41 protein-coding genes, 1 other RNA gene and 1 pseudogene (2 of these 43 cut by a window edge) are annotated in these 57671 nt (G+C 71.9%); 20 read left to right on the top strand and 23 right to left on the bottom strand.

The annotated features are described in order from the left end of the window. On the top strand, positions 1–178 hold the final stretch of the coding sequence (locus GQF42_RS18635) for an HAD family hydrolase (RefSeq protein ID WP_158921378.1). 491 nt of this gene lie to the left of the window's left edge; 178 of the gene's 669 nt are visible here — the last part of the coding sequence; its start codon lies beyond the left edge, outside the window; its stop codon occupies positions 176–178. Positions 179–343: 165 nt separating this feature from the next. On the opposite strand, the gene GQF42_RS18630 is transcribed toward GQF42_RS18635, so the two are convergent. Beyond that, positions 344–910, bottom strand: coding sequence for a DJ-1/PfpI family protein (locus GQF42_RS18630; RefSeq protein WP_158921376.1), 567 nt, complete (start codon positions 908–910; stop codon positions 344–346). A gap of 670 nt (positions 911–1580) precedes the next feature. Between GQF42_RS18630 and GQF42_RS18625 the strand changes: the two genes are divergently transcribed. The 3 genes from GQF42_RS18625 (at position 1581) to GQF42_RS18615 (ending at position 8650) form a co-directional block, all read left to right on the top strand. After that, positions 1581–6518, top strand: coding sequence for an NAD-glutamate dehydrogenase (locus GQF42_RS18625; RefSeq protein WP_158921374.1), 4938 nt, complete (start codon positions 1581–1583; stop codon positions 6516–6518). 145 nt (positions 6519–6663) lie between these two features. Next, positions 6664–7149: a GtrA family protein gene (locus GQF42_RS18620; RefSeq protein ID WP_158921372.1), complete on the top strand. Its 486-nt coding sequence runs from the start codon at positions 6664–6666 to the stop codon at positions 7147–7149. Then, entirely contained in the window at positions 7130–8650 is a 1521-nt protein-coding gene (locus GQF42_RS18615; RefSeq protein WP_407699498.1) for a hypothetical protein, read from the top strand. The genes GQF42_RS18620 and GQF42_RS18615 overlap by 20 nt, the downstream gene beginning before the upstream one ends. Positions 8651–8830: 180 nt before the next feature. Here the strand turns inward: GQF42_RS18615 and GQF42_RS18610 are convergent, their stop codons facing one another. From GQF42_RS18610 to GQF42_RS18595, 4 genes are all read right to left on the bottom strand, one after another. Next, on the bottom strand, positions 8831–10510 hold the full coding sequence (locus tag GQF42_RS18610; protein ID WP_158921368.1) for a glycosyltransferase family 2 protein: 1680 nt from the start codon (positions 10508–10510) through the stop codon (positions 8831–8833). Continuing rightward, the gene (locus GQF42_RS18605) at positions 10507–12726 is read right to left on the bottom strand and encodes a CDP-glycerol glycerophosphotransferase family protein (RefSeq protein WP_158921366.1); all 2220 of its coding nucleotides are present in this window, start codon (positions 12724–12726) and stop codon (positions 10507–10509) included. Before GQF42_RS18605 ends, GQF42_RS18610 begins: the two co-directional genes overlap by 4 nt. A gap of 209 nt (positions 12727–12935) precedes the next feature. Beyond that, positions 12936–13760, bottom strand: a complete 825-nt coding sequence (locus GQF42_RS18600) for an ABC transporter ATP-binding protein (RefSeq protein WP_158930288.1) — start codon at positions 13758–13760, stop codon at positions 12936–12938. 61 nt (positions 13761–13821) lie between these two features. Further along, positions 13822–14733 (bottom strand): ABC transporter permease, encoded by a 912-nt coding sequence (locus GQF42_RS18595; protein WP_158921364.1) that lies wholly within the window; start codon positions 14731–14733, stop codon positions 13822–13824. A 201-nt stretch (positions 14734–14934) separates the two neighbouring features. On the opposite strand from GQF42_RS18595, the gene GQF42_RS18590 reads away from it, so the two are divergent. Then, on the top strand, positions 14935–15561 hold the full coding sequence (locus GQF42_RS18590) for a TetR/AcrR family transcriptional regulator (protein ID WP_158930286.1): 627 nt from the start codon (positions 14935–14937) through the stop codon (positions 15559–15561). Positions 15562–15596: 35 nt separating this feature from the next. On the opposite strand, the pseudogene GQF42_RS18585 reads toward GQF42_RS18590, so the two are convergent. From GQF42_RS18585 to GQF42_RS18560, 6 genes and pseudogenes are all read right to left on the bottom strand, one after another. After that, a pseudogene (locus GQF42_RS18585) lies at positions 15597–16526 on the bottom strand (ADP-ribosylglycohydrolase family protein); the annotation flags it as partial. Positions 16527–16536: 10 nt separating this feature from the next. After that, positions 16537–17517, bottom strand: coding sequence for a UDP-glucose 4-epimerase GalE (gene galE / locus GQF42_RS18580; RefSeq protein WP_158921362.1), 981 nt, complete (start codon positions 17515–17517; stop codon positions 16537–16539). A 182-nt stretch (positions 17518–17699) separates the two neighbouring features. Then, positions 17700–19346 (bottom strand): glycosyltransferase family 2 protein, encoded by a 1647-nt coding sequence (locus GQF42_RS18575; RefSeq protein ID WP_233273775.1) that lies wholly within the window; start codon positions 19344–19346, stop codon positions 17700–17702. A gap of 119 nt (positions 19347–19465) precedes the next feature. Next, positions 19466–20734, bottom strand: coding sequence for a glycosyltransferase 87 family protein (locus GQF42_RS18570; RefSeq protein ID WP_158921360.1), 1269 nt, complete (start codon positions 20732–20734; stop codon positions 19466–19468). A 752-nt stretch (positions 20735–21486) separates the two neighbouring features. Further along, a complete protein-coding gene (locus GQF42_RS45945; RefSeq protein ID WP_233273382.1) occupies positions 21487–21987 on the bottom strand; it encodes a hypothetical protein in 501 nt (166 codons plus the stop codon). 567 nt (positions 21988–22554) lie between these two features. Beyond that, on the bottom strand, positions 22555–23067 hold the full coding sequence (locus GQF42_RS18560) for a MarR family winged helix-turn-helix transcriptional regulator (RefSeq protein ID WP_158930282.1): 513 nt from the start codon (positions 23065–23067) through the stop codon (positions 22555–22557). Positions 23068–23164: 97 nt separating this feature from the next. Between GQF42_RS18560 and GQF42_RS18555 the strand changes: the two genes are divergently transcribed. After that, on the top strand, positions 23165–23578 hold the full coding sequence (locus tag GQF42_RS18555) for an organic hydroperoxide resistance protein (RefSeq protein WP_158921358.1): 414 nt from the start codon (positions 23165–23167) through the stop codon (positions 23576–23578). A 69-nt stretch (positions 23579–23647) separates the two neighbouring features. On the opposite strand, the gene GQF42_RS18550 is transcribed toward GQF42_RS18555, so the two are convergent. From GQF42_RS18550 to GQF42_RS18520, 7 genes are all read right to left on the bottom strand, one after another. After that, on the bottom strand, positions 23648–25888 hold the full coding sequence (locus tag GQF42_RS18550; protein WP_158921356.1) for a bifunctional glycosyltransferase/CDP-glycerol:glycerophosphate glycerophosphotransferase: 2241 nt from the start codon (positions 25886–25888) through the stop codon (positions 23648–23650). A 7-nt stretch (positions 25889–25895) separates the two neighbouring features. Next, entirely contained in the window at positions 25896–28097 is a 2202-nt protein-coding gene (locus tag GQF42_RS18545) for a bifunctional glycosyltransferase/CDP-glycerol:glycerophosphate glycerophosphotransferase (protein ID WP_158921355.1), read from the bottom strand. A 125-nt stretch (positions 28098–28222) separates the two neighbouring features. Continuing rightward, a complete protein-coding gene (locus GQF42_RS18540; RefSeq protein ID WP_158921353.1) occupies positions 28223–30442 on the bottom strand; it encodes a bifunctional glycosyltransferase/CDP-glycerol:glycerophosphate glycerophosphotransferase in 2220 nt (739 codons plus the stop codon). 153 nt (positions 30443–30595) lie between these two features. After that, entirely contained in the window at positions 30596–31507 is a 912-nt protein-coding gene (locus GQF42_RS18535) for a carbohydrate ABC transporter permease (RefSeq protein ID WP_158921351.1), read from the bottom strand. Next, positions 31504–32862, bottom strand: coding sequence for a carbohydrate ABC transporter permease (locus tag GQF42_RS18530; protein WP_158921349.1), 1359 nt, complete (start codon positions 32860–32862; stop codon positions 31504–31506). Before GQF42_RS18530 ends, GQF42_RS18535 begins: the two co-directional genes overlap by 4 nt. Positions 32863–32869: 7 nt before the next feature. Beyond that, positions 32870–34255, bottom strand: coding sequence for an ABC transporter substrate-binding protein (locus GQF42_RS18525; protein WP_158921347.1), 1386 nt, complete (start codon positions 34253–34255; stop codon positions 32870–32872). Positions 34256–34407: 152 nt separating this feature from the next. Next, positions 34408–38118 carry an FtsK/SpoIIIE domain-containing protein gene (locus tag GQF42_RS18520; RefSeq protein WP_158921345.1) on the bottom strand — a complete coding sequence of 1237 codons (3711 nt, stop codon included), beginning with the start codon at positions 38116–38118 and terminating at the stop codon, positions 34408–34410. A 373-nt stretch (positions 38119–38491) separates the two neighbouring features. On the opposite strand from GQF42_RS18520, the gene GQF42_RS18515 reads away from it, so the two are divergent. From GQF42_RS18515 to GQF42_RS18500, 4 genes are all read left to right on the top strand, one after another. After that, on the top strand, positions 38492–40150 hold the full coding sequence (locus GQF42_RS18515; protein ID WP_158921343.1) for a serine/threonine-protein kinase: 1659 nt from the start codon (positions 38492–38494) through the stop codon (positions 40148–40150). A gap of 144 nt (positions 40151–40294) precedes the next feature. After that, positions 40295–41527, top strand: coding sequence for a serine/threonine-protein kinase (locus GQF42_RS18510; RefSeq protein WP_158921341.1), 1233 nt, complete (start codon positions 40295–40297; stop codon positions 41525–41527). Between the two features lie 44 nt (positions 41528–41571). Beyond that, positions 41572–42678: a peptide chain release factor 2 gene (gene prfB, locus GQF42_RS18505; protein ID WP_158921339.1), complete on the top strand. Its 1107-nt coding sequence runs from the start codon at positions 41572–41574 to the stop codon at positions 42676–42678. A 298-nt stretch (positions 42679–42976) separates the two neighbouring features. Beyond that, a complete protein-coding gene (locus tag GQF42_RS18500) occupies positions 42977–44023 on the top strand; it encodes a hypothetical protein (RefSeq protein ID WP_158921337.1) in 1047 nt (348 codons plus the stop codon). Between the two features lie 103 nt (positions 44024–44126). On the opposite strand, the gene GQF42_RS18495 is transcribed toward GQF42_RS18500, so the two are convergent. Continuing rightward, positions 44127–44318, bottom strand: coding sequence for a hypothetical protein (locus GQF42_RS18495; protein ID WP_023550109.1), 192 nt, complete (start codon positions 44316–44318; stop codon positions 44127–44129). Between the two features lie 238 nt (positions 44319–44556). Here GQF42_RS18495 and ftsE point away from each other — a divergent pair, with 238 nt between their 5' ends. The 8 genes from ftsE (at position 44557) to GQF42_RS18460 (ending at position 51129) form a co-directional block, all read left to right on the top strand. Next, complete coding sequence (gene ftsE / locus GQF42_RS18490; protein ID WP_158921335.1) at positions 44557–45246, top strand: cell division ATP-binding protein FtsE; 690 nt, start codon at positions 44557–44559, stop codon at positions 45244–45246. Between the two features lie 34 nt (positions 45247–45280). Beyond that, complete coding sequence (gene ftsX, locus GQF42_RS18485; protein ID WP_158921333.1) at positions 45281–46198, top strand: permease-like cell division protein FtsX; 918 nt, start codon at positions 45281–45283, stop codon at positions 46196–46198. Between the two features lie 67 nt (positions 46199–46265). Next, positions 46266–47450 carry a S41 family peptidase gene (locus GQF42_RS18480; RefSeq protein WP_158921331.1) on the top strand — a complete coding sequence of 395 codons (1185 nt, stop codon included), beginning with the start codon at positions 46266–46268 and terminating at the stop codon, positions 47448–47450. A 57-nt stretch (positions 47451–47507) separates the two neighbouring features. Then, entirely contained in the window at positions 47508–48050 is a 543-nt protein-coding gene (smpB, locus tag GQF42_RS18475; protein ID WP_153535457.1) for an SsrA-binding protein SmpB, read from the top strand. A gap of 107 nt (positions 48051–48157) precedes the next feature. Then, positions 48158–48526, top strand: a transfer-messenger RNA (tmRNA) gene (gene ssrA / locus GQF42_RS18470). A gap of 180 nt (positions 48527–48706) precedes the next feature. Further along, positions 48707–48787, top strand: a complete 81-nt coding sequence (locus GQF42_RS47710) for a tryptorubin family RiPP precursor (protein ID WP_218161885.1) — start codon at positions 48707–48709, stop codon at positions 48785–48787. Positions 48788–48872: 85 nt separating this feature from the next. Continuing rightward, the gene (locus tag GQF42_RS18465; RefSeq protein ID WP_158921329.1) at positions 48873–49916 is read left to right on the top strand and encodes a cytochrome P450; all 1044 of its coding nucleotides are present in this window, start codon (positions 48873–48875) and stop codon (positions 49914–49916) included. Next, positions 49903–51129, top strand: a complete 1227-nt coding sequence (locus GQF42_RS18460) for a cytochrome P450 family protein (protein WP_233273380.1) — start codon at positions 49903–49905, stop codon at positions 51127–51129. The genes GQF42_RS18465 and GQF42_RS18460 overlap by 14 nt, the downstream gene beginning before the upstream one ends. Here GQF42_RS18460 and GQF42_RS18455 read toward each other — a convergent pair. Next, a complete protein-coding gene (locus GQF42_RS18455; protein ID WP_158921327.1) occupies positions 51104–52330 on the bottom strand; it encodes an MFS transporter in 1227 nt (408 codons plus the stop codon). The two genes, GQF42_RS18460 and GQF42_RS18455, sit on opposite strands and share 26 nt — an antisense overlap. 84 nt (positions 52331–52414) lie before the next feature. On the opposite strand from GQF42_RS18455, the gene GQF42_RS18450 reads away from it, so the two are divergent. Continuing rightward, complete coding sequence (locus tag GQF42_RS18450; RefSeq protein WP_158921325.1) at positions 52415–53383, top strand: LysR family transcriptional regulator; 969 nt, start codon at positions 52415–52417, stop codon at positions 53381–53383. A gap of 51 nt (positions 53384–53434) precedes the next feature. Here GQF42_RS18450 and GQF42_RS18445 read toward each other — a convergent pair whose 3' ends face one another. From GQF42_RS18445 to GQF42_RS18435, 3 genes are all read right to left on the bottom strand, one after another. After that, a complete protein-coding gene (locus GQF42_RS18445; protein WP_158921323.1) occupies positions 53435–54514 on the bottom strand; it encodes an ABC transporter substrate-binding protein in 1080 nt (359 codons plus the stop codon). Positions 54515–54593: 79 nt separating this feature from the next. After that, positions 54594–55472 (bottom strand): ABC transporter permease, encoded by an 879-nt coding sequence (locus GQF42_RS18440; protein ID WP_158921321.1) that lies wholly within the window; start codon positions 55470–55472, stop codon positions 54594–54596. After that, on the bottom strand, positions 55469–56308 hold the full coding sequence (locus GQF42_RS18435) for an ABC transporter ATP-binding protein (RefSeq protein WP_158921319.1): 840 nt from the start codon (positions 56306–56308) through the stop codon (positions 55469–55471). The genes GQF42_RS18440 and GQF42_RS18435 overlap by 4 nt, the downstream gene beginning before the upstream one ends. Positions 56309–56544: 236 nt before the next feature. Here GQF42_RS18435 and GQF42_RS18430 point away from each other — a divergent pair, with 236 nt between their 5' ends. Then, on the top strand, positions 56545–57671 hold the 5' portion of the coding sequence (locus GQF42_RS18430; protein WP_158921317.1) for a sensor histidine kinase. The gene runs 529 nt beyond the window's last position; the window shows 1127 of its 1656 coding nt (coding positions 1–1127); the start codon lies at positions 56545–56547; its stop codon lies beyond the right edge, outside the window.

Raw genomic sequence — 57671 nt, 5'->3', positions numbered from 1 at the left:
GCGGACCGTGGTGATCGGGGACGCGGCGGACGACGCGGTCGCGGCGAGCCAGGTGGGGGCCCGGGCCGTGCTGTACACCGGGGGGTCGCACAGCAGGGCCAGCCTGGAGGAAGCGGGGGTGCCGGTGGTGGACACGCTGGCCGACGCGGTGCGGGAAGCGCGCCGAATAGCGGCGTAGCAGCGGGGCGGGACGTCCCCGGCGGCCCGACCGCGCGCGGCCACGGAGGTGCTGGTGCCCATGGCCACGGAAGTGCCGGTGTCCGCGGCCACGCAGGTGCTGCTGTCCACGGCCCGCCGCACGGCCGGCCGCCCGGCCGCCCCGGCCGTCCAGGTGTCCGGTGTCCTACGCGGCCGGTGCGGTAGCCCTCAGCACCTTCAGGAACTCGCGCATCCAGGCCGGGTGGTCGGGCCAGGCCCGGGAGGAGACCAGGGTGCCGTCGACCACCGCTTCGGAGTCCTGGAAGCCCGCTCCGGCCGCCTGCATGTCCGGCTCGAGGGCGGGATACGCCGTGACCCGTCGGCCGCGCAGGGTGTCGATCGCCGCGGTGAGCAGGGGACCGTGGCAGATCTGGGCGACGGGCTTGTCGGCGTCGAAGAAGGCCTTGAGGATCTTGCGGAGTTCGGGATCGTTGCGCAGGTACTCGGGGGCCCGGCCGCCGGGGATGACGACGGCGGCGTACGCGCCGGGGTCGACGTCGGCGAAGGCCAGGTCGGCGGGCCAGGTGTAGCCGGGCTTCTCGGTGTACGTGTCGTAGCCGGGCTCGAAGTCATGGACGACGAAGCGTAGGGTCTTGCGGGAAGGGGCCGCGATGTGGACCTCGTAGCCTTCCTCGAGCAGGCGCTGATACGGGTAGAGGACTTCCAGGGACTCCGCTGCGTCGCCGGTGACGATCAGGATCTTCGTGGGCATGTCGGCTCCTCCGGGCAGGCAGGGTGCGCTTTCAGGTTGCGGTCGGGGATCTCGCGGCGCGACCCGACAGATCTGACAGACCTCATGGACCGGGCCAGATCCGGCAGACCTGACACCTACCCGGACAGGCCCCCGCCTACCCGGAGTAGCGCCACGCGGACTCGGCGCACACCCGCAGGGCCCCCGCCCCGCCGACAGCCGGAACCGGCTCTGGCCGGATACGTCATGCACCCCCGTCCCGCCCCTGTGCAGAACGTCAAACTTCACCCCCCTGTTTTGTACACATACGGCTCATGACGGGCCCCGGGTGAGGAGCGATAGCCTTGTGGCGTGATCAGCGCGATATCTCGCGGGGACGATCGTGTCCCTGCCCTGCGCCCGGGTTGCACGGAACACCTCCGTGACCGGGCGGCGGTCGCTGGTCTTCGCGGGCGGGACGGGGCCGAAGGGGCTCCGGGGACGCCGAGAGCAGCCCGGGACACGGCGATGCCGAGAGCAGCGTCACATCCGGCGGGTGCATCGAAAATGGCTGAATTCCCCCCGCTCATCTCACCTCGCGGCATAGCGTCTAAGCGGCCCGGAAACCCCGGGCCGTGGCGTCGAGCCGGAGGGAAAGAGACCGTATTTCCTTCTACGTCACGCAACGGCGCGCGACAGGAGCCAGAGGACAATGCAGACCAAGCTGGACGAAGCCAAGGCCGAGTTGCTCGAGAGGGCCGCCCGGGTAGCTGAGAACAGCCCGGTCGGGGGGCACCTACCGACCGGGACCGCGGGCGAGGGCTCCCCGGACATCCCGGACAGTGAGTCCGTGCTCGCGTTCCTCCAGCGCTACTACCTGCACACCGCCCCGGAAGACCTCGCCGACCGCGACCCGGTCGACGTCTTCGGTGCCGCGGTCTCGCACTACCGCCTCGCCGAGAACCGCCCGCAGGGCACGGCGAACGTCCGGGTCCACACCCCGACCGTGGAAGAGAACGGGTGGACCTGCAGCCACACCGTCGTGGAAGTCGTCACCGACGACATGCCCTTCCTGGTCGACTCCGTCACCAACGAGCTGACGCGGCAGGGCCGGGGCATCCACGTCGTCATCCACCCGCAGATCGTCGTGCGGCGCGATGTCACCGGCAAGCTGATCGAGGTCCTGCCGGTTTCGCCCGGCGGTGGCCTCCCGCACGACGCGCACTTCGAGTCGTGGATCCACGTGGAGATCGACCGGGAGACCGACCGCGCCGACCTCAAGCAGATCACCGCCGATCTGCTGCGCGTCCTGTCCGACGTCCGTGAGGCCGTCGAGGACTGGGAGAAGATGCGCGCCACGGCGACCCGGGTCGCCGACGAGCTGCCGAGCGAGCCCGCCCCGGGCGACCTGGCCAAGGCCGACGTCGAAGAGGCCCGCGAGCTGCTGCGCTGGCTGTCGGACGACCACTTCACCTTCCTTGGCTTCCGCGAGTACCAGCTGCGCGACGACGACACGCTCGCCGCCGTGCCCGGCACCGGCCTCGGCATCCTGCGCTCCGACCCGCAGCACGCCAAGGACGACCAGCACCCGGTCAGCCCCTCCTTCGAGCGGCTGCCGGCGGACGCCCGCGCCAAGGCCCGTGAGCACAAGCTGCTGGTGCTGACCAAGGCGAACAGCCGGGCCACCGTGCACCGGCCGTCGTACCTCGACTACGTCGGCGTCAAGAAGTTCGACGCGGACGGGAACGTCGTCGGCGAGCGCCGCTTCCTCGGACTGTTCTCCTCCGCCGCGTACACCGAGTCGGTGCGCCGCGTCCCGGTCATCCGCCGCAAGGTCGACGAGGTGCTGCGCCGGGCCGGCTTCTCGCCCAACAGCCACGACGGCCGTGACCTGCTGCAGATCCTGGAGACCTACCCGCGCGACGAGCTGTTCCAGACGCCCGCCGCCGAACTGCAGACCATCGCCACGAGCGTGCTCTACCTGCAGGAGCGCCGTCGGCTGCGGCTGTACCTGCGCCAGGACGAGTACGGGCGCTACTACTCGGCGCTCGTCTACCTCCCGCGCGACCGCTACACCACCGGCGTCCGGCTGCGGATCATCGACATCCTGAAGGAGGAGCTGGGCGGCGGCAGCGTCGACTTCACCGCCTGGAACACCGAGTCGATCCTGTCCCGGCTGCACTTCGTCGTCCGCGTCGCGCCGGGCACCGTGCTGCCCGAGCTGTCGGACTCCGACAAGGAGCGCATCGAGGCCCGCCTGGTCGAGGCCGCCCGCTCCTGGGCCGACGCGTTCGCCGAGGCGCTGACCGCCGAGTGCGGCGAGGAGCACGCGGCCGAGGTGCTGCGCCGTTACGGCCACGCCTTCCCCGAGGGCTACAAGGCCGACCACACCCCGCGCGCCGCGGTCGCCGACCTGGTCCACCTCGAGCAGCTCAGCGAGGACAAGACCTTCAGCCTGAGCCTGTACGAGCCGGTGGGCGCGGGTCCCCAGGAGCGCAGGTTCAAGATCTACCAGAAGGGCGGCTCGGTCTCCCTCTCGCAGGTGCTGCCGGTGCTCAGCCGCCTCGGCGTCGAGGTCACCGACGAGCGGCCGTACGAGCTGCGCTGCTCGGACCGCACCACCGCCTGGGTCTACGACTTCGGTCTGCGCGTGCCGACGGCGGTCGGTGGTGTGGAGCACCTCGGCGACGACGCCCGTGAGCGCTTCCAGGAGGCCTTCGCCGCCACCTGGACCGGCAAGGCGGAGAACGACGGCTTCAACTCCCTGGTGCTGAGCGCCGGGCTGTCCTGGCGGCAGGCGATGGTCCTGCGCGCCTACGCCAAGTACCTGCGCCAGGCCGGCTCGACCTTCTCGCAGGACTACATGGAGGACACCCTCCGTAACAACGTCCACACCACCCGCCTGCTCGTCTCGCTGTTCGAGGCGCGGATGTCCCCGGACCGGCAGAAGGCCGGCCTCGAGATCACCGACGCCTTGCTGGAGGAGCTGGACGCGGCCCTGGACCAGGTGGCCAGCCTGGACGAGGACCGGATCCTCAGGTCCTTCCTGACCGTGATCAAGGCGACCCTGCGCACGAACTTCTTCCAGCAGACCGCCGACGGCGCGCCGCACGACTACGTCTCCATGAAGTTCGACCCGCAGGCCATCCCGGATCTGCCCGCGCCGCGCCCGGCGTACGAGATCTGGGTGTACTCGCCGCGCGTGGAGGGCGTGCACCTGCGCTTCGGCAAGGTCGCGCGCGGTGGCCTGCGCTGGTCCGACCGGCGTGAGGACTTCCGCACCGAGATCCTCGGCCTGGTCAAGGCGCAGATGGTGAAGAACACCGTCATCGTGCCGGTCGGCGCCAAGGGCGGCTTCGTCGCCAAGCAGCTGCCGGACCCGGGCGTGGACCGCGACGCCTGGCTGGCCGAGGGCATCGCCAGCTACAAGACGTTCATCTCGGCGCTGCTCGACATCACGGACAACATGGTCGCCGGCGAGGTCGTGCCCCCGCAGGACGTGGTCCGGCACGACGGCGACGACACCTACCTGGTGGTCGCCGCCGACAAGGGCACCGCGACCTTCTCCGACATCGCCAACGGGGTCGCCGAGAAGTACAACTTCTGGCTGGGCGACGCCTTCGCCTCCGGCGGCAGCGCGGGCTACGACCACAAGGGCATGGGCATCACCGCGCGCGGTGCCTGGGAGTCCGTCAAGCGGCACTTCCGTGAGCTGGGCGTGGACACGCAGAGCGAGGACTTCACGGTCGTCGGCATCGGTGACATGTCCGGTGACGTCTTCGGCAACGGCATGCTGCTCTCCGAGCACATCCGTCTGGTCGCCGCCTTCGACCACCGGCACATCTTCATCGACCCCACCCCGGACGCGGAGACGTCGTACGCCGAGCGCCGCCGTCTGTTCGAGCTGCCCCGCTCCTCCTGGGCGGACTACAACACCGAGCTGCTGTCGGCGGGCGGCGGGATCTTCCCGCGCAGCGCCAAGTCGATCCCGGTCAACGCCCACATCCGCGAGGCCCTCGGCATCGAGGACAAGGTCACCAAGATGACCCCGGCCGACCTGATGAAGACGATCCTGCACGCGCCGGTGGACCTGCTGTGGAACGGCGGCATCGGCACGTACGTGAAGTCCTCGGCGGAGTCCAACGCCGATGTCGGCGACAAGGCCAACGACGCCATCCGCGTCGACGGCAAGGACCTGCGCGTCAAGGTCGTCGGCGAGGGCGGCAACCTGGGCCTGACCCAGCTCGGCCGGATCGAGTTCGCCCTGCACGGCGGCAAGATCAACACCGACGCGATCGACAACAGCGCCGGCGTGGACACCTCCGACCACGAGGTGAACATCAAGATCCTGCTCAACGGCCTGGTCGCGGACGGCGACATGACCGTCAAGCAGCGCAACAAGCTGCTCGCCGAGATGACCGACGAGGTCGGCGCGCTGGTCCTGCGCAACAACTACGCGCAGAACACCGCCCTGGCCAACGCCCTGTTCCAGGCGAACGCCATGCTCCACGCCCAGCAGCGGTTCCTGCGCCACCTGGTGCGCGAGGGGCATCTGGACCGGGCGCTTGAGTTCCTGCCGACCGACCGGCAGATCCGCGAGCGCATCTCCCAGAGTCAGGGCCTGACCAGTCCGGAGACGGCCGTCGTCCTGGCGTACACGAAGATCACCGTCGCCGAGGAGCTGCTGCAGACCTCGCTGCCGGACGACCCGTACCTGCGCAGCCTGCTGCACGCGTACTTCCCGACGGCCCTGCGTGAACGGTTCGCCGACGCGATCGACAACCACCCGCTGCGCCGCGAGATCACCATGACCGTGCTGGTCAACGACACGGTCAACACGGGCGGTACGACGTATCTGCACCGGCTGCGCGAGGAGACCGGTGCCTCCCTGGAGGAGATCGTCCGGGCGCAGACCGCGGCCCGCACGATCTTCTGCTCGGCGCCGGTGTGGGATGCGGTGGAGGCTCTGGACAACCGGGTCGACGCGGCTGTCCAGACCCGGATCCGCCTGCACTCGCGCCGGCTGGTCGAGCGCGGCACGCGCTGGCTGCTGAACAACCGGCCGCAGCCGCTGCAGCTCGCCGAGACGGTCGAGTTCTTCGCCGAGCGGGTCGAGCGGGTCTGGCAGGAGCTGCCCAAGCTGCTGCGCGGCGCGGACCTGGAGTGGTACCAGCACGTGTACGAGGAGCTGTCCGAGTCCGGCGTCCCGGACGAACTCGCCTCGCGCGTGTCCGGTTTCTCCTCCGCCTTCCCGGCGCTCGACATCGTGTCGGTGGCCGACCGGACGGGCAAGGAGCCGCTCGACGTCGCCGAGGTCTACTACGACCTCGCCGACCGGCTCAGCATCACGCAGCTGATGGACCGCATCAGCGACCTGCCCCGCAACGACCGCTGGCAGTCCATGGCCCGCGCCTCCATCCGCGAGGACCTGTACGCGGCGCATGCGGCGCTCACCTCGGACGTGCTCGCGGCCGGCAACGGCACCTCGACGCCGGAGCAGCGGTTCAAGGCCTGGGAGCAGAAGAACGCCGCGATCCTGAGCCGGGCACGCACCACCCTGGAGGAGATCCGCAGCTCGGACTCCTTCGACCTCGCCAACCTGTCGGTGGCGATGCGTACGATGCGGACGCTGCTGCGCACGCATTCGTAGGCACCGCACGGCAGTCGCGGCACCCAGGACGCCCCGGGCACACAACGACCCGGGGCGTCTCGTTTCTTGCCGGTCCTTAGGAAAAAAATGTGAGTTGAATTTACCGCTTCCTGCTAATCGATGGGTTTCGGATAGGGTCGGGCGCGTGACACTGAACCTCGAGGCCCGCCCGGCACCCCCGGCACCCGCGCCGGCACCGGCGCCGGCGTCCGGGCCCGTCACGCGTGTCGTGCTGGAGATCGTGAAGTTCGGGGTCGTCGGGGGCAGCGGTGTCCTGGTCAACTTCCTGATCTTCAACCTGCTGCTGCGTGGCCTGGGCTGGCAGGCGATGACCGCGACGGTCCTGGCCAGCGGAATCGCGATGGCGACCAACTACGTGGGCTTCCGCTTCTTCGCCTACCGTGACCGGGCCTCGCGCACCCGCAGCCGGATCATGCTGTTCTTCGCCTTCAGCGGTCTCGGTGTCGTCATGGAAATCGGCCTGTTCTGGCTCGGTTACCACGGGCTCGGCCTGCACAGCGTCATCGAGTCGAATGCGGCGAAGGCACTGTCCATCGTGCTCGCCTCCACTTTCCGTTTTGTCGTCTACCGCACTTGGGTGTTCCAGCAGGATGCAGACCGCACCATCTGACACCGAGTCCGTGAGCCACACGGAGCCGTCACCCACCACCGCCCGAGCCGGGCGGGCGCTGCCGCAGGCCGCGGCCGCGCTCGTCGTGGTGCTGGTGCTCCTCGTGATCGTCCGTCTGCCGTGGGCGGGCGACCTCGGCATTCACGCGGCCACCATCCAGCGCCTGAGCCACAACCTGCTGCATCCCGGCGACCCCCTGGTCGACGCGGACACGCCGAGCCCGTACTACTCGCCGTGGATGCTGGTGCTCGGCTGCCTCGCCAAGCTCACCGGCCTGTCGGTGTTCGTGGTCCTGCGCATCGCCGCGTTCGTCGGCCTCGGCCTGCTGGTCACGGGTGTCTGGCGGTACGTCCGCACGCTCAGCGCCCATCGCGCGGCACCCGCCCTCGCACTGCTGAGCCTGCTCCTGCTCTGGGGTCCGGTGCTGTTCAACTGGTCCGGCTTCCTGGGCCTGAACTCGCTGGCGCTGACGGTGTCGTACCCGAGCGTGTTCGCGCTCGGCCTCGCGTTCCACTTCTGGGCGTGGCTCACGCGCGCGCTGCGCGAGCCCGAGCCGGCCGCGTGGGCGACGTGGTCGGCGCTGGGGCTGCTCTGGGCCCTGGTCCTGCTCTGCCACCAGTTCACGGGCGTCGTGTCGTCCCTGGGGGCGCTGGCGATGGTGATCGCGGCCCGGCCGACCCGTGCGGTGCTGCTGCGCCTGGGCGCCGCGCTCGCGCTGGGCATGCTGCTGCTGGGGCTGTGGCCGTACTACGACTTCTTCTCGCTGTTCTCCGCGGGCGCGAATCTGGAGGCCATACACAAGCCGCTCTACGAGCAGCTGGCCGGGCACTTCGGGTTCGTGCTGCTGGGCGTGGCGGCGCTGGTGCTCCGCTTCCGCCGCGACCGCTGGGATCCGCTGGTCCTGTTCTTCGCCCTGGGCGCGCTGATGTTCGCCGCGGGCGGTCTGAGCGGCCACTACTCCTGGGGCCGTGCCCTGCCGGCCGCGCTCGTCCCGGCCCAGCTCGCGGCCGCGCTCGAGGCCGTGACGGCGGGGCGGCGGGCGTGGGCGAGGACGGGCTGGGCGTGCGTGCTCGGCGTCGCACTGGCCGCGGGGGCGTGGACGCAGGCCGGGACACTCGGCTATGTGATCCCCAAGAGTGCGCTGCCGGCGGCCGTCGCGGACAAGTACGACACGCCGTGGGTGGGGTACCACTGGATGACCCCGTGGGTGAAGTACGGGGACGTGGTGATGGCCCGGACGTCCCCGGCGCGGCAGATCCCCGCGTACGGCGCGTACACCGTGGCTCCTGGATACCCCGACTTCTTCCTGCCGGACGAGGCGAAGAGGGACGCGGCGGTGGTGCGGTACTTCGACGCGGGGACGTCCGCCGCCGAACGGCGGGGGATCCTGCGGGAGTACAAGGTGCAGTGGGTCGTGGGCTCGCGGAGCCTGGCCGGCCCGGGCCTGCGGAAGGTGACCACGGGCCCCGACCACCAGGTCCTGTACCGGGTGGTGCGCTGAGCCGACGGCGCCGCACCGGCACAACGCACCACAAGGCCGCGCCATCACGACGAAGCAGCGCCATCACAACAGAAAACAGCGCCATCACGACGACGAAGGGGCGCGGGGAACTGCGCGAGGGCCACGACGGCCCCGCAGTTCCCCGCGCCCCTTCGTCGTACGACGGCGCGGACCGACCGACTACTTCAGCACGCTCGACAGGAGCTTCGCGGCCTTGCGGATCTTCGGGCGGGCCACCTTGCGGATCACCGGGCGGATCACCTTGGCCGTGACCCCCACCGGACGCCAGCGGATCTGCAGGCGGCCGGGGTTGCGGACCTCCGGCTCGATCGTGACGTCGTGCGGGGTCGCGCCGGAGCGGTAGTCGACGCGGGCGGTGACCGCCGGGAAGTCCAGCGGGGCCAGCAGAACGCCCGAGTGGGCCAGGCCCTGCTGCTGGAGGCGGATCTGGGGGTGCCGGATGCCCTCGAAGCCCTGGAGGGGGAGCGGGGCGGCCGACAGGTCGAGCTTCACCGTGCCCTCGAAGAGGCCGGGGCTGATCGGGTCCAGGCGGAACGGGACCGTCATCCGGCGGTTGCCGGGCGACAGGAGCAGGCTGGCGCGCTGCGGGCCCACCGGGAGGCGCAGGCCCGGGTCGTACGTACGGATCGAGAGCGTCAGCGTCGCGCCCCGGCCCCGCTCCAGCTCGGTGATCTCGTGGCGGAACTGCGCGCTCGGGAACGGGCGCGTGTCCAGCTCCAGGTCGGACAGGTCCAGCTCGCGGCGGGCGCGGTCCGTGGCGGGGACCTCGTCGCCCCAGTACGGCACACCCGAGGCGTCCGCCGTCACATGGCGCGGTGCCACCTTGTCGCCGAGCCCGCGCGAGGCGAGCTGGGCGTCGGTCAGGCGGCCGTCGCGCAGCAGCTCCAGCACCACCCGCTCCGGACGCGGCAGCCGGGCGTACGCGCCGTCGGCCAGCGTGTCCAGGTACGGGTTCATGATCTCGGCGAAGGCGCGCATCCACTCGTCGTCGCGGAAGGGCAGGTCACCGGCGTACATGCGGAAGTCGTGCTTGAGGAACTTGAAGTCCTTGTCCTCGCGCAGCCCCGCGTGCCCGCTCTCCACCAGGAAGTCGTCGATCATGCGCTGGACGTTGACCCGGTCCTGCACATTCTGGACCTTGTGCCGCTGGTTGGAGATGGACGCCGAGGCCGCCGCCGCGTACGGGTCGATGTACCAGACGTACACCGGGTCCGGGATGATCGTGAACGCCCTCGCCAGGCAGTAGGCCTGGGCCGAGAAGAGCTGGTCCTCGTAGTGGATGCCCTCGGGGAAGCGCAGGTCGTGCCGGTCCAGGAAGGAGCGGGCGTACATCTTGCTCGTCGACAGGTGCTCGAACAGCAGCCGCGGGTCCGCCTCGATGCCCTCGACCGTGCGCTTCTCGGCCACCACGTGCGGCATCCAGGTCGAGCGCTTGCCGTTGTCCACCCGCACCCGCCGGACCGCGCCCATGGTGAAGTCCACCTCGCGCTCGCGGTGCGCGGCGAGCAGCAACTCGACGGCGTTCGCCGGGAGTTCGTCATCGCTGTCGAGGAACATCAGATACGGCGCCCGGGCGATGTCGATGGCCCGGTTGCGCGGGGCGCTGCAGCCGCCGCTGTTCTCCGGCAGGCGGAGATAGCGGACGCGCTCGTCCTGCGCCTCCAGCCGGCGCGCCACGGCGGGCGTGTCGTCGGTGGAGTGGTCGTCACTGATGATGATCTCGATGTTCGCGTGCGTCTGCGCGCGCAGCGACGCAACCGCCCGGGGCAGGCGCTCCGCGTCGTTGAAGACGATGACCGTGACCGTGACGTCAGGGGTCGAGGTCGAGGTCGTGGTCATGCCGAGGCCTCCTCGGGGGTCGGGGCGGGGGTGCGTTCCTCGAGCGGGAGCACCGGGGGCAGGGACTCCTCCGGCTCGCCCAGGAACACCCGGCGTACGACCCGTTCGGCGGCGCGCCCGTCGTCGTACTCGCAGAACCGGCGGCGGAACGCGGCTCGTGCCTTCGCCGCGCTCTCGTTTCGCCAGGCACCGGAGACGAAGATCTCCGTCAGTTCTTCCTGGGTGCGCGCGACCTGGCCGGGGTGCTCTTCCATCAGGTCGAAGTAGACGCCCCGGGTGGTCCGGTACGTCTCCCAGTCGTCGGCGTAGACGACGATCGGCCGGTCCAGGTTGGCGTAGTCGAACATGATCGACGAGTAGTCCGTGACCAGCGCGTCGGCGGCCAGGCACAGCTCCTCGACGGGGTCGTAGGAGGAGACGTCGATGATCCGCCCGGAGCGGCGCAGGCCGGTGAGCGGGGAGGCGGCGCCGCCGTAGAAGTAGTGGGCGCGCACCAGCAGGACGGTGTCCTCGCCGAGCCGGTCGGCGAGTTCGGCGAGGTCCAGGCGCGGGGTGAAGCCGGCCTCGTAGTCGCGGTGGGTCGGGGCGTACAGCACGGCCTTCTTGCCGGGGGCGATGCCGAGACGCTCGCGGGCTGCGCGGACGTCGTCGGCCGTGGCCGTGTAGAAGACGTCGTTGCGCGGATAGCCGTAGTCCAGCGAGGTGAAGCGGGCCGGGTAGGCGCGCTCCCACATGCGGGTGGAGTGGCTGTTGGCGCTGACGCTGTAGTCCCACTTGTCGATACGGCCCAGCAGGGCGTCGAAGTCCAGGCCCTTGGCGGCGGCCGGGTGCTCCATCTGGTCCAGGCCCATGCGCTTGAGCGGGGTGCCGTGATGGGTCTGCAGATGGATCGCGTCCGGGCGCTTGACCACCGCGTTGGGGAAGTTGACGTTGTTCACCAGGTACTTGGCGGTCGCCATGGTCTCCCAGTAGCGGCGGGTGCCGGGGATGACGTAGTCGGTGCCGGGCGGCAGCAGGGCCTCGTTGCTCTTCGACACCACCCACACCGGGTGGATGTGCGGGGCCAGTTCGGCCATCTTGGCGGCGATCGCGGCCGGGTTGCAGGCCACGCCGCGCTCCCAGTAGGCGGCGAACACGGCCAGGTGCGGGTTGACCGGACGGCTCAGCGCGCGCTGGTACTGCTGGTCGCGCAGCTTGGCGCCCAGCTCCTTCTTCCGGCTCTTGACGGCCTTCTTGGCGGCGCGGCGGGTGCGGTTGGCGGCCTGGAACGCGCGGTACTTGGTGTACGCGCCCTCCTCCAGCAGCGCGTGCCGTACGCCCTCCACGCCCGCCGGGCGCTCGTGGTGCTCGGGGCGCCAGCGGACCGCGGCGAGGGAGGCGCGGCGGAAGAACTCGCGGGCGACCGCGTCGGGCAGGTTCTCGCCGGCGAAGGTGCGCACCAGGTCGCGCATCATCAGGTCGTACAGCACCGCACGGGCGGCGCGGCGGTTCCCGGTGAGCGGGAGCAGCGACTCGTAGCGGTCGATGAGCGCGAAGCGGTCCTCGGGGTCGAGCGGCGGCAGGCTCTCGGGGCGCAGCTCGCGGCTCTCGTACGCCGCCTGGTTCAGGCAGGCGACGCGGTCGGCGTGCAGCAGGGCCGCGTGGGCGGCGTACGGCTCGTCGCCGTGGGTGAGCTGCTCCTCGTGCGCCCGCCAGAAGTCGGCACGCAGCGCGCGGTTGCCGAGGATCGGGGTGAGACGCACCAGGTCGGCGGCCTCGTTCAGGGCGACGCCCTCGCGGCCGACGGCGGCGAGGAGGCGGCCGTCGCGGGAGGCCCGGGCGGCGGTCTGCCAGGTGGTGACGACATGGTCGAAGAGGAGTACGTCGACAACGGCGCCGGGCTCGGCACCGGCCTCGGCGTCGAGTTCGGCGGTGCGCTCGGCGATCAGGCGCGGGGCACCGGCCGGCAGGCTGTCCTTGGCGTGCACGAAGTGCAGCCAGCGGCCGGTGGCACGGGCGGCGCCGGCCGCGCGGGCCGCCGGGTCATCGGTGCCCTCCGGCAGGGGGACGACGATCGTCTCGGGGGCGTGGCCCTCAGCCGTCTCCCGCGCCCAGTCGCCGACCGCGGCGACGATGATCTCGGCGTCGAGCAGGGGGTGGGCTTCCACGGAGTCCAGCAGCTCTGTCAGATGCCCCTGTGCGTTCGGTCCGTAGACGATGACGCTGAGTTGGGGCATCGCAGGGGACTCCTTTGGGTCAAGGGTTGGCCAATCTTCATAACATACTGTCACGAAGTGTATGAAAAGGATAACCGAGATGAAGTAAGAGGGCGGCCAGGGCGGGGCCCCAGAGAGGAAGACGAGCTTCCGTGGCCTGGGGTTTCGGCAACCGTAACTTTTCGGCCGCCTTCTTACTATATTTCTTACGAACTGTTAACCGGGGCCGGTCAGGCAGCCTTCTTCTTGCTGCCCTTTTCGCCGCTGAAGGCCTCGTACTCCTTCATGACCTCCTCGGTCGGTCCATCCATGCGCAGCTCGCCACGCTCCAGCCAGATGGTCCGCTCGCAGGTGTCGCGGATCGACTTGTTGTTGTGGCTGACCAGGAAGACCGTGCCCGCCTTCTCGCGCAGCTCGCGGATCCGGTCCTCCGAACGCATCTGGAACCTGCGGTCACCGGTGGCCAGGGCCTCGTCGATCAGCAGGACGTCGTGGTCCTTGGCGGCGGCGATGGAGAAGCGCAGCCGGGCGGCCATGCCGGAGGAGTACGTCCGCATCGGCAGGGTGATGAAGTCGCCCTTCTCGTTGATCCCGGAGAAGTCGACGATGTCCTGATAACGCTCCCGAACCTCCTCGCGCGACATGCCCATGGCGAGACCGCCGAGCCAGACGTTGCGCTCGCCGGTGAGGTCGTTCATCAGAGCCGCGTTGACGCCGAGCAGGGAGGGCTGGCCGTTGGTGTAGATGTGGCCGTTCTCCACCGGGAGCACGCCGGCGATCGCCTTGAGCAGGGTCGACTTGCCGGAGCCGTTGGTGCCGATCAGGCCGACCGCCTCGCCCTTGTAGGCGACGAACGAGACCTTCTTCACGGCGTGCACCGTGCGCACGCCCGCCGCCTTCTCGGCCTGCTTGCGGCGCATGATGCGGTTGAGGGCGGCGGTGGCGGAGCCGCGGCCGGAGCCGGTGCCGTGAACGCGGTAGACGATGTCGACGTTGTCGACGACGATCGTGGGGACCGTCTTGGCCTTCGCGAGGCGCTCGTAGCGCTCGCGCATCTCGCGTGCCTCGGGGGTCTCGGCCTCGTCGCCGAGGAGTTCGGGGTTCTCGGGAGTCTGCTCAGCCACGGCCGTACTTCTCCTCTGCCTTCCAGAAGTAGATGAAGCCGCCGATGCCGGCGGCCAGGGCCCAGCCGACGGCGAGCGGCCACACGTGCGGGGGCAGCTGCTTGGCGTGGAAGCTGGCGATCAGTGAGTAGCGCATGAGGTCGATGTAGACCGCGGCCGGGTTGCTCTCCAGCAGGACCGTGACGATGTGCGGCAGGTGGTCGCTCTTGGTGAGCTTGCTGATGCTCCACATCACACCGGACATGTACATCCAGGTGCGCAGGATGAACGGCATCAGCTGGGCGATGTCCGGGGTCTTGGCGCCCAGGCGGGCCATGATCAGCGACATGCCGGCGTTGAACACGAACTGGAGGACCAGCGCCGGGATCACCAGCAGCCAGGACAGGGAGATCGGCAGGCCGAAGCAGAGCAGGATGACGACCAGCGCGGCCATCGAGAACAGCAGCTGCTGCAGCTGCTGGATGCAGAAGGAGATCGGCAGGGCGGCGCGCGGGAAGTGCAGGGCGCGCACCAGGCCGAGGTTGCCGGAGATCGCCCGGGTGCCGACCTGGATCGAGCTCTGTGTGAACGTCCACACGAACACGCCGGTGACCAGGAACGGGATGTAGTCCGGCACGCCCTTCTTGGAGCCGAGCAGCACACCGAAGATGAAGTAGTAGACCGCGGCGTTCAGCAGCGGGGTCATGACCTGCCAGACCTGGCCGAGCTTCGCCTCGCTGTACTGCGCGGTGAGCTTGGCGGTGGCGAAGGCGGTGATGAAGTGGCGCCGGTCCCACAGCTGGCGGATGTACGCAGGCAGGGTCGGGCGGGCGCCGCTGACCGTCAGGCCGTGCCGGGCGGCGAGTGCCGCGAGATCGTCGTCCGGGGCCTGGGTGGGGGGCGGTGTGTCGAGGACCTGGCTCACATCCGCTGCTTTCGCTCGAGGGAGGGGGAGGCGCGTCCGGCTGGCCGCCGGGGCGCGTCGGGGTCATCCGTCCGATGTTTCCTTACGCTTCTCTTCACGTTCTCTTACGTCGGGACGGGGCCGTATCGTCGCAACGCGAGACTAGAGCCAATCGACGTCGGAACGCAACCGTATCGTCGTCGCGCACCTATGCTGTGAGTCATGACGACGAACGCCGACGAGATCCCGAAGCGTGCACGCCGCAGGGCTCCTGCCGGAGCTGCGGTGCTCCGGGAGGATGTGACCGAAGCCATCCGGGCGGCGGTCTTCGAGGAGCTCGCGGCGGTCGGCTACGCCCGCATGTCCATCGAGGGCATCGCGCGCCGGGCGGGTGTCGGCAAGACCGCGGTGTACCGCCGGTGGCGCTCCAAGCTGCACCTGGTCCTGGACGTGGTGTCGGCGATGGCGGTTCTGGGCCTTCCGGCGCCCGACACGGGCTCCCTGGAGGACGACCTGCGCCTTCTGTACGAGGTCACCTCGCGCGCCCTGCGCCACCCGGTGGCCTCGCAGATCATCCCCGACCTCCAGGCCGAGGCGGCCCGCAATCCCGATATCGCGGAGGCCTTCCAGAAGGCGCTGCGGGACGGCCAGGAGGGCGTGGCCAGCAAGATCATCGCGGCGGCGGAGGCCAGGGGAGAGGTACGGCCGGGCATCGATCCCGACCTCGCTCTGGACATGATCTCCGGTCCGCTGTACTGGCGAGCGGTGGTGATCCGGTCGCCCAAGCTGCCCAAGGGGTACCTGGCGAATCTGGCCCGGGCCACGGCGGGGGCGTTGAAGGCGTTGTAGGGCGCGTGGCGCGGGGGCTGCGCGGCCTTGGGGGCGAGGAGCCTCTCGGTCCGTTCCAGCAGGTCCTGGGCGCGCAGCAGCCGTCCGCCGAACCCCGGCAGCGGCACGTGCAGGGCCCGGTACAGCGGGCCGGTATCGCGCTCGGGCCGTACACCGCACCCGTCGGCGCCCGGTGACCGCTGCCACGGTGTCCGTGTCGCCGCCGAGGCCGGTCGCCGGGCGGACCGCCTCCTCGTACGACCCCGTGGTCCGCAGGGCCCACACGGCCGAGCCCAGGCACGGCCGGACCGCTGCGTCGAACTCCGTGGCCCGGTCCGGATGCCGGTCGGGGGGAGAGAACCACGGCGTAGCGCTGCCGGTGGGTGGGGTGCAGGGCGCTCAGGGTGTCCGGTACGGCGCCGAGCGGGTCCGCCCCGGTCAGCGCCACCCGGGTCAGTTCCTGCAGGGCCGCCGTGCCCTCCCGGGCCGCGGGGTCGCCGTGGGGGAGAGCGGTGAGACGGCGGGCGGCGGTCATGGTGGTGGCGCGGCCCTGGTGGGCGAAGTGGACCGCTGAGGGGCCGCTCGCATCAGGGAGCCGTTGCCCGCCGCCCGCCCGTTGCTCCGGAAATGGAGTGCCGCCGCGGTGTCCCAGGGGCGCCGCCGGTCGGCAACGTCTCCGTCTGGAGGCCGATGAGGCCGATGTCCCTGGGGTCGGCGGCGGCCCGCGTCCGGAAGCGGTGGAAGACGTCCGCGAGGTCCAGGCCGCCGTGCTCCACCAGGGACTCGGCGCTCAGCACCGCCATCCGGGTGTCGTCCGTCGCCTCGCCCGGCTCCCGGCCGCCGCCCCCGCACATCTCGCCGCCGTGCCCGGGGCGCGGGAAACGGGCGGAGAACGCGCCCTCGGGGCCGAACTCGAAGGGGGCTCCGAGGGCGTCGCCCACGGCGGAGCCGAGTGCGGCGCCGGGGGCGCGTTCCACCGGGGTCATGCCGGGGAGGCTACGACCGGGCAGCCTCCGGGTGGTGGTGGACCCAGCCCTCCCAGGCCGAGGTGATCATGTCGTGGACGTCGTACTTGGCCTGCCAGCCCAGCTCGGTGCCGATGCGGGCCGCCGAGGCGACGACGCGGGCCGGGTCGCCGGGGCGCCGCGGAGTGACCGTCGCAGGGCGGTCGTAGCCGGTGACCGCGTTGATCCGGTCGATCATCTCGCGGACGGAGACGCCTTCGCCGCGGCCGATGTTCACGGTCAGATCCGTGCCGGGGGCCGAGCGCAGGGCGCGGGCGACGGTGACGTGCGCCTCGGCGAGGTCCACCACGTGGATGTAGTCGCGCACGCAGGTGCCGTCCGGCGTGGCGTAGTCGTCGCCGAAGATGCGCGGCGCAGCGCCCTCGGTGAGCTTCTCGAAGACCATCGGGATCAGGTTGAAGACCCCGGTGTCGGCGAGTTCGGGGGTGGCCGCGCCCGCCACGTTGAAGTAGCGCAGGGACGCGGTGGACAGACCCGTCGCCCTGCCCGTCGCACGGACCAGCCATTCGCCGGCCAGCTTCGTCTCGCCGTACGGGGACATCGGGACGCAGGGGGTCTCCTCCGTCACCAGGTCGACGTCGGGCATGCCGTAGACGGCCGCCGAGGAGGAGAACAGGAAGGACGGGACCTCCGCGGCCGTGACCGCCTCGAGCAGGACCCGCAGGCCCTCCACGTTCTCGCGGTAGTAGTGCAGCGGGAGGTCCACCGACTCGCCCACCTGCTTCTTGGCCGCGAGGTGCACGACCCCGCTGATCTCGTGCTCGGCGAGGGTGCGGGCCACCCGCTCGGCGTCCAGGGTGGAGCCCTGCACCAGCGGGACCTCCGCCGGCACGCGCTCGGCGATGCCCGTGGACAGGTCGTCGTAGACGACCGTGCGCTCGCCCGCCTCGGTCATCGCTCGTACGACGTGTGCCCCGATGTATCCGGCACCGCCGGTGATCAGCCAGGTCATGGAAGAGGCCATCCCCTTGTCAGTCGGCCCGTGGAACCGCTCGGTGGAGCAGCGGGCGTCTTTCAGTGAAGCAGCAGGTGTGCGGCAGCCGCGACGTGACAGGCACGCGGCGGGTGCGACGGGTGGGCGGCGGCACGCGCGCGTACCGGCCGTACCGGCGCAGCGCGCGCGTACCGGCCGTTCTAGCGCAGCAGGCGCTTCAGGCGTCCGCGGGCCACCCGTACCGCCCCGCTTGCGCCGCTCGCGATCCGCAGGGCCAGTGCGCCGGAGTGCGTCGCGTACGGCTGTACCAGGAGCACACCGTGCCGGACGCTCGGGACGGCGCGCCGGCGCAGCCGGCCGGCGCCCGCCAGGGCGTGCGCCGTGATCTCCCGCTCCTTGCCGTCCGCGAAGCGCACGGTCAGGCGCAGATCCCAGGTGCCCGCACCGAGCGCGGGCAGGTCGACGGGCACGTCGGCGAACCAGCTGTCCGCGTCCGTCCCGGCGCTGGAGGGCGTGAGCGCGACCGTCGTGCGCCCCCACGCGCGCTCGTCGTCGCGCGCGCCCCACGTCACGTCCACCTCGCGCGGGGCCGCCTCGGCCACCCTGCCGTACATCTCGTGCAGCCGCAGGTGCAGGCGTGCGGCACGCGCGCTCAGGCGCAGTTGCGCGTCCACCGCGAGCGGGAGGATCTCGGTGGGGCGGGTCAGGAACGGCTCCAGGGTGACCTGGGGGAGATCGGCGGACCAGACGGGGACGCCGTCGGCGTCCCGGGCGTACGGCGGCAGCAGGCGCGCCGGGCGTGCGGCCAGCTCCCGCAGGCGGGGCAGGTCGCGGGGCTCGGGCGACTCCAGGACGACCCGGGCGAGGACGCGGCCCGGAGCTCCCGGGTTCAGCTCCCAGTCGGCGGCGTCGTAGCGCGCGAGGTACTCCTGGGTGTGCGTCCACCACGCGCGCTGGTAGCCCGGATCGCGCAACCCCAGCTCGCGCGTGTACATGCGCACCTCGTGGTCGAGGAACTTGGCCCGCGCCGCCCGCGCCAGCTCCTTCTGCCCGGCGCCCAACAGGATCTCGTACGCCTGCGCGCACGCCTCGGTGCGCGACTGCCAGTTCCCGATGCGGTCCCGGTCCAGTGAGATCGACAGCTGTTCGGCGGAACGGCGCACGTGCCACACGTACACGCGGTCCGGTATGAGCGCCATGCGCGGGCCGGCGGCCAGCACGCGCGCGGTGAAGACGATGTCCTCGTAGTGGAAACGGCCCTCCGGGAAGCGGATGCCGTGCTCGCGCAGGAAGTCGGTGCGGTACAGCTTGTTGACGCACAGCGTGTCGTGGACCAGCCGGGGGTGCTGTGCGGGGCTCGCGAGGACGGTGTGCGCCGTGTAGAGGGGCGCCTGCCAGGGCTGCTCGCGCCCCGAGGGCAGCTCCCGGCGCACACACAGCCCGGCCGTGACCTCGGCGCGCGCCTGCGTGGCCGCCGTCAGCAGTGCGTCCACCGCACCGGGCGGCAGCACGTCGTCGCTGTCCAGGAACATCACGTACGGCGCCGTCACCGCGTCGATGCCGTCGTTGCGCGGGCTGCCGCAGCCGCCGCTGTTCTCGCTGCGGCGCACCACCCGCAGCCGGGGCTCCTCGGCGGCCAGCCGGTCGAGCAGGTCGGCGCTGCCGTCCGCGGAGCAGTCGTCCACGGCGACGACCTCGCCGACCGCCGGCCCCTGCGCCAGCGCCGAGCGCACGGCATCGCCCACATGAGTGACGTCGTTGTAGCCGATGACGACGACGGCGACCTGCGCCGGGCGTGCCGGCTCAGCGGTGCCGGCCGGATCGGCCGTGCCGACGGTGTCGGCTATGTCTGCCACGTCCGACGCGTCAGGCGTGTCGGACGTGCTGTGCGGGGCTTGCGGGTCTTGCGGGTCTGGTCGCATGGGGTCCACGGGCCGGGAGCGTAGAAATTTTCGGTAATCCTAGGTTAAGAGATGCTTACGACTTGGCCCGGAAGGCGGTCGGAGCCGGCTCGGGGTTCCGTTCTTTGCCTGCTCTTTACCTGCGGTCGTGCCGCCCGCCACAGCCGGACGAACGACAGTACGGCCGCGGCCGTCAGGATTCCGTTGCGGGCCAGCATCAGCAGGCAGCCGGTCCAGGTGCCGTCGATCACCTCACCGTAGGTCATCGGGAACACCACCGTACTCAGCGCGGTCGCCGCCAGGACCAGCACCGCGACCGGCCGCTGGCTGGTGTGCCGTGAGGTCAGACACACGGCGGACAGGCCGAGCAGCCAGATCATGTACTGCGGGCTGATGACCCGGCTGGTCACCGTGAACAGCAGCACCGCACACAGTGCCGCGTCGAACGGTGTGGCCTCGCTCCAGCGGCGCGCCCGCACCCGCCACACCACCAGCAGCCCGAACGAGACCGCCGTCAGCGCCAGGCAGACCGTGGCAACGGTGTCCACGTTCGGGCCGACCAGCTCGGCGGAGCCGTACTGATAACGCTCCCGGCCGGGCCAGCCGGCGTGCCGCGCCAGGTTCAGCGCCGTACCGCCGAGCGACTCGATCTGCACCCCACGCCCGCCCTGCTGCCGCAGAAAGGACAACGGGTCGCGGAACACAACGGTGAGCAGCCCCAGCGCGACGGCCCCGGTGGCCGTCGCCCACGTCCACGCCCCGCGCGCCGCCGGCCCCCGGGGCGCGCCCAGCAGCGCCAGCGCCGGCCATCCCTTCACCAGCGCGCCCAGCGCCGCGCACGCACCGCCCGCGCGCGGGGAGCGCGTCAGCGTCAGCAGGGAGAGCACGGCCAGGGCGGTGACCTGCACGTCGTAGCGGGCGAGCGGGAGCTGGAGCAGCAGCGGCAGGCCGCCCGTCCACAGGGCCGCACCGCGCAGACTGCGTCCCGCGCGCGTGCCCGCGCGCACCAGCGCCACCGTGACCAGCGCGTCCCCGGCCAGCGTCAGGGCCACGAAGGCCTGGAAGTACGTCAGTCCCGGCACCAGCCCCGGCGCCAGCAGTACCGCGCCCGCGCCCGGCGGGTACTGCCACAGCGTGTCGTCCGCAGGGAACGTGCCGTGCGCGAGGACGCCGTACCACTGCTGGTACAGGTGTGACACCTCACGTGCCACCGCGCCCCCGCCCAGCAGCGGGGCGCTGTCGTGGGCGAGCAGCCACAGCATCAGGGCGCGGGTGGCCGGCCACAGGACGGTGACGCCGAGGACCCCGCCGGTGTTGACACGGAGACGGTTCATCGCGTGGGAGCCTAAGCGGCGCAGACGGCGCATCCATGCTGATACGCCGTCATGACCGCAAAAGGGTTGGCCAATCGGAAGAGATCGGGCAGACCGTGGTGAACGTCGGGCTTCCTGCGACACCCCACGCGCCGGCACCGCACGTGTCGGCACCGCACGCGCCGGCACCGCACGTGTCGGCACCGCACGCGCCGGCACCGCACGCGCCGGCACCGCACGCGCCGGCACCGCACGCGTCGGCACCGCCGTGGCCGGCACCGCCGTTGCCGTGCGTGCCGGAGGACCGCCGGGCGCGGTGGCGCCGCCGGGCCGCCGTGTGCGGGCCCGCGCTGGTGATGCTCGCGGTGGGGCTCTGGGGGCTCGACCGGGGCGGGATGTGGCGCGACGAGGCCGTCACGCTCCAGGTCGGGCGGCGTACGGTTCCGCAGATCTGGCGGCTGCTGCACGAGGTGGACGCCGTGCACGGCCTCTACTACCTCCTCATGCACGCGGTCCTCGCCGTCCACCCCGGTGAGGTCGTCCTGCGGCTGCCGTCGGTGTGTGCGGCGGCGGTGACGGCCGCTCTGGTCGCCGCGCTGGGCACCCGGCTGGCCCGGCCGCGGGTCGGGCTGTGGGCCGGTCTGCTCTACGCGGTCGCGCCGATGGCCGGCCACTACGCCCAGGAGGGCCGCTCCTACGCCCTCGTCGCGGCCGGTGCGACCGGGTGCGACGCTGCTGTTCGTACGGGCCGTGCGGGGCGGCTCCTGGTGGGCCTACGGTGCCGTCCTCGGCCTCACCTGCTGGCTGCACGAGTTCGCGGTGCTGCTGCTGTGCGCCCACGCGTGCTCGCTGCTGCTGGCCCGGGCCGGGCGGCCGCTGTGGCGGGGCTGGGGACGTGCGGCGGGCGCGGTCGTACTCGCGCTGCTGCCGATGGTTCTCGTCTCCAGGGGGCAGGCGGCGCAGGTGGCATGGGTGCGCAGGCCCACGGTGGACACGGCGGAGGATCTGCTGCAGGTGTTTCTGGGGCCGAGCTGGGCGGTGTACGCGGTGTGTCTGGTGCTGGCCGGGGTGGGGCTGGCGGGCCTTTTCGGACGGCGGGCGGACGTCACTCTCGAGGGGGTGGCCCTGCCGTTGGCGGTGGTGCCGCCCGGGGTGCTGATGCTGGCTTCCCAGCTCTCGCCGCTGTTCGTCGACCGGTATGTGCTGTACGCGCTGAGCGGGGTGCCGTTGCTGGTGGCCGCGGGGGGTGCGCGGGTCGCGCGGGCGGTCGGCACGCTGAAAGGGCGCTGTATTTCACGGTCCCGTCCACGGCGGTCCCGTCTCCTGCCGACCCCTCTCCTGCAGTCCCGTCTCGTCACCCTCACCGGTGTCTTCGCCGTCGCCCTCGTCCTTCTCCACCAGCTCCCCCTCCTCCGGGCCGACCGCGACCCCGCCACCCGGCCCGATGATCTCGCCGCCGTTTCCCGGGTCGTGGCACGGGAGACGGGGATCGGGGACCCCGTCGTCTTCCTGCCGGCGAGTGCGCGGAATGCCGCGCTTGCCTATCCCGGGGCGTTTCGGGGGGTGCGGGACGTCGGGCTGGTGGCGGCTCCGGCCGCGTCCGGGAGCCTGTACGGGCGGGAGGCCGGGCCCCGTGAGATGCGGCGCAGGCTGGAGGGGCTCGGCCGGGTCTGGGTCGTCGCCGACGACGATCTGATCGCCGGTCGCCGGCGTCCGGCCAGCCGTACCGAGCGGGCCGAACTCGCCGTCCTGACAAGGGAGTTCACCGGCGGCAGGGCGATCGTGCGGGGTGGGATGACCGTACGGCTCTACGTCCGTGACCCCGCCCCGCACCGGTCTCGTCAGTCGGCGTCCCGGGCTGCCGCCACCGCCGCCGCGTCCAGCGCGTCCGTGAGCTGGTCGAGGCGTTCGCGAAGGTCGGCGATCTCGGCCGGGTCGAAGCCGGTGGCGTCGACGATGCGGCGGGGTACCTCCAGGGCGCGCTCGCGCAGGGCCGCGCCCTCCTCGGTGAGCCGCACCCACACCGAGCGCTCGTCCTCGGTGCTGCGCTCCCGGCGCACCAGAGTGGCCGCTTCCAGCCGCTTGACCAGCGGGGACAGCGTGCCGGAGTCGAGTCGCAGATGTTCGCCGAGCCTCTTGACGGGCAGGTCGCCCTGCTCCCACAGCACCAGCATCACCAGGTACTGCGGGTAGGTGAGCCCGAGGTCCTTGAGGACCACGCGGTAGACGCCGTTGAAGGCGCGGGACGCGGCGTGCAGGGAGAAGCAGATCTGGCTGTCCAGGCGGAGCCAGTCCGGGTCGGCGGCGGTGCGGATCGTGGCGGTCATGGCTCCAGGGTAGCCCTTACGAGCCATTGGATTGTGCACAACTTAATTGTGTGCTCTACTTGTGGTCGTGAGGCGGTCGGGACAGAGGCCGCCGGAACACCGACTTCGTAAAGGGATGGTCTTCATGGACGCGCTCTACACCGCCGTCGCCACCGCCACCCACGGCCGCGAGGGCCGTGCCGTCTCCTCCGACGGCAGGATCGACCTCAAGCTGGCCATGCCGGTGCAGATGGGCGGCGATGGTCAGGGCACCAACCCCGAGCAGCTCTTCGCCGCCGGTTACGCCGCCTGCTTCGGCAGCGCCCTCGGCCTCGTCGGCCGGCAGGCGAAGGTCGACGTCAGCGACGCCGCCGTGACCGCCGAGGTCGGCATCGGCAAGCAGGGCGAGGGCTTCGGTCTGAAGGTGACGCTGCGCGTCGAGCTGCCCGGCACCGTGGACGAGGAGACCGGCCGCAAGCTGGTCGAGACCGCCCACCAGGTCTGCCCCTACTCCAACGCCACCCGCGGCAACGTGGACGTCGACCTCGTCATCGAGTAACCCGCGCATCGGGAGGGGGCTGGTGCCGTGTCCGCACCAGCCCCTCGTGCGTCCCTGCGGCCCGGCTTCCTATGCCGACGTCAGCGCGTCCCGGCCCGCCGTCTGACCCGGGATCCGCGGCGCGCCCGGTCCCGGGCCGGGCATCGGCTCGCCCAGCAGCAGCGCCCGTACGACCCGCTCGGCGGCCCGGCCGTCGTCGAACTCGCAGAACCGGGCCCGGAACCGCGCCCTCAGCCGTGCCGACTCCTCGTCCCGCCAGTGGCCCGAGGCGAACAGCCGGGCCAACTCCCGGTAGGAGTGGGCGACATGGCCCGGGGCCTCGGCGGGCAGGTCGAGGTAGGCACCCCGGCTCGCGGTGAACGCGGGCCAGTCGTCGGCGTGCACCACGATCGGCCGGTCCAGGTTGGCGTAGTCGAACATGACGGACGAGTAGTCGGTGACCAGGACGTCCGAAGCGAGCAGCACGTCCTGGACGCGTGGCTCGTCGGTCGCGTCGACCACGACGCCTCGCCGGGCCAGCTCGGCCAGGCCCATGCCACGGGCGGGGCCGGCCGCCAGCGACGGGTGCAGCCGAACCACCAGGGTGTGTCCCTCGCCGAGGTCGGCCGCCAACCGGGCCGGGTCGAACCGGTCCACGTGTCCGGTGCGCCGGTAGTCCCGCCGGGTCGGTGCGTACAGCACGACCGTGTGGTCCGCCGGGATCCCGTGCCGCTCACGAAAGCCGCCGCAGGTGCCGCAGGCGCCGGAGCCGCCCGCACCGTGGTGCACCAGGACGTCGTTGCGCGGGCTCCCGGTGCGCACCGAGGTGAAGTGGCACGGGTAGGCCCGCTCCCAGACCAGCTCCGCATGGCGGCTCGCGACCAGGCTGTAGTCCCAGCGGTCGGCCCGGCGCAGCATCCGCGGCACGTCGAGGCCGAGCCGGGCGCCCGGCTTGTCCAGCAGGTCGGCGCCCAGGTACTTGAGCGGGGTGCCCTGGTGGGTGTGGATGTGCACGCTGCCGGGCCGCTTGGCGGGCGAACCGGGCCAGTTGACGTCGTTGACGAAGAACTTCGCCCGCGCGGTGATCTCCAGATGGCGCCGGGAGCCCACGATCACATGCTCCACATCGGGCGGCAGCGTCGCGGCGGTCTCCGCGTCCCGTACCACCCACACCCCGCGCAGCCCCGACGCGATCTCCCGGGCCTTGGCGTACACGGCCGCCGGGTCGCCCAGCATGCCCCGGTGCGAGGACGCCGAGTAGACGACCAGCTGCGGATCCAGGGGGCGGCGCCGGTGCACGTCCGCCCAGCAGGCGCGCGCTCGCGCGGTCACCGCACCGCAAAGCGCCCCCGTCTGCCGTGCCGCCTGCTGCCCGGCGCGCGCCGCCTGCCGTTTGAGCAGATACGCCGGCCAGGAGCCCGCCAGTACCGCGACCTCGCCGTCCACCAGCGCACCCTCGGGCCGGTGGATGCGGAACATCCGCGTCGTGAGCCGGAAGAACTCCGCCTTGTCGCCCGGGGGCAGCCGGTCCGGCTTGGCCAGCACGTCCAGGCAGTGCTCGCCCATCTTGCGGTGCAGATACGGCCGCCAGGACGCGAGGTGCGGCCGGGCCGCCACGAACGCGAAGATGCGGTCGTACTGGTCGTGGATGTCGAAGTGCCTGCGGCTGGTGGTGGACAGGATGTTGCCCTGCCGGCGCTGCCGGTAGTTCACGCAGATCCGGTCCAGGACGGCGATCCGCCGGGCACTGAGCATGACCGGGAAGGTCCAGGCGGTGTCCTCGTAGTAGCCCGGCGAGAACTCGAAGCCCTGCGACGACACGAACGCGCGGCGGTACACCTTGTTCCACACCACCGTCAGCAGATCCAGGATCCGGGGGAACTCCTCGGCGGTGAAGGTGTCCGGACCGGCCTCGGCGAGCACCTCGGCCAGGGCGTTGCGCCGGGTGCCGCCCCACCAGTAGGTGCGCGCGTGGTCGAAGACCAGCACGTCCGGGTCGGCGGCCTCGGCCAGCCGGTCCGCCATGGCGCGCAGCGCGCCCGGGGTGAGCGAGTCGTCGCTGTCCAGGAAGAACAGATAGTCGCCGCTCGCCTCGGCCGTCCCCGCGTTGCGGGCCCGGCCGAGGCCCACGTTCCGCGGCAGGTGCAGCACCCGCACCCGTGGGTCCCGCCCGGCGTACTCGTCCAGGATCGCGCCGCAGCCGTCGGGGGAGCGGTCGTCCACGGCGATCAGCTCGAAGTCGCCGAAGGACTGGGTCAGCACCGACTCCAGGCACTCGCGCAGGAAGCCCTGCACCTTGAAACAGGGCACGATCACACTGAAGCGGGGCACGGCGGGGTCAGCTCCTGACGAGGGTCGCGGCGGCGGGGGCGGGGACGCGCTGCGCTAGCGGGACCACGGGCGGCAGCGCCTCGGGCGGCTCGCCCAGCAGCACCCGCCGTACGACCCGCTCGGCGGCCCGCCCGTCGTCGAACTCGCAGAACCGCTCCCGGAACGCGGCCCGCAGCGCCGCCGCTCCGGGCCCCGCGTACGAGCCGTCGCGAAAGACTCCGGCCAGCTCCTCGGGGGTGCGCACGACCGGGCCGGGCGGCTGGGCCATCAGGTCGAAACAGACGCCCCGCGTCTCGCGGTAGACCTCCCAGTCGTCGGCGTACACGACGATCGGCCGGTCCAGGTTGGCGTAGTCGAACATGATCGACGAGTAGTCGGTGACCAGCGCGTCCGCCGCGAGACACACGTCCTCGGCGCAGCGGTGCGCCGTGACGTCGATGACCCGGCCGCGGCTCTTCGCCGGTCCCCGGTCGTAGAAGTAGTGGGCGCGCAGCAGGACGACGACGTCCTCGCCGGCCGCCTCGCAGAACGCCTCCAGGTCCAGGCCGGGCTCGAAGCCGGTGTGGTGGTCGCGGTGGGTCGGCGCGTACAGCACGGCCGTGCTGCCCTCGGCGACGCCCAGTTCCCGTCTGACGCGCGCCACGTCCTCGGCGCCCGCCGTGCAGAAGACGTCGTTGCGCGGATAGCCGTACTCCAGATGCTCGTACGTGCCCGGGAAGGCGCGCTCCCACATCTGGGTCGAGTGGCGGTTCGCGGACAGGTTGAAGTCCCAGCGGTCGACCCGGCCGAGCAGTCCGGTGCAGCTGCCGGACTGCGCGGCCACCACCGGGTACGGCGCCTGGTCCACGCCCATGGTCTTGAGCGGGGTGCCGTGCTGGGTCTGCAGATGCACGCTGCCCGGGCGCTTGACGACGCCCTCGGCGAAGTTGGCGTTGTTGATCAGGTACGTCGCGCGGGCCAGCACCTCCCAGGAGCGGTGCGAGCCGATCACCGCGTACTCCACATCCTTGGGCATCGCGTGCTCCTGGCCTGCCTCGACCAGGAACACCGAGCGCAGATGCGGGGCCAGTTCGCGGGCCTTGGCGTGGATCGCGGCCGGGTTGCAGGCGTAGCCGCGACCCCAATAGGCGCAGTACACGGCGAGATCGGGGTCGAGCGGGCGGCGCAGAGCGGCGGCGTAGCGCAGCCGGGTGCGTACCAGTTGCGGGCGCGGCACGCTCCCGGCGGCCCTCGTGGCCACCCGGTTGGCGCCGCGCAGCGCCCGGAACGCGCCGTACGCCCCCGCCGCCAGCAGCCGGTGCTGCACCCCCAGGCTGCCGCCCGGCACCCGGAAGCCGGCCGGCCGGTGGCGCCGGTGCAGGCGGCCCGCACGGCGGAAGAACGCCCGGCGCCCGAAGGGCAGACGCTCGGGCCGGGACGCCGTCCTGAGCACATGCGCGAAGAGCTGTTCGAACAGCGCCCGCGCCCGCTCCTCGGGCAGTGCCTGCTCGGCGGCCCGGGTCAGCACCAGCTCCACCTGGTCGAGGAGCGCGTGCTGATGCGGCCCGGGCAGATTCAGCCGGCTGCCCTGGCGGCGCAGCCGGTGCCGTACGACGACCCGGCGCAGCACCGCGATCCGCCCGGCCGCGAGCGTGGTCAGCCCGCCCCAGCCCAGATCGGTGAAGTGACCGTCGGGAAAGGTGAGTTCGTGCTCGGTGAGGAAGGCGCGACGGTACACCGCGCTCCAGGCCGGCAGCTGCACACCGGTCAGCTCGGGCAGGCGGGCCGGGGCGAAGGCGCCCTTGGGGGCCCTGGCCGGCAACCGTGCGGCCGGGTTCGTGGACTCGCCCTCCCACCAGGGCATCCGCTCGTGCTCGACGTAGAGCACGTCCACCCCGGCGGTCTCGCTCAGCCGGGCGTCCAGCGCCGAGAGCGCGCCCGGCAGCAACAGGTCGTCGCCGTCGAGGAACAGCACGTACGCACCCGTCGCCGCCCGCAGCCCGGTGTTGCGCGCCCCGCTCAGACCGGCGCAGGGCGGCGAGTCGACCGGGCTCACCCGGCAGTCCTGCTGCGCATACCCGGCGACGACCTCGGCGGCGGGGCAGTCGGGGCCGTCGCAGACCGGGATCAGCTCCAGGTCGCCGAAGGACTGGCCGAGGACCGAGTCCAGCGCCTGGGACAGCCGGCCGGCGACCCCGTGGGACGGGACGATGATGCTGAAGCGGGGCATGCTGTTCTTTCTGTCGTCTTGCGGACGCGGCCGGGCCGGCCCGCCGGACGCCAGGTGGGCGGCCGGACCGGGGTGGGCCGCGTCGAACCGAGGGGCATGGGGACTCCCAGGGGGACCAACGCCGTTCAGCGGCTCTCGGTGACGGGAAAGAAGCCGGAAGGTTGCGGCACGGTGGACAGCTGGGTGCGGGCGCAGGCCGACGGCACCGGATTGCGCCGCGCGAGCGGCACCACCGGAGGCCGCTGCGGCTCGCCCAGCACCACATGGCGTACGACCCGTTCGGCGGCGCACCCGTCGTCGTACGGGCAGAACCGCTCGCGGAACGCCGCCCGCAGCTGCGCCGAGCGCGAGCCGCGCCAGTGGCCGGTCGCGAAGATGTCGATCAGCTCGTCCTCGCTGCGCGCGACCGCGCCCGGCGGAACGGCCCGCAGATCGACATAGCAGCCGCGGGCCGCCTCGTACGCCTCCCAGTCGGCGGTGTGCAGCACGATCGGCCGGTCCAGGCCCGCGTAGTCGAACATCAGCGACGCGTAGTCGGTGAGCAGCGCGTCCGCCGCCAGACAGAGGTCCTGCACGCTCGGGTGGTGGCGGACGTCGATGATCCGGCCGTCCCCGGCGCCCGGCTCGTACGGGGTACGCGCCAGGAGCACGAAGCGCGGGCCGAGGCGGCGCGCGATCCGCGCCAGGTCCAGCAGCGGGCGCTGGGTGCGCAGATGGTCGCGGTGGGCCGGTGCGTACAGGATCGCGACCGCGCCGTTCGCAACGCCCAGCGACTCGCGCAGCCGGGTCACGTCGGCCGAGGTCGCCCGCTGGAAGGCGTCGTTGCGCGGGGCGCCGTACTCCAGCGTGGTGTACCGGCCGGGCAGCACCCGCTCCCAGACGAGCGTGGAGTGCCGGTTGCCGGACAGGACGTGGTCCCACCGGTCGACGTCCCGCAGCAGCTCGGCGAAGTCGGTGTCCCGGGCCGCCGCGGGCCGCTCCAGCAGGTCCAGGCCCATGTGCCCGAGCGGGGTGCCCTGCCGGGTCTGGAGCACCACCTGCCCGGGCCGTTTGCGCAGTCGCCGCTCCAGGCCGCCGTCGGTGACCAGGTACGCGGAGCGGGCCAGCGCCGTCCAGTGGGCGGCGGTGCCGGGACGGATACGGCGCGGGCCGGGCGGAGGCGTGTGCCGGTGCTCGGGGCGGGCGATCCACGCGGTCCGGATGTGCGGGGCGAGGGTGCGGAACGCCTCCTCCAGCGCGGCCGGGTCGCCGCCGCCCGCCTCGGAGGCGAACACCGCCCGGTCGGCGCGCACGGGCAGCCGCAGCTGGATCCGGTAGTGCAGCCGCAGCATGCCGGCGCGCACGGCGCGGGCCTCTTTCATCAGCGCCTTCAGCGCGCGCCGGCGCACGGCCGAGGCCAGCCGGAGCGCGCGGAACGTGCGGTGCAGCCCGAAGCGGACCAGGACGCTGCGCCGCCGCATCCGGACGCCCGGGACCCGGTAGCGGTGGTAGTGGGCGCGGGCCAGGCGCAGGAACTCGCCGTGGCTGCCGCGCGGCAGCCGGCCCCGCTTGGCGAACACCGTCGCGTAGTGGTCGATCATGCGGCGGAACAACTCCGGCCGCCACCGCTCCAGTTCGGGCCGCCCGGCCACGTACGCGAACACCCGGTCGTACTGATCGAACAGGTCGAAGTGCTTGACGCTGGTGGTGGACAGGATGTTGCCCTGCCGGCGCTGCCGGTAGTGGACGCACACCCGGTCCAGGGTGGCGATCGACTCCGCCGTCATCAGCACCGGGAAGGTCCAGGGCGTGTCCTCGTAGTAGCCCGGCGGGAAGGCGAAGCCGTGCTCCGCGACGAACTCCCGCCGGCAGGCCTTGTTCCAGGCCACCATCAGCACCCGCACCAGCTCCGGCCGGTCCTCGAGGCGGAACGGCGCCGGGCCCTGCTCGGTGAGCGGGCCGGGCAGGTGGTTGCGCAGCGTCCGGCCGTCCCAGTGCGTGCGCGCGTAGTCGTACATCAGGACGTCCGGCTCACCGGTCTCCTTGATCCGGTCCGCGATCCCCTGCAACGCGTCCGGGGCGAGCGTGTCGTCGCTGTCCAGGAAGATCAGGTAGTCTCCGCTCGCCTCGGCGATCCCCGCGTTGCGGGCGCCGCCGAGCCCCTGGTTCCGGTCCAGGTGGACGGCCTTCACGCGCGTGTCCCGGGCCGCGTACTCGTCGATGATCGCGCCGCAGGCGTCCGGTGAGCAGTCGTCCACGACGATCAGTTCCAGATCGGGACACGACTGCGTGAGCACCGAGTCCAGGCACTCGCAGAGATACGCCTGGACCTGGTACGCGGGGACAATGACACTGAACCTGGGCACGGGACATCCATCGGTCGTCGGTCGGCGCGGGGGCTTTGACCGGGAACGGCCGATGGAGTGAATTGGTTACGCCTCGTACGGCATGTGAGGGACGCCCGGCGACGGTCGGGGGCGGGCCGTCCGCGGCCCGCCCCCGACCCGCGTCACGCGGGACTACTTGACCGCGCCCGCCATCACGCCGGACACGAACTGCCGCTGGAACGCGAAGAACACGGCCAGCGGGATCACCATGGAGACGAACGCGCCGGGCGCCAGCACGTCGATGTTGTTGCCGAACTGCCGTACCTGCGTCTGGAGCGCGACCGTGATCGGCTGGGTACCCGACTTGGTGAACACCAGCGCGACCAGCATGTCGTTCCACACCCACAGGAACTGGAAGATGCCGAGGCTCGCGATCGCCGGCCCGCCGAGCGGCATCACCACCCGCGCGAACAGCCGCAGTTCACCGGCACCGTCCAGGCGGGCCGCCTCGAGGAGTTCCCTGGGGATCTCGGCGAAGAAGTTCCGCAGCAGGAATACCGCGAACGGCAGGCCGAAGCCGGTGTGGAACAGGATCACCCCGAAGATCGTCCCGAACAGCCCGATCTTCCCGAACAGTTCGGCGATCGGGATCAGCGCCACCTGCACCGGCACCACCAGCAGGCTCACCACGCCCAGGAACCACCAGTCCCGGCCCGGGAACTCCATCCACGCGAACGCGTAGCCCGCGAGGGAGCCGACCACGACGACCAGGACGGTCGCCGGGACCGTGATCAGCACGGTGTTCCACAGGGAGTGGGTGATGTCGCCGTTCTCCAGCAGCTTCCGGTAGCTGTCGAAGGTCAGCCGGGACGGTTTGGAGAACACCGTCCACCAGCCGCTCGCGCTCATGTCCTCGGGCGCGCGCAGCGAGGAGATGAGCAGACCGACGGTCGGCACCAGCCAGAACAGGCCGACGACGATCAGGAACACCCGGACCAGGCCGCCGCTCAGCTTCTCGGCGACGCGTGCGCCGAGCGGCCGGCGGGCCTTCGCCGTCGCAGCGGCCGGGGCCGTCTTCCCGACGCCTCTGGCGGTCGCCGTCATCGCCGCACCTCCCGCTCCCGCCTGAGCCGCCGGATGTTGAACGCCATGACCGGGAGTACCAGCACCAGCAGCAGCACCGCGATCGCGCTCGCGACGCCCGGCTGGTCCTCCGCGAAGCCCTTGCGGTACAGCTCCAGGGCGAGCACGTTCGCGTCGGCCTGGGAGGAGCCCGGGGCGATGATGTAGACGAGGTCGAACACCTTCAGCACGTTGATCATCAGCGTCACGGTGACGACCGCGAGGACCGGTGCCAGCAGCGGCACGGTGACCTTGCGGAACACCTGCCACTCGGTGGCGCCGTCCACCCGCGCGGCCTCCAGCAGCTCCCGGGGCACGCCCGCGAGCCCGGCCGCGATCAGCACCATCGCGAAGCCGGCCCACATCCACACGTACGACCCGATGATCGCCGGGGTGACCAGGGCCGGGCCGAGCCATTCGACGCCGTTGTACGGCTCCCTGAAGTTGCTCGCCGGAAGCCGCAGCCGGGCTCCGTCGGCGGACGCGGGCAGGGTGAAGGTGCCGTCACCGGCCGCCTTGGTGGAGGCGACCACCCTGCCGTCCTTCACCGCCTCGATCCGCATCCCGGCATAGCCCAGCTCGGACGGGTCGGGCCTGCCCAGCCGTCCGACGCCCTTGCCGCGGGTGAAGTCCTGCCAGGTGGTGCCGGTGATCTTCGACGGCTGTGGCTTCGCGGCCACGGCCTTCTTCGCGCCGCCCGGCATCCGGTCGGGCGCGACGCCGACGAGGGGCAGCGTGACCGGCTGCCCGGCGTGCACGGCGGCCCGGGTGACGAAGCCGCCGTTCTGCGCGACGAGCGGCGACTCGCGGCCCGGGTGGGCCTTGGGGAACGCCGAGGACCGGGCGAAGGTGTCGTGCACCCCCACCCACACCGCGTTCGCGACGCCCTTGTGCGGATCCTGGTCGTACACCAGCCGGAAGATGATCCCGGCCGCCAGCATCGAGATCGCCATCGGCATGAAGACGACCAGCTTGAACGCCGTTCCCCAGCGCACCCTTTCGGTCAGCACCGCGAAGATCAGTCCGAGCGCGGTGGAGACCGTGGGCGCGAACACCACCCAGATGACGTTGTTCTTCAGGGCGGTGCGGATGCTGTCGTCGGTGAAGAGGGCCTTGTAGTTGTCCACGCCCGCGAAGCCGTGGCCGGAGGCGCCCATGAAGCTGCGGACCAGCGAGTACCCGATCGGGTAGACCACGAGCGCGCCCAGCAGCACCAGGGCGGGCAGCAGGAACAGCGCTGCCACGGCCTTGCGGGTGCCGGTCACGCTCCGACGACTCCTGCGACCGCGGGACGCGGCGGGACCCGGTGGGGCCCCGGCCGCCGCTGCCGACGCCATCGCCGGGTCAGCTCCCGCTTCCGTAGGCCGCCGCCGCGTCCTTCTCCAGCCTCGCCTGGGTGCCCGCCACGTCCGTCGGGTTCTTCAGGAAGTCCTCCAGGTCCTGCCACTCACCCTTGCCCGGGGTGCCGCCGAAGGCCTGCGGGGCCTGGTCGGACATGTCGAAGCGGAAGTCGTCGCCGGACGCGATCAGCGCCTTGGCGATCTTCTGCTGCACCGCGTTCGGGTACGCCGAGACCGGCACGTTCCTGTTCGGCGAGAGATAACCGCCGAGCTTCGCCTGGATCGTCGCCGCGTCCGGGGAGGCGAGGAAGGTGACCAGGGCCTGCGCCGCCTTGGAGTCCTTGAGGACCACCGCGGCGTCCCCGCCGGTGACCACCGGCGCGGTGGACCCGACGGCCGGGAACGGGAACACCTTCGCGTCCGTGCCCACCTTCGCCTTGGTCTCACCGATGTTGACCTGCACGAAGTCGGCCTCGTAGACCATCGCGGACTTCGGCTGGTCGCCGCCGGTGAAGGTCTGGGTGACCGAGGCCGGGAACTCCGTCTGCAGCGCGCCGCTCTGGCCGCCCGCCAGGTACTCCTTCTTGCCCCAGATCTGCGCGAGCGTCGTCAGCGCCTGCTTGACCGAGGGATCCGTCCACTTGATCCTGTGCTGGGCGAGCTGGTCGTACTTCTGCGGGCCGGCCTGGGACAGATAGACGTTCTCGAACCAGTCCGTCAGCGTCCAGCCGTCCGCGCCGGCCACCGAGAACGGCGTGACACCGGAGTCGTACACCGCCTGCGCGGTGGCCAGCAGGTCCTTCCAGGTCTTCGGCTCCTTGGCGTTCGCGTTCTCGAAGACCTTGGCGTTGTACCAGACCAGCGACTTGTTGGCGGCCTTGTAGTAGACGCCGTACTGCTTGCCGCCGACCTTGCCGATGTCCTGCCAGCCCTGCGAGTAGTTCTTCTGCAGTTCCTTCAGGGCGTCCGGGCCGAGCGGCTTGGCCCAGTTGTGCTGCACGGCCTGCTTGATGGCGCCGGGCTGCGGCAGCATCGCCACGTCCGGCGGCTGGCCGCCCGCGATCTTCGAACCGAGGAAGTTGATGATCGGGTCCTGCGCGGGCACGAAGGTGACGCTCGCGCCGGTGCGCTTCTCGAACTCGGCGAGGACCTTCTTGAAGTTGGCCTGCTCGGGCCCGGTCCAGACGGCGGCCACCTCCAGATGGGCGCCGTTCAGCCGGGGCAGGGTGACGGTGGAGCCGGGCGCGCTGCCGGTGCCGCCCTTGGTCCCGTCGTTCTCCTTGTCGTGGTTGTCGCTGCTGGAGCACGCGGTGAGCACGAGGGCTCCCGCGAGCAGGACCGCGAGCGTGGTGGCGGTCCTGTGTGTCCGGATGCTGCTGCTGCTGCGCATCACTTCCCCGTTCGTCGTTCTCCGTTGAACGTCAGAACTGTCCCGTGCGGTCCGGTGTACGCCGGGCGGCTCAGGGCGGGCAAGAGCGCCTGCGGTGTCAACCCGCCCATCGTGACCGGCTCGTGACCGGGAGTGTATGCGTCTCGCTTCGGCTACAGCAGGGACGGCACCTGAGCCGCCGCCACCTCCCGGGCCGCCCGCTCCACGGCGCTCGCCAGCAGGGCCAGGTCGGTCGGGCCGTTGCCCAGCTCCCGCACGGGCCGGCGGGTCGGCGGGTCGCCCATGCGCTGCCAGTCCAGTGGTAGGACCGTGGGCCGCTGGGTCGCGGTACGCGGGATACGGCCTGTCACCCGGCCGCCCTGGAAGCCGATGGTCCGCCCGTCCTCGTACGCCAACTGCCCACGGCCCGGAGCCGGTTCGTTCGGTCCCTCCTGGGGGGCGTCGAGCGCGACCCGCAGGGTCGCCCTGCGCGCGGGCTCGGTCTGGGCCGTACGGCCCCCCGTCCCGGCCGCCGCCACCAGGTGCACGCCGAGCCGCTCGCCCTCCCGGGCCACCGCCTCCAGCGCCCGCATCACCGACCCTGCGGCGGGCCGGCCCGGCGAGCCGAGCGCGGGTGAGACCAGCGCGTCCAGGTCGTCGACGACCACCACGAGGCGCGGCAACGGGGGTACCGCCTCGGCCTGTTGGCGAGCGGCGGCCCCCGGCCGCAGCCGCAGGGTGGTGCTGGGCGGGGCCTCTATGTCCCCCGAGCCCGACGTGCGCTGTGCGACGACACGGCCCGGCACGGCACGCCCCGTGTGCCACTCGGCGAAGTCCGTGCGGCCCAGCAGCTCCGCGCGCCGCTTCAGCTCGGCGGCCAGCGACTGTGCGAACTCCCGCATCCGCACGGGGTCGTTGGCGATGAGGTGGGTGGTGACGTGCGGTATGTCGGTGCACACGCGCAGCCCTTCGCCGCGCCCGGCGCCGGTCCCGACCCCGTCCCGCCCGTCTATCAGCACCATGCCCAGCCGGTCGGGCCGTTCGGCGGCGGCCAGCGAGGCCACCACGGCCCGCAGCAGCTCCGTACGGCCGCTGCCGGCCGGTCCCTCGATCAGCAGATGCGGTCCGTCGGCCACCAGGTCGGCGGTGAGCGGCCCGCGCGGTCCGGCACCGAGCACCGCCCGTGCCCGCCCGCCCAGTGCCTGGGCGTCGTCCGCCGCGTCCGCCCAGCGTGCCATCAGCGACGCCGGGGTGGCCCGGGCCAGCCCCAGCTCGTCCAGCAGCCGCGCCGACCGGGGCAACGGCGTGGCCACGCGCGCGTGCCGCTCGGCGACCGGGCCGTCCGGACGCAGCGGTGCCAGCGCCCGCGCGAACCGCTCCGCCCAGGCGGCGGACACGGCGTCCACGGCGGCGAGGACACCGGGGGACACGGGCCCGCCCGGCGCCACCCGCACCAGCTGCAGCGCGCTCGCGACATCCCCGCTGAGCAGCGCCACGGCACCGCAGTGCCGGAACGTCGGCGTCACCGTGCACGCGGCCTCGTACGCCGCCGCCACGGGGGAGGCGGACGAGGCGGGCTCGGTCTCGGCGAGAGACACCACGTGCACCCCGGCCCGCGGCCCCGCCACGGCGAGCCGCGCGAGAGCGTCCTGCAGCGCGGCTCCACCGGGGTCGCCGTCCACGACGACGACGGTGTACGGCCCGGTGAAGCCCCCGGTCCCGGCGCCGTCCACGCCGTCCCTGGCCCAGGAGGGACGACGGGCGGACGCGGCGCCGGGGTGGTCGGGGTCGGCACGCCGGATGGGCGTGCCCGGGGCGGTGGCGGGGTACGCGCCGTGGCCGGGGGCGTGCAGGGCTGCGGCTTCCCGGGCGGCTGCGCCGGGCATACCGGGGTGCCCGGAGGCCGGGACCCCGGGCACGGGGTGGCCGGGTGCCGGTTCGTGGGCGGGCAGGCCGTGGGCCACGGCGGGTGCGCCGTGGGCGGGCGGGCCCGGTGCGTCGGTCGGCGATCCGGGCGCGGCCGGGCCCGGATCGCCGACCGACGCGGTGTCCCAGGGTCGGGCGGCAGAAGGGCCGAAGGTGCCGGGGCGGCCGGTGGCTCGGGGTGCCGTGGGGTCGCTCGAGGAGGTGCCACGGGCGGGCGGGCCCGAGACCGGGGGACGGGCGTGGGCACCCGGCAGCGAGCCGTACGCGGTGGTGGTGGTGCCCGGCGCCCCGTCGCCGGACCTGGTACCGGGCGCCGGGGTGCCGGCGGGCCGGGCCGCGCCTCTGTCCGCCGCCGCGTGGTCGTCCACCCGGCGCAGCAGTTCCTGGGTGCGCGCCGCCGCCTGTTCGCGGTCGTAGGCCAGCAGCAGCCGGCAGTCCTGGCCGTGGCCCGGCCGGACGTGCGGGAGCCAGCCCAGCCAGGACCACTCGGCCGTGCGCTCTTCCACCGGACGCGAGCGGTCGGCGCTGATCAGCACGATCTCCAGCAGATCGGGGGAGTGCACCGCGGCGAGCTGGGCCAGCACCGCGCGGGCCAGCCCGGACAGCCGGGGGCGCGGACCGGCCAGGCCCAGTGAGCCCGCCTCGCGCAGCGCCGCCGTCACGGGCACGGCGGGCAGCAGGGCCGAACCGTCCGGCGCGCTGCGGTCGGCCGTGCCGAGCCGCACGGTCAGCGTCTCCGGGTGTCCCGGCCCGCGCTCCCACAGGCGAGGGCCGGGACCCAGCGCCGTCAGCAGCAGCGCGGCGGGATCCGGCCAGGTCTCCGGCCGGCGCGGGGCACCCTCCGCCGGGGCGTCGCCGGGGGAGTGGGCGGCCACCGCGGTGCCGTACGCCTCCTCGCCGCCGGGCTGCTCCGTGCGCCCGCCGGCCAGCCGCCGCGCCCACTTGCCGAGCCCGCGCCGCCGCACGCCGTGCGGGGCGTCCGTGCCGCGCAGGGGAGTGTTCTTGCGGCCGGTGTCCCGTGGCTGCTCGCCCGGCCCGCCGACCCCGAAACGCCCCGCGTGCGTGTCCCCGCCGGAAACGGCACCGGGCACGTACTCGATGCCGGGCGCCCCGCCCTGCCCGGGTACGAAGGCCGAGTCCGCCCGCTGGTGTTCCTGCCCCTCGCCCACGAAGGCGCCGGCCGCAGCCGCCGACGAGGCCTGTACGGGCGGTACGGACGGGAACCCGGACCCGGGCCCGGACTCCTGCGCGCCCGCACCCGGCAACGCCTCGCCCGGCAGCGCTTCCCGAACGACCCGGACGCACCCCTCCCCGTCGGCGACCGTCCGCACCCGCGCCCCCGGCCCCCCGGAGGGAGTGACCCGGAGCGCCGACTCCCCGATCCGCAGCAGGCCTCCGGCGGGGAACCGCACCGGCCGCTCGCCCACCCGCACGCCGTCGAGCGCCGTACCGTTCGTGGAGCCGAGGTCGGCGACCGAGACACGGCCGTCGGCGCCGACCGTGACCGCGCAGTGCAGCCGGGAGACGTCGGGGTCGTCCAGCGGCACGTCCGCGTCTGCGGAGCGGCCCACGCTGATCCGGCCGCCGTGCAGCAGATGGACCCCGCCCGCGTCCGGCCCCGCGACGACGTGCAGCTGGGTCGGCGCGTCGTCCAGCTCGGGATGCGGCTCGGGGGCCGCCGGGGCGCCCAGGGACAGCACGGCGCCGTCGACCAGCGGGGGCTCGCCGAGGGCGCAGCGGCGCGGGTCCAGACGCTCGGTGCCGGCGTACAGCACCACGGGGGAGCCGGAGGCGTCCCGGCCCGCGCCGCTCTCCCCGGTGACCGCCCCGGCCAGCGCGGACGCGACCGCGGCCAGGTCCGTGCCCGTGGGCGCCGTGACCAGCACGTCGCGGCTCGCGGCGCGGCCCCGCTGCGGAGACGGGCCCAGCGGGTCTACGACGGTCAGCCGGATCTGCATCGGCGTCAGCGGTCCCTTCTGCGCGGGTCTGCGCGGGCGCGGACTTCCCCCCACCCCACACGAGCACGTCGGCCAGTACTGGGAGGCATCCTCGCACCTGCCACTGACACCGCGCCCGGCACCCGGTAACAAGTGATCTTGATTGGTCGGCTCTGCCCCCAAAAGTGCCTGACCAGTGATCCGCCGGCGATCAGTTGAGATCGGTCACGTCCGTCCTGCGGCAACCGGCGGACCGGTGCGCGCGTCTTTCCGTCGAACACATCGAACATGCTCGGGAACGTTTGCGTAGTGCTCTCAGGGGCGGCACTACAGTGGGTCGGAACAACCGGAACGCAGGCAAGCAAGCATCAGCAAGCAGCAGGGAGCGCGTGACGTGCGGCCAGTCGGCAGCAAGTACCTGCTTGAGGAGCCGCTCGGACGCGGCGCCACAGGCACCGTCTGGCGTGCCCGCCAGCGCGAGACCGCGGGTGCCGAGGCGGCCGTACCCGGGCAGCCCGGCGAGACGGTCGCGATCAAGGTCCTCAAGGAGGAGCTGGCGAGCGACCCGGACATCGTGATGCGCTTCCTGCGCGAGCGCTCCGTGCTGCTCCGGCTCACCCACCCGAACATCGTCCGGGTCCGCGACCTGGTCGTCGAGGGCGATCTGCTGGCGCTGGTCATGAACCTCGTCGACGGCCCCGACCTGCACCGCTACCTGCGCGAGAACGGCCCCCTCACCCCGGTCGCCGCCGCGTTGCTGACGGCCCAGATCGCCGACGCGCTCGCCGCGAGCCACGCCGACGGCGTCGTGCACCGCGACCTGAAGCCCGCCAACGTGCTGCTCGCGCAGAACAACGGCCAGATGCACCCGATGCTGACCGACTTCGGCATCGCCCGCCTCGCCGACTCCCCGGGCCTGACCCGCACCCAGGAGTTCGTCGGCACACCCGCGTACGTGGCACCGGAGTCCGCCGAGGGCCGCCCGCAGACCTCCGCCGTCGACATCTACGGCGCCGGCATCCTGCTGTACGAGCTGGTCACCGGCCGCCCGCCGTTCGCCGGCAGCACGGCCCTGGAGGTGCTCCACCAGCACCTGAGCGCCGAACCGCGCCGCCCCTCCACCGTCCCGGACCCGCTGTGGACGGTCATAGAGCGGTGTCTGCGCAAGAACCCCGACGAGCGGCCCAGCGCCGAGAACCTCGCACGCGCTCTGCGTGTCGTCGCCGAGGGCATCGGCGTGCACGCGAACGCCGCGCAGATCGCCGCCGCCGAGGGTGTGGGCGCGCTGCTCGCCCCCGACCCGGCGCCGACCGCCGTACCGGGCGTGCCCGGCGCCGCCGACCCCACCCAGGTGCTGTCGGCGAACGCGCCGCAGCAGGCGTACGACCCGAACGCGGCCACCAGCGTGCTGCCGCACACCGGCGGGCCGGCCGGCGCCGCCGACCCCACCGCCGTCCTGCCGAACACGGGCGCGGCGGACCCGACCGCGGTGCTGCCGAACACCGGCCCGCAGGGGCAGCAGCCCGACCAGCCGCACCCCTGGCAGACCCAGCTGCGCGCCGCGCGCGACCGCAACGAGCAGACCCAGATCCAGTACCTGGCCCCGGAGGACGACCCGCTGCACCACCGGCCCCAGCGCCAGGTCGCCCGCCCCCAGCAGCAGCCGCGCCCGGCCCCGCAGGCCCGTCCGCAGCAGCCGCAGCCGCGCGGGTACCAGCAGGGGTACGGCTATGCGCCGCAGCAGCCCCAGCAGTACGCCCCGCCGCAGCAGCCGCAGCGGTACGCGCCCGCCCCGGAGCCGCAGCGTCCCGCCCGCGAGCCGCGTGAACCGCGCCGGCGCAGCGCCAACCCGATGAAGATCCCGGGGCTCGGCTGCCTCAAGGGCTGCCTGTTCACGATCGTCATCCTGGTCGTGGCGAGCTGGCTGATCTACGAACTGACCCCGGTGCACACCTGGGTCGGCCAGGGCCGCAGCTACTGGCACGAGGTGACCCACTGGGCCGGCCAGATCAGCAGGTGGGCCAAGGACCTGGGCGGCTCCTCGGGCAACTGATCCCGGGACGCCCCGGTATCCGATCGCGAGTTTGCGGATTTGTCGACATCTGGCGGGTGATTTCCGTCTCCGCGGTGAAGGTTGGCTCGTCGGACGCGTAGTTTTAACGGCACCACGCGACAACGCGCGTCTGTAGGAGCAGTCTTGGCACGGAAGATCGGCAGCCGGTACACCGCGAACCAGATCCTGGGGCGGGGCAGCGCCGGCACGGTGTGGCTGGGCGAGGGACCGGACGGCCCCGTCGCCGTCAAGATGCTGCGCGAGGACCTGGCCTCCGACCAGGAACTCGTCGGACGCTTCGTCCAGGAGCGCACCGCGCTGCTCGGCCTGGAGCACCCGCACATCGTCACCGTGCGCGACCTCGTGGTCGACGGCAACGACCTGGCCCTGGTGATGGACCTCGTCCGCGGCACCGACCTGCGCACCCGGCTGGAGCGCGAGCGGCGGCTCGCCCCCGAGGCGGCCGTGGCGATCGCCGCCGACATCGCCGACGCGCTCGCGGCGGCCCACGCGGCCGGGGTCGTCCACCGGGACGTCAAGCCCGAGAACGTACTGCTGGACATGCAGGGCCCGCTCGGCCCCGGCGGCGCCCACCCGGCGCTGCTCACCGACTTCGGCGTCGCCAAGCTGATCGACTCGCCCAGGCGGACCCGCGCCACGAAGATCATCGGCACTCCGGACTACCTGGCCCCGGAGATCGTCGAGGGCCTGCCGCCGCGCGCGTCCGTCGACATCTACGCCCTCGCGACCGTGCTGTACGAGCTGCTGGCCGGCTTCACCCCCTTCGGCGGCGGCCACCCCGGCGCGGTCCTGCGCCGGCACGTCACCGAGACCGTCGTACCGCTGCCCGGTATCCCGGAGGAGCTGTGGCAGCTGCTCGTGCAGTGTCTGGCCAAGGCGCCCGCCTCCCGGCTGCGGGCCTCGGAGCTGGCGGCGCGGCTGCGCGAGCAGCTGCCGATGCTGGTCGGAATGCCCCCGCTGGACGTGGACGAGCCGGACCAGAGCGAGGAGCCCGCGGCCCAGGAGCAGGCCCCGTCGGCTCCGGCCGGCGACGAGCCGGTACGGCGGCGGGGAGCGGTGTCGCTGGTGCCGGGCGCCAAGCCGGACTCCAACCGGGACACGCACACCTCGATGCGGGTGCCGGGGCCGGACGAGCTGGCGGGGGGCGCCCATGGGACCGCTCGCGCTCCCCGGGCCACCGGTGCGCCCCGGCCGGGCTCGGCCCGGCACCGGGCGGCGATGCGGCGGCGCCGGATCACACTGGGCGTGGCAGGGGTGGTCGTGGCGGCCGTGGTGGGCGTCGGCGCGTGGCTGGCCTCCTCGGGCGGGGGCGACCAGCAGCCGGCGCAGGACACCCACAGCACGTCGGCGCCCTGAGACGCCCTGCCCGGGTTCCTTGCCACAGCCGTTACGCTGGAGGCGTGGCAGTCGTCGATGTATCCGAAGAGCTGAAGTCCCTCTCCTCGACCATGGAGTCGATCGAGGCCGTCCTGGACCTCGACAGGATGAGGGCAGATGTCGCCGTGCTCGAGGAGCAGGCGGCCGCGCCGTCCCTGTGGGACAACCCGGACGAGGCGCAGAAGATCACGAGCAAGCTCTCCCACCTCCAGGCCGAGGTCCGGAAGGCGGAGGCGCTTCGCGGCCGGATCGACGACCTCGCCGTCCTCTTCGAGATGGCCGAGGAGGAGGACGACCCGGACACCCGTGCCGAGGCCGAGTCCGAGCTGGCCGCGGTGCGCAAGTCGCTGGACGAGATGGAGGTGCGCACCCTCCTGTCCGGCGAGTACGACTCGCGTGAGGCGCTGGTCAACATCCGCGCCGAGGCCGGCGGTGTCGACGCCGCCGACTTCGCCGAGAAGCTCCAGCGCATGTACCTGCGCTGGGCCGAGCAGCGTGGCTACAAGACCGAGCTGATCGAGACGTCGTACGCCGAGGAGGCCGGCATCAAGTCGACCACCTTCTCCGTGCAGGCGCCGTACGCCTACGGCACCCTCTCCGTCGAGCAGGGCACGCACCGCCTCGTGCGCATCTCGCCCTACGACAACCAGGGCCGCCGTCAGACGTCCTTCGCGGGCGTCGAGGTGCTGCCCGTGGTCGAGCAGTCCGACCACGTCGAGATCGACGAGTCCGAGCTGCGCATCGACGTCTACCGCTCCTCGGGCCCCGGTGGCCAGGGTGTCAACACGACCGACTCCGCGGTCCGCATCACGCACCTGCCGACCGGCATCGTGGTCTCCTGTCAGAACGAGCGCTCGCAGATCCAGAACAAGGCCACGGCGATGAACGTCCTCCAGGCCAAGCTGCTCGAGCGGCGCCGCCAGGAGGAGCAGGCCAAGATGGACGCCCTCAAGGGCGACGGCGGCAACTCCTGGGGCAACCAGATGCGTTCGTACGTCCTGCACCCGTACCAGATGGTCAAGGACCTGCGCACCGAGTTCGAGGTCGGCAACCCGGAGGCCGTGTTCAACGGCGAGATCGACGGGTTCCTCGAGGCCGGAATTCGCTGGCGCAAGCAGCAGGAGAAGTAACTTTGTCGACATGACAACTGCCGCCCGAGAGGCGGCAGTTGTTGTTATGTCTGGGTTTTACATCACAATTACAGGCTTCAACTCATCACAAACGCCCATTCAAAGGACATCGCGCCCGCAACGGCCTTGACGTTGCTTTGAAGAATGGGAAGAGTTGCCCGCGGCATGCGTACTTGCGGGGCGCATGTGAACCGGGGGAATGAGTTGACGCGCTTCGTCACCGGCTGCCCCCCGTCGATCACGGCTAATGCCCCACGCGCCGCCTCATTGACGAACAGCTACTGGGGGTAGCAACCATATGACGAAGAAGACGCGGATCCGGGTCGCGCGGATAGCCGCGGGCGCCGTGATCGCGGCCGGTGCGTCACTGACCGCAGCCGGCGCGGCCTCCGCCGCGGGCATCGATGTCCAGGCCGGACCGATCAGCCTGGGCGTGCACACGGACGCCGGGAACGACGACGGCGGCACCGATGGCGGCGGCTGCCCGGTCGCCGTCTGCACCGACGGCGGCACCACCGATGGCGGCACCAACGGCGGCTCGACCAACGGTGGGACCACGGACGGTGGGACCACGGTCGGTGGCACTGTCAGCATCGGCGGCACCACGGACGGTGGCAGCACCGACGGTGGCTCGACCAACGGTGGCTCCACCACCGGCGGCACCACGGACGGTGGCTCGACCAATGGTGGCACCACGGACGGTGGCTCGACCAATGGTGGCACCACGGACGGTGGCTCGACCAATGGTGGCACCACGGACGGTGGCTCGACCACCGGCGGCACCGCGGACGGTGGCTCGACCACCGGCGGCACCGCGGACGGTGGCTCGACCACCGGCGGCACCGCGGACGGTGGCTCGACCACCGGCGGCACCGCGGACGGTGGCTCGACCACCGGCGGCACCACCACCGGCGGCACCACCACCGGCGGCTCGACCACCGGTGGCTCGACCACCGGTGGCTCGACCACCGGTGGCACCACCACCGGCGGCTCCACCAATGGTGGCTCGACCACCGGCGGCTCCACCACCGGCGGTTCCAGCACCACCGGCGGCAGCTCCACCGGCGGCTCCAGCACCTCGGGCGGCTCCGGCAGCACCGGCGGCAACAACGACAACCCGCAGGGCGGCAGCGGCAAGGCCACCCAGGACGCGGGCTCCTCGACGCTGACCGACACGGGCTCCGGCAACAAGGCCCAGGCCCAGGGTGGCGACAAGCAGCTCGCCGAGACCGGTGCCGGCCCGACCGAGTTCCTGCTCATCGGCGCCGCGACGATGATCGCCGGCGGCATCGGCTTCCGTGTGCTGCCGCGCCTGATGAACGGCCGGGGCGGCGCCGCGGCCTGACCGTAGCCCTACGGTCACGCAGCGCACGCACCCCGCATGCGCAAGGGCCCGGAGCTTGGCGCTCCGGGCCCTTCGCCGTCTCGACGGCACCTTCCGCCGCGGCTCAGGCGGTCTGGTGCGCCAGCAGCGCCACCGCGGCGATCAGCACCGCCAGCAGCGCGATCAGCGCCATCGGGTTCACCCCGCCCAGAAAGCCCTCTTGCTGCAGTCGCTCGCGGTTGGCGCGGCACACCGGGCACCGGCCCTCGCTCACGGGCGCCGCACAGTTCGCGCACACCAACCGGTCGTACGTCATGCGCTCGCCCTCCTTGCACCGGCCATCACTACGAAAACGCTCTGGGGAACGAGAACGTTCCCCACTCCACTGTGCCAGGTTCCCGCAAGCCGTGCGCGGGCCCCCGGGAGAGCCGAACGGAAACAGGGGCCGGTACAAAAACGTACAAGTCTTGCCCAAGCTCTACCTGCGACTGCACTTGCACACCCGGTTCGCGTATGGTCACGCTCATCTACCCCCGGCGACCCGTGGTGCATCCGTGATCCGATTCGACAACGTCTCCAAGGTCTACCCCAAGCAGACCCGCCCCGCGCTCAGGGATGTCTCCCTGGAGCTGGAGAAGGGCGAGTTCGTCTTCCTCGTGGGGTCCTCCGGCTCCGGAAAGTCCACCTTCCTGCGGCTCATCCTCCGTGAGGAGCGGTGCAGCCACGGCCAGGTGCACGTGCTGGGCAAGGACCTCGCCCGCCTCTCCAACTGGAAGGTGCCGCAGATGCGCCGCCAGCTGGGGACCGTCTTCCAGGACTTCCGGCTCCTGCCGAACAAGACCGTCGCGGAGAACGTGGCCTTCGCCCAGGAGGTCATCGGCAAGTCCCGCGGCGAGATCCGCAAGTCGGTGCCGCAGGTGCTCGACCTCGTCGGGCTCGGCGGCAAGGAGGACCGTATGCCCGGCGAACTGTCCGGTGGCGAGCAGCAGCGCGTGGCCATCGCGCGGGCCTTCGTCAACCGGCCCAAGCTGCTCATCGCCGACGAACCCACCGGCAACCTCGACCCGCAGACCTCCGTCGGCATCATGAAGCTGCTCGACCGCATCAACCGGACGGGCACCACCGTCATCATGGCGACGCACGACCAGAACATCGTGGACCAGATGCGCAAGCGCGTCATCGAGCTGGAGAAGGGCCGCCTCGTCCGCGACCAGGCCCGCGGCGTCTACGGCTACCAGCACTAAGCAAGTTCACGACGGAAAGGCTTGACCCGACGCCATGCGCGCCCAGTTCGTCCTGTCGGAGATCGGAGTCGGTCTCCGCCGCAATCTGACGATGACCTTCGCCGTCATCGTCTCTGTCGCCCTGTCCTTGGCTCTTTTCGGCGGCTCGCTGCTGATGAGCGACCAGGTGTCCACCATGAAGGGCTACTGGTACGACAAGGTCAACGTCTCGATCTTCCTGTGCAACAAGCACGATGCCGAGTCGGACGTCAACTGCGCCAAGGGCGCGGTCACCGAGGACCAGAAGAAGCAGATCCTCGCCGACCTGCACAACATGCCGATCGTCGAGAAGGTCTCGTACGAGTCGCAGGACGATGCCTACAAGCACTACAAGGCGCAGTTCGGCAACTCCCCGCTGGCCAGCTCGCTGACGCCGGACCAGATGCAGGAGTCGTACCGGATCAAGCTCAAGGACCCGCAGAAGTACCAGGTCGTCGCGAGCGCCTTCAACGGGCGTGACGGCGTGCAGTCGGTGCAGGACCAGAAGGGCATCCTGGACAACCTCTTCCAGCTGCTGAACCTGATGAACCGCGGCGCGCTCGGCGTGATGGCGATGATGCTGATCGTCGCGCTGCTGCTGATCGTCAACACGGTGCGCGTCTCGGCGTTCAGCCGCCGGCGCGAGACCGGGATCATGCGCCTGGTCGGTGCCTCGGGCTTCTACATCCAGGCGCCGTTCATCGCGGAGGCCGCGGTCGCCGGACTCATCGGCGGCGGACTGGCCTGCGTGGCCCTGCTGGTCGGCCGGTACTTCACCATCGACCACGGCATGGACCTCGCCCACAAGCTCCAGCTCATCAACTTCGTGGGCTGGGACGCGGTGTTGGCCAAGCTGCCGCTGATCCTCGCGACGAGCGTGCTGATGCCGTCCTTGGCGGCGTTCTTCGCGCTGCGCAAGTACCTGAAGGTGTGACGCATGCCAAGAGGGCCGTACGGGCAACCGCCCGTACGGCCCTTCGCGTTGTCCTAGACTCACGGCCATGTCAGGCCGAGACCTGTTCTGCCCGCCCCGCCGCATCCGCCGCGGGGCCACCCTGACATTGGTCTTCGCCGGCGTCCTGGTCGCCGGTGCCGCCACCGGCTCCTTCCCGGAGGCCGGCCAGCCCAACCGCAAGCCCGCGTTCGGCCCGGCGGCCACGGCCACCACCCCGCACGAGGACGTCCAGAAGGCCGCCGCCGAGGCCGCGGCCGACGGGAAGTCCCCGATGGAGGCCGCCGAGCGGGCCGTCAGCCGCAGCGGCGACCGCTGGGGAGCCGTCTACTCCGAGGGCGAGTACCAGGAGTTCCAGGAAGCCCTCGACGGCAAGTACACCGGCGTGGGGCTGTGGGCACGCCGCGAGCAGGACGGCCGGATCGAGGTGACCAGGGTCCAGCCCGGCTCGCCCGCCGACCGGGCCGGCATCCGCAAGGGCGACCGGCTCACCAGTGTCGACGGCAGCAAGGTCGACGGCCGCCCGGTCACCGACGTGGTCGCGTTACTGCGCGGCGACGCCGACGACGCGGCCGCCGGGACGACCGTCACGCTGGGCCTGGAGCGCGGCACGCGCGCGTGGAGCGAGAAACTGCGCCGGGCCAGCCTGTCCACCGACTCGGTGAGCGTGAGCAGGCTGCCCGGCGGGGTCACGGTCATCAAGATCGCCGCGTTCACCAAGGGATCCGGCGACGCCGTCCGCGCCGCGGTGCGCCAGGCCCCGGCCGACGCCGGGATCATCCTCGACCTGCGGGGCAACTCCGGCGGCCTGGTCACCGAGGCGGTCGAGACCTCCTCCGCCTTCCTCGACGGCGGCCTGGTCGCCACCTACGACGTCGACGGCGCCCAGCGCTCCCTGCACGCCGACCCCGGCGGCGCCACCGCCCGGCCGCTGGTCGCCCTGGTCGACGGCGGCACGATGAGCGCCGCCGAGATGCTCACCGGCGCCCTGCAGGACCGGGGCCGCGCGGTGGTGATCGGCTCCCGCACCTTCGGCAAGGGCTCCATCCAGATGCCGACTCGGCTGCCCGGCGGATCCGTCGCCGAACTGACCGTCGGGCACTACCGCACCCCCTTGGGCCACAGCGTCGACGGTCGCGGTATCACCCCCGACCTGGATGTCGGGCAGGCCGACGGGCAGGCCGCCGTGGAGCGGGCCGAGACCGTGCTCGGCGGCCTGGGCGACGCCGATTAAAGGCTGGCCGCCGGACCCCTGTGTAGTGCGAAAATGGACGGCACTATGAGCAAGGGAATGTACGTACCCAAGGAGTCCCAGCCCAAGCAGGGCGGCGGGGCCGCCAAGGCCAGGGACGGCGAGAAGGGCGGCAAGCGCAAGATCGTCGCCCAGAACAAGAAGGCCCGGCACGACTACGCGATCATCGACACCTACGAGGCCGGGCTCGTACTCATGGGCACCGAGGTCAAGTCGCTGCGCGAGGGACGGACCTCGCTGACCGACGGCTTCGTCCAGATCGACCGCGGTGAGGCGTGGCTGCACAACGCCCACATCCCCGAGTACCACCAGGGCAGCTGGACCAACCACTCCGCGCGCCGCAAGCGCAAGCTGCTCCTGCACCGCGAGGAGATCGACAAGCTGGAGTCGAAGTCCCAGGAGACCGGGCACACGATCGTGCCCCTCGCCATCTACTTCAAGGACGGCCGGGCGAAGGCCGAGATCGCTCTCGCGCGCGGCAAGAAGGAGTACGACAAGCGCCAGACCCTGCGGGAGAAGCAGGACCGGCGCGAGTCGGACCGCGCGATCGCGGCGGCGAAGCGCAGGCAGCGCGGCGTGTAGCCAGGGAATACGGTGGCATCGGCGTGGGTTGGTCACGTACGATGGCGCCAACACCGGATGAACCCGGTGTGTGCGTTGAGCTGTATTTAATTCAAGAGTGGCAACATGGGGATGATCGGTTTCGACAGCGGCTGTCGAAGCAGGGGAAGCGTGTCGAGGAAGCGGCAATGATCTCGTAAACCATATGTCGCAAAAAATAATCGCCAACACCAAGCGCGATTCCTTCGCCCTCGCTGCCTAAGTAGCGACTTGCGAAGTGTCAGCCCGGGGCTGTTCCCGACCCGGATCCTGGCATCAGCTAGGGAACTAAACCTTGATCCCGGTCACGGGGTGAAGAGGGAAACCAAACAGTGACTGAGCCCGTCGGCGACTTGTTCGCGTGATCGCCGGGGCTGAGAAAATCACAGCGAACTGCACACGGAGAAGCCCTGATTCCGCACCGTTGGACGCGGGTTCGATTCCCGCCATCTCCACTCATCCCATGTGGGCACAGGCCCCGTCGCTGCGAGCGGCGGGGCCTTTGTCATGCCCGGACATGCCCTGAGCTGCGCGTTCATCATTTGTTGATCCCCGCGTCGGAGCCTTGTGAAGCCATCTGCGCACGACCTCCACAAGAGGAAGCGCGTGACAGCTCCACCCGGAAAGGGGGTGTAGTGATGAAGCTTCTCTTCGCCATCCGTAACAAGGTGTCCGCTCAGAAGAGCCTGAAGGCGAGCGCCTGGTACTTCTGGTACTAAGCCGAAGCCGAGTGGTCGCCCCCGCTGCCCGGCGGGGGCGACGCCGCCCGCCGACGTCCGCCCCCTCGGTCTTCCGGAGACCCGCATGCGCCGCACGTTGTTCCACCCACGGCTTGCCGCCCTGTTCCGGGACCATCTCGGGCAGGACGTCTTCCGGCTCGAACCCGACACCGTCGGCATCGCCGGGTACGAGGTCGCCGACCGGATCCTCGCCGCCCGCCGGGCCACCGAGACCGAGCGGCCCACGTTCAAGCCACTGCACGGACGGTCGATCTCACGCGGCGAGGCCTCCTCGGTGATGCGGACCATCGGCGGCGACGTACGCGAGGCGCTGAAGAGGTCCCGCCCCGGGCCCGAGGACGTCGACCTGTCCGGGGTCTGGCCGCTCAGGGGGCATCTGTTCCTGCGGGACCTGATCCTCGGCAAGGACCCCTACCGGCTGCGGATCCTGATGAGCCGCAACCTCGAACTGACCCCCAAGCTCACCTGGGCGGTGATCGCGGCGGGCGCCGCGCTCCCGGGGCGGGTCGGGCGGCGCGGCGCCCCGCTGACCGCGATCGCGGGGCTGACGGCCGACGCCGGCGGCTACCACGAGCGCCGGTACGCCATGGGCATGTACCGGCGCGCGGCGGCCCCGGTGTGCTTCACGGTCTCCACCCTGGTCGCGAACGCGCTCTGGCTCGGCTCGCCGTTCGACCCCGACACCCCGAACCGGCACATCCTCCACGAGTCCATGCGGCTGCTGCCGCCGTCCTGGAACATCCTGCGCAACGCCTCCCCCGAGTACCCCGCCGTCGACGACCGCATCGGCGCGGGTGACGACGTCCTGCTCCTGCCCCTCCTGACGCACCGGGACCCCAAGCTGTGGGAGGACCCGCACGAGTTCCGCCCGGAGCGCTGGGAGAGCCTCGATCCCGACACCGCCCCCGGCTACCTCCCCTTCGGCCACTCCTCCGAGCGCTGCTGGGGCCGGCACATGGTGATGCCGCTCGCCGAACTGCTCCTGGACCTGATCCGCGGGTCCGGCCTCGCGGTCAGCCCCGACCAGCGCTCCGCCAAGGTCCCGCTCGTCGGACTGCTCGGCGTGGAGGACGTACAGGTGACGAAGGTGCGCCGTGCCGCTGCCTGAGATGTCGTACGACACGGAGACGGTGGACGAGTCCTTCGCCGGTCGCCCGCACGACGTCTACCGGCGCTGGCGCGAGGAGGGCGGGGTGCGCAAGGTCCGTTTCTCCGGCGCCGCCCCCTTGGCCGGCTGGGTCGTCACCGGGCACGCCGCCTGCCGGGCGGCGCTCGCCGACCCCCGGCTGAGCAAGGACGGCGCGACTGAGGCGTACGCCCGCCACGAGGGCCTGCCGGGCGGCGGTCCGGGCGGAGCGCTCACCACGCACATGCTCAACTCCGACCCGCCGCGCCACACGCGCCTGCGCCGGCTGGTGCAACAGGCGTTCACCCAGCGGCGGGTGGCGGAGCTGCGCCCCCGGATCGAGGCCCACGTCACCGCACTCCTCGACGCGGTGGACCGGGCGGACGAGGCGGGCGAGGTCGACCTGATCGCCCGGTTCGCGCTGCCGCTGCCGCTCGCGGTGATCTTCGAGCTGCTCGGCGCGGACCCCGGCGCGCACGGGATCCTCCAGGTCAGGGGCCACACGGTGGGCGGGGACGGGGGAGACGGGGAGGTGTCCGTCCCGACCGCCGAGACCATGCTGGAGCGGCTGCGGGAGCTGGTCGAGGACAAGCGCGCCCACCCCGGCGACGACCTGCTCTCCGCTCTCCTCGCCGCCCGCGCCGACGGCGAGCGCCTCACCGGGCAGGAGGTCACCTCGATGGCGTTCCTGCTGGTGATCGCGGGCCACCAGACCACGGTCAATCTCGTCGCCAACGGCCTGTACGCGCTGCTCACGCATCCCGGGCAGCTCGCCGCCGTACGCGCCGATCCCGCGCTCGTCCCCGGCCTGACCGAGGAAGTCCTGCGCCACGAGAGCCCGTTCGCGCTCGCGAGCCTGCGCTACACCACCGAGCCGGTGACGATCGCCGGTACGACGATCCCGGCCGGGGAGTTCGTGCAGATCGCGTTGGCGGCCGCCAACCGGGACCCGGCGGTCTTCGCGGACCCCGACCGCTTCGACGTCACCCGCGACGCCTCCCGGCACCTGGCGTTCGGCCACGGCATCCATCACTGCCTGGGCGCACCGCTGGCCCGGCTGCAGGCCGAGATCGCTTTCACCCACGTACTGCGACGCTTCCCCGGCCTGCGTCTCGCCGGTCGCGAGCGTGCCCCCGAGTGGCAGGACAACCCTCGGCACCGCGGCCTGCTCAGTCTTCCGGTCCGTCTGCGCTGACGTTCCGCCGGGCGCCCGTCGATGCCGTGTGGACGAGCAGCGCGAGCGCGGCCGCGGTGGCCGGGACGGCGAGGGCGGTGCCGGGGGAGAGGTGCTGGGCCGTCCAGCCGCCGGCCGCCGAGCCGCAGGCGATGCCGGTGAGCAGCCCGGTCACCACCAGGCTCATGCCCTCGTTCAGCCGGTCGGCCGGGGTGCGCCGCTGCACCAGGGTCATCGCCGTCACCATCGTCGGCGCGGTCGCCATGCCCGCGACCAGCAGCGCGCCCGCGAGCCCCGGCAGCGAGCCGGCCGCCCCGGCCGCCGCCCACGGCAGGGTCATCAGGACGGCCATGGCGGCCAGGCAGTGGCCGAGCCGCACCCCCGCCGGCCTGCGCGCCCCGAACACCAGGCCCGCCGCGCACGAGCCCGCCGCCTGGAGTGCGAGGACGGCACCGGCCACCGCGCGGTGGCCGTGCGCGTCGGCGAAGGCGATCGTGCCGACCTCCATCGAGCCGAACACCATGCCGGTCGCGACGAAGCAGGCCAGCAGCGGCCGGATGCCGGGGCTGCGCAGCGGCGACGGCGCCTTCGAACGGGCGCCGACCGGCGGCTCGGTGGCGCGCTGCGCGGTGAACAGCAGCATGCCGGCGAGCAGCAGCACCGCCCCGGTGAGCGTGCCCGCCTCCGGGAAGAACGTGCCGGTCAGGAAGGACGCGAGCACCGGGCCGAGCATGAAGCACAGCTCGTCGGCGGCCTGCTCGAAGGCGTTCGCGGTGTGCAGCGCGCCGGAGTCGTCGCGCAGCAGATGGGCCCAGCGGGCGCGGGAGAGTCCGCCGATGTTGGGGGTGGCCGCGGTCGCGGCGTAGGCGGCGAACAGGGTCCAGTCGGGAGCGCCGAAGCGCACGCACAGCAGCAGCGCGAGGCTGCCGAGCACGGAGAGAAGCGTGGCGGGCACGGCGATCCGGGCCTGTCCGTGCCGGTCGATCAGCCGGGCGATCCAGGGCCCGGCCAGCCCGGTCGCGGCGAGTCCGGTCGCGGTGACGGCACCGGCGAGGGCGTACGAGCCCCGGGAACCGGCGATCATCACGACGGCGCTCACGCTGAACATGCCCATCGGCAGCCGGGCGAGCAGATTGCCGGTGGTGAACGCGCGCGTACCGGGGAGGGAGAAGAGCCGGAGGTAGGCGCTCCGGCGCGTCGGCGTGGATATGACGGAGGGCATGGACGCACCCTCGCCCAGGGCGGATCAAGGGGTCCAACACCTGCTCGGCGCCCATTCACGCACCTGTGTTGTAGGTTCGCGCTCATGCCCGCCGACCTGGACCCGAGACTGCTGCGCGCCTTCGTCGCCGTCGCCGAGGAACTGCACTTCACCCGGGCCGCCGCCCGGCTGTACGTCGCCCAGCAGGCGCTCAGCCGTGATGTACGGCGGCTGGAGCGGGAGTTGGGCGCCGAGCTGTTCCTGCGGAGCACGCGGCAGGTGACGCTGACGGCCGACGGCGAGCGCCTGCTGCCGTACGCCCGACGGGTCCTGGCGGCCCAGGACGAGCTGCTGGCGGCCTGCACGTCCTTCGGGCAGGCCCGCCCGCTGCTGGTGGACCTCAACTCGCCGGGCCTCGTCACCGGTCGCCGGGTGCTGCACCGGGCCCGTGAACTCGCCCCCGACTGCGAGCTGATGGCCCGCTACGAGAGCGGTCTGACCGGAGCCGCCGAGCAGATCCTGTCGGGCCGGCTGGACGTCTCCTTCGGCCGGTTCGCCGGGCTGGACCCGGCGCTGCGGTCAGGGCTGGAGCGGCAGCCGGTGCGCTACGAGCCGATGGCCGTGGTCCTGCCCGAGGAACACCCCCTGGCCGCGCTGCCGGAGATACCGGTGGCCGGGATGACCGGGGAGACGGTGTACGCCGGTGCCGGCAATCCGCGCACCCTGGAGTGGACCGACCTGGCGTCCCGGCTCTTCGCGCAGTACGGCATCCGGCTCGCCCCGCCGCTGCCGCTGGCCGTCGGGGACGAGGAGTTCGAGCGGATCATGGGCAAGACCCGGTATCCGGTGCTGGCCGTGGTGGACTTCCCGGCCCTGCCCCGCACGGTCCGCCGCCCGCTCGTCGACCCCGTTCCGCTGTCGCCGGTCTCGCTGGTGTGGCGCAGGGGCCTGGTCCATCCGGGGCTGGACGCGCTGCGCGGCGCGGCGGCGCGGATCGCGGCGGCGCAGGGGTGGCTGCGCCGGCCGGAGGGGAGCTGGCTCCCGGCGGCGGACGAGATGACGGCGACCGGCTGACGGGGCCACCGGGTCGTCTCCGACCAGGTGGCCCCGTCAGCCGGTTGAGGATCAGCCGTTCGCGCCCGCCGGGGTCGTCGTGGTCTTCAGGCCCTCCAGCTTGTTGGCCTGGAGCACGAAGTCGTTGGTGAACGTCTTGCTCAGGTCGATCGAGGAGGTGGCGTTGCCGACCAGTTCCTCGGTGGCCAGGACGGTCTTCGGGCCGCCGGCCGGCATCAGGCCGTCCGGGAGGAACTGCCCCTTGTCCTGGTTCAGGGCCGTGACGTAGTCGGCCTTGGTGACCAGCTGGTTCTGCACGAACGACTGCGGCAGCTTGTCGGCGATGTCGGCCGCGCTGTGCGTGTTGATCCAGTGCATGGTGGCCACGAGCGCGTCGACGACCTTCTGCACCGCGTCCTTGTGCGAGTTCACCCAGTCGGTACGGGCGATGACGCTGGCGGCCGGCCAGGCGCTGCCCAGCGCGGCGGTGGCGCCCTGGGTGGTGGCCAGGTCGATCGCGGAGGTGCCGACGCCCTTCTTCTCCATCGCGGCGACCGTCGGCTGTGTCGTCATGACGCAGGCGGTCTTGCCGTTCTGGAGCGCTGCGACGGCGGTGGAGCCCGCGCCGACCCCGATCCGGCTGAAGTCGCCGGTCTTGAGGCCCTTCTTGGCGGCCAGGAACTTGGTGAGGGTGTCGGTGCCCGAACCCAGGTCGGTGACGCCCAGCGTCTTGCCCTTGAAGTCGGCGGCCGAGTGGACGCCGCTCTTCGGGGTGCACATCTCCCGCTCGCCGGGCGCACCGGACAGCTGGATGACGTCCTCGACCGCCTTGCCCTTCGCCTGGAAGTCGATCGTGTGGTTGTACCAGGCTCCGGCCATGTCCACCTGCCCGGAGGCCATGGCGTCCTCGGCGCCGGTGCCGCCGTCCTGCTCGGTGCTCAGGACGACGTTGACGCCGTACTTCTTGTAGAAGCCGAGGTTGTCGGCGAGCTGGTACGGCAGGTAGATCTGCTTGTCGATGCCGCCGACCATGATCTTGACGGTCGGGGTGCCGCCGGAGGCCGACGAGCCGCCGGAGCTGCCGGAACACGCGGTGGCCGCGCCGAGGGTGAGGGCGGTGACGATGGATGCGGTGAGGGCTCTTTTCAGCATGGCGGCTCGTACCTTTCGGACCTGCGAGGGGACGCGGGGAGGGAGGGGAAGGGGGCAGGGAGGGGTAAGTCAGGGGCGGTCAGAGGGAGTTCGCCTCGGTGGGGGCCGGCGGGCGCCAGGACAGCAGCCGGTGTTCGAGCTTGGCGATCAGCCACTCCGCGCCCAGCACGATGACCGAGATGACGAGCATCGTGGCGAACACGCCGTTGGGGTCGAAGTTGTTCTGCGCGGTCTTGATGACGAGACCGAGGCCGCTCTGCGCGCCGAGCACCTCGCCGACCAGCGCGCCGACGATGGCGAAGCCGAAGGCGCTGTGCAGGCTGGCGATGATCCAGGTGAGCGCGGAGGGCACGATGACGTGCCGGACGATCTGCAGCTGGGAGGCGCCGAGGACCCGGGCGTTGGCCAGGATGTTGCGGTCGACCTCGCGGACGCCCTGGAAGGCGTTGAAGAAGACGATGAAGAACACCAGCACGGCGGCGAGCAGGATCTTAGGGGTCACGCCGATGCCGAACGCGACGATGAAGATCGAGCCGAGGACGATGCGCGGGATCGCGTTGACCATCTTGATGTAGGGCCCGAGGACGTCGGACAGGTAGCGGCTCTGGCCGAGGGCCACGCCGAAGACGACTCCGGCGACGGCGCCGACGGCGAACCCGATGAGCGCTTCCTGGATGGTGGTCCAGATGTTCGCGTAGAAGGAGCCGAACTCGGTGCCGTGCTGGAAGAGGTCGACCAGCCGCTTCCAGATGCCGGAAGGCTGTCCGAAGAAGAACGGGTCGACGATGCCCCACGTGGTGAAGGCCTGCCAGCCGCCGATGACGAAGACCGCGATGCCGATGCGGCCCGCCCAGACCGACGCGACCCGCCGCCGGGCGGCCTGCTTGGCGGCTGCCGCCGCGGAGGACTGCTTGCCGCCCGCGACCTGCGCGGCGGAAGCGGTGGACGTCGTGCTCATGCCTTGCCTCCTGCGGTGCGTGCGTAGGCGCGCTCGACCTCTTCGCGCAGCGTTTCCCAGATCTGTTGCTGGAGTTCGATGAAGCGGGGCTGGAAGCGGATCTCCTGGACGGAGCCGCGCGGGCGCGGCAGGTCGATGTCGAAGACCGCCTTGACCGAACCGGGGCTGGAGGTCATCACGACGACCCGGTCGGCGAGCGCCACGGCCTCGTCGAGGTCGTGGGTGATGAAGATGACGGACGGCCGGATCTGCTCCCAGAGGCCCAGCAGCTCGGTCGACATGATCGCCTTGGTCTGCACGTCCAGCGCGCCGAACGGCTCGTCCATGATCAGGATCTTGGGTTCGTTGATCAGCGCCGCGGCCATGGCCACGCGCTTGCGCATACCGCCGGAGAGCTGGTGGGGGTAACGGTCCTCGAACCCGGACAGTCCGACCCGGCGCAGCCAGTCCCGGGCGGCGGTCTGCGCCTGCTGCTTGGGCACCCCCCGGAAGACCGGCCCCATCAGCACGTTGCCGAGGACGCTCTTCCAGGGCAGCAGCGCGTCCGCCTGGAACATGAAGCTGACGCCGTCGGTGATGCCGTCCACCTCGCGGCCGCCGACCTTGACCGAGCCCTCGCTGGGCCGGTCGAGGCCGGACACCATGCCCAGGGTGGTCGACTTGCCGCAGCCGGTGGGGCCGACCACCGCGCAGAACTGGCCGGGCTCCACGGTGAACGACACGCCCTCCAGCGCCGTGAACACCTCACCGGCAGGCGTCAGGAATCGCTTGGTGAGCCCGGATATCTCGATGTGCGCGTCCTCGCGCACCGCCGCACCGGCACTGCTGGAAGCCATGGGGAGCGGTCTCCTTTCCCCTCGGGGGTCGAGGTGAAGGCAGACGCTAGAGGCCACCCCGTGTTACGTCGCTGTTTCACAGGTATCCCGCGATAGCCGCGTAACCAGGAGTTCTGCTCGTTCTGCTCAGTGAAACGGGGCTGGGCAGAATTCCGGCCATCAGGCACAATCACGCCACCACGGGTCCGGCGCAGGGCCGGCCCGGCACCAAACGGAACAGGGGCGATGAGGCACCTGTGACACCCATCCGCATACGGATCGGGCGCGGCGGGAGGGGGAGACTGTCCGCGCGGATCCTCGTCAGCCAGCTCGCCATCCTGGCGCTCACGGGCGTCATCGGCTTCGCCCTGTTCGCCTTCGCGCAGCGCTCCGCCCTCGACCGCACCTACGAGGAGCGGGCCGTGGCCATCGCCAAGACGACGGCCGCCGATCCGCAGATCCGGCGGGCCATGCAGGACGGCGGCGGCGCCGTCGTCCAGGCCGTCGCCGAACGCATCCGGCAGTCGTCGGGGGCGTCGTACGTCGTGGTCATCGACCTGCACGGGGTCCGCCACTCGCACCCCATGCCGCAACTGGTCGGCTCGCCGGTGGCCGAGCCGATCGTGGCGCGGGACGGGCAGCCGCACGTCGGCACCGACCAGGGCGCGACCGGGCGGTCCGCCAACGGCAGGGTCCCGCTGTACGGGCCGACGGGCGAGCTGGTCGGCGAGGTGTCGGTGGGCATCCCGGAGCGCGACGTACTGGGCGAGCTGTGGCACGAGCTGCTCACCTTCGCCGTGTACGCCGCGATCGCCACCGCGCTCGGGGCCGCGGCCGCGTTTCTGCTGGCCAGGCGGCTGAAGCGGACCACGTTCGGGCTGGAGCTGGAGGAGATCGCCGGGCTGCTGCAGGACCGCGAGGCGATGCTGCACGGCATCCGCGAGGGCGTGCTCGCCTTCGCCCCGGACGGCCGGATCAGCGTGGTCAACGACGAGGCCCGGCGGCTGATCGGCCTCGGCACCGCCCTCGGCAGCACCCTGGACGAGGTGCTGCCCGACGGACGGCTGCGCCGCGCCCTGGACGGCACCCTGACCGGCACCGACATCAGCGTCCTGACGGACGAGCACTGTCTGGTCGTCAACCGGATGCCGGTGACCCTGCACGGCCGCGCGCTGGGCGCGGTGGTGACCGTCCGCGACCGCACCGAACTGGTCGGGCTGCTGCGGGAGCTGGACTCCGTACGCGGTCTGACGGACGCCCTGCGCGCCCAGCAGCACGAGTTCACCAACCGGATGCACACGCTCGCCGGGCTTCTGGACATCGGGGCGTACGACGACGCGTACGACCTGGCCGTGGAGTCGGCCGGCGCCGGGCAGGCGCTCAC

The organism is Streptomyces broussonetiae (assembly GCF_009796285.1).
GTDB lineage: Bacteria > Actinomycetota > Actinomycetes > Streptomycetales > Streptomycetaceae > Streptomyces > Streptomyces broussonetiae.
The sequence above is the reverse complement of the archived record's forward strand: the minus strand, read 5'-3'. Positions and strand labels throughout refer to the sequence as shown.

Excerpts from the sequence above, each read along its gene's own strand:
- GQF42_RS18605 (WP_158921366.1), bottom strand. The coding sequence starts at position 12,726 with ATGCCCCAACTCAGCGTCATCGTCTACGGACCGAACGCACAGGGGCAT.
- GQF42_RS18610 (WP_158921368.1), bottom strand. The coding sequence starts at position 10,510 with ATGACCACGACCTCGACCTCGACCCCTGACGTCACGGTCACGGTCATC.
- GQF42_RS18630 (WP_158921376.1), bottom strand. The coding sequence starts at position 910 with ATGCCCACGAAGATCCTGATCGTCACCGGCGACGCAGCGGAGTCCCTG.
- GQF42_RS18535 (WP_158921351.1), bottom strand. The coding sequence starts at position 31,507 with ATGACGGCGACCGCCAGAGGCGTCGGGAAGACGGCCCCGGCCGCTGCG.
- GQF42_RS18445 (WP_158921323.1), bottom strand. The coding sequence starts at position 54,514 with ATGCTGAAAAGAGCCCTCACCGCATCCATCGTCACCGCCCTCACCCTC.
- GQF42_RS18525 (WP_158921347.1), bottom strand. The coding sequence starts at position 34,255 with ATGCGCAGCAGCAGCAGCATCCGGACACACAGGACCGCCACCACGCTC.
- GQF42_RS18520 (WP_158921345.1), bottom strand. The coding sequence starts at position 38,118 with ATGCAGATCCGGCTGACCGTCGTAGACCCGCTGGGCCCGTCTCCGCAG.
- GQF42_RS18530 (WP_158921349.1), bottom strand. The coding sequence starts at position 32,862 with ATGGCGTCGGCAGCGGCGGCCGGGGCCCCACCGGGTCCCGCCGCGTCC.
- GQF42_RS18615 (WP_407699498.1), top strand. The coding sequence starts at position 7,130 with ATGCAGACCGCACCATCTGACACCGAGTCCGTGAGCCACACGGAGCCG.
- GQF42_RS18465 (WP_158921329.1), top strand. The coding sequence starts at position 48,873 with ATGCGCCGCACGTTGTTCCACCCACGGCTTGCCGCCCTGTTCCGGGAC.
- GQF42_RS18440 (WP_158921321.1), bottom strand. The coding sequence starts at position 55,472 with ATGAGCACGACGTCCACCGCTTCCGCCGCGCAGGTCGCGGGCGGCAAG.
- GQF42_RS18450 (WP_158921325.1), top strand. The coding sequence starts at position 52,415 with ATGCCCGCCGACCTGGACCCGAGACTGCTGCGCGCCTTCGTCGCCGTC.
- GQF42_RS18495 (WP_023550109.1), bottom strand. The coding sequence starts at position 44,318 with ATGACGTACGACCGGTTGGTGTGCGCGAACTGTGCGGCGCCCGTGAGC.
- GQF42_RS18560 (WP_158930282.1), bottom strand. The coding sequence starts at position 23,067 with ATGGCTCGTAAGGGCTACCCTGGAGCCATGACCGCCACGATCCGCACC.
- GQF42_RS18590 (WP_158930286.1), top strand. The coding sequence starts at position 14,935 with ATGACGACGAACGCCGACGAGATCCCGAAGCGTGCACGCCGCAGGGCT.
- ftsX (WP_158921333.1), top strand. The coding sequence starts at position 45,281 with ATGCGCGCCCAGTTCGTCCTGTCGGAGATCGGAGTCGGTCTCCGCCGC.
- GQF42_RS18570 (WP_158921360.1), bottom strand. The coding sequence starts at position 20,734 with ATGAACCGTCTCCGTGTCAACACCGGCGGGGTCCTCGGCGTCACCGTC.
- GQF42_RS18625 (WP_158921374.1), top strand. The coding sequence starts at position 1,581 with ATGCAGACCAAGCTGGACGAAGCCAAGGCCGAGTTGCTCGAGAGGGCC.
- GQF42_RS18455 (WP_158921327.1), bottom strand. The coding sequence starts at position 52,330 with ATGCCCTCCGTCATATCCACGCCGACGCGCCGGAGCGCCTACCTCCGG.
- galE (WP_158921362.1), bottom strand. The coding sequence starts at position 17,517 with ATGACCTGGCTGATCACCGGCGGTGCCGGATACATCGGGGCACACGTC.
- GQF42_RS18480 (WP_158921331.1), top strand. The coding sequence starts at position 46,266 with ATGTCAGGCCGAGACCTGTTCTGCCCGCCCCGCCGCATCCGCCGCGGG.
- GQF42_RS18435 (WP_158921319.1), bottom strand. The coding sequence starts at position 56,308 with ATGGCTTCCAGCAGTGCCGGTGCGGCGGTGCGCGAGGACGCGCACATC.
- GQF42_RS18500 (WP_158921337.1), top strand. The coding sequence starts at position 42,977 with ATGACGAAGAAGACGCGGATCCGGGTCGCGCGGATAGCCGCGGGCGCC.
- GQF42_RS18600 (WP_158930288.1), bottom strand. The coding sequence starts at position 13,760 with ATGCGCGAGCGCTACGAGCGCCTCGCGAAGGCCAAGACGGTCCCCACG.
- GQF42_RS18555 (WP_158921358.1), top strand. The coding sequence starts at position 23,165 with ATGGACGCGCTCTACACCGCCGTCGCCACCGCCACCCACGGCCGCGAG.
- smpB (WP_153535457.1), top strand. The coding sequence starts at position 47,508 with ATGTACGTACCCAAGGAGTCCCAGCCCAAGCAGGGCGGCGGGGCCGCC.
- GQF42_RS47710 (WP_218161885.1), top strand. The coding sequence starts at position 48,707 with ATGAAGCTTCTCTTCGCCATCCGTAACAAGGTGTCCGCTCAGAAGAGC.
- GQF42_RS18545 (WP_158921355.1), bottom strand. The coding sequence starts at position 28,097 with ATGCCCCGCTTCAGCATCATCGTCCCGTCCCACGGGGTCGCCGGCCGG.